This is a genomic window from Paenibacillus sp. EKM301P (genome assembly GCF_011800295.1).
Classification (GTDB): Bacteria; Bacillota; Bacilli; order Paenibacillales; family Paenibacillaceae; genus Paenibacillus; species Paenibacillus polymyxa.
On sequence record NZ_JAALFM010000011.1, the window covers coordinates 57,672 to 115,342 of the forward strand.

Genomic DNA, 57,671 nt, shown 5'->3' on the forward strand with positions numbered 1-57,671 from the left:
CAGAAAACCGTACTCGTTTTGCCAGATTAGTCATTGATGAAATTCGTTCAGTGGTGGGTCCATTCTTCCCCATTTGCTTACGTTTTAGTGCGGAGGAGTTTACAGAAGGTGGGAATACCTTGGAAGATACACTGGAGTTACTGGAGTATCTCAATGATGAGGTAGATATTTTGAACGTTTCTGCAGCTCTAAATGATTCCATTCAGTACCAGATAGACGGGATGAACCTGCCAGATGGTTGGCGCTCTTATATGGCTAAAGCAGTAAAAGATAAATTCGGAAAGGTCACGATGACCTCAGGTAATATACGGAGCCCACAGGCTGCGCAGGACATATTGGAAAGAGGTGACGCTGATCTTCTGGCAATGGGCAGAGGCTTGATCGCAGAACCGAACTGGGTACTCAAAGTGCAAAACGGCTACGAGCATTTGCTTAGAAAATGCATCTCCTGCAACATTGGTTGTGCCGATCACCGTATCTCCAAAAGTAAACCAATTTGCTGTACGGTAAATCCAGATTTGTTCAAGGAAGCTGAATACCGGAAACAACGAGTTAGAAACAATGTCCAAGTCGTTGTGATCGGTGGGGGTACCGCGGGAATGGAAGCGGCCTGTACAGCGGCTGAGGTAGGCTGCCAAGTAACCCTCTTTGAAGAAAAGGCAGAACTGGGTGGCCTTGCGCGTGATATTGCACGCTTACCAGACAAAACGCGCATCAATGACTTCCCAGATTATCTGATTCAGCGCACCAAGCAATTAACCAATCTGAATATTGTCACAGGCACACGAGCAGATCTGACGATGATTAGTGCTCTGAACCCTGATATTATTGTTAATGCAACGGGGGCCAAACCGCTGCTTCCACCGATTGCAGGTCTGCACGATCAACTAGGAAAACCGGGTACAAAAGTATTTTCTATCTTTGATCTGTTGAACAAAGTGGAGAACTTTCAAGAGTTTGAAGGCAAACGTATTGCTGTAGTGGGTGGCGGAGCCGTGGGACTGGATGTTGTAGAATATTATGCAGAGCGCGGGGCTAAAGAAGTTTCTATCATTGAAATGATGCCTATATTGGGTAAGGACCTGGATATGATTACCCGCATTTCAATGATGAAAATGGTGGAGGAACGAGAAGTGAACGTCCATACAGAGACAGCTTTGACGGAAGTGTGCAGCGACCGTTTCAAAGTAAAGCGTGGAGAACAGGTGTTTGAGATTCCTTTTGATCTCGGATTCGTATGTTTGGGTATGCGTTCATACACTCCGCTGATGGATAGCTTGCTTCAATATGGAAAAGAGCATCAAGTGGAAGTTGTAAACATCGGAGACAGCAAACAAGCGCGTCGTATTATTGATGGTACCCGTGAAGGTCGGAATATTCTGAAAACCATTCAACGAGTAGACGAATTTAAAAATGAGTTTTCCTATGCTTACTAAATTGAGGGTATATGTGATAGGTAATTATGATGGGTATTTATGTAACAACTCATTTTATAATCCGGTTGAAGAGACAATTTGTCTTTTCAGCCTTTTTATTTGGGTTTATGCTGGCAAGAAGATTGATTCCTTCCTCATTTTGAAGGTAAACTATGGAAGGCATAGCAAGCAAGGCTATTATTAGCGTGGAGGGATGCGAGCGTGAGTCAACTCTTGAGGGAAATACCAGGTGCCAGTGCATGGAGCAACGTGCAAGAAATACATAAGGGCTGGTCCAGTGACAACAAGTATCATATTCAAACCGCTGACGGTAGGGAGTTACTATTGAGAATTTCGGATATCGCCCAATATGACAAGAAACAGCGAGAATTTGAATCCGTAAAAAAGCTGCATCATATAGATAATATTCTAATGTCCCGTCCGCTTGATTTTGGGATATGCAACAACGGACAGTCGGTATACTCTTTATTTACCTGGGTCAACGGGGAAGATGCTGAAGGTGTTATCCCATCCTTAAACGCCGAACAGCAGTATCAACTCGGGTTTCAGGCGGGAGAGGTATTGGCTAAATTGCATGAGATTCATGCAGAGCAGGACCTGGTCCCATGGGCTGAACATTATAATGCCAAAATCAATAGATATATTAGAAACTTTGAGTCATGCGGTATTGCTTTAAAGGGAGCAGACCAAACGATAAGCTTTATTGAGCAAAACCGTCATCTATTAGAAAATCGCCCCCAGACATTTCAGCACGGGGATTATCACGTCGGAAATATGGTGGTTACCCCATCTGGTGAACTGGGGATCATTGATTTTAATAGGCTGGATTATGGTGATCCCTGGGAAGAATTCAACCGTATTACCTGGTGTGCAGGATTAAGCCCATTATTTGCTTCAGGTCGTATTCACGGTTATTTCCATAATGATGTACCGGATTTATTTTTTAGATTAATGGCACTGTATATTGCAAGCAATCAGCTTTCATCGATTCCCTGGGCCATTCCATTTGGCAAAGAAGAGGTAGACGATATGGTACAACGAGCTGAAGAGGTTTTGGAGGCATATGATTGCTTTCAAATCTATATCCCGAAATGGTATCTACCTAGTTGTCCTGACTTGTAAAATATGAAGACCGCCGCTCCTGAGAGTGACGGTCTATTTATAGTGCTTTATGATTGTTTCTTAATCTTATAGGTGAATTCCCAAACGGCTTGATGACCTGAGTATCGTCCACGATTTTCAGTAACAGTGACTCTTAACTTAACGGTAGAACCTTTGGAAGAAACCGAAGAGACCTTTACATTTTTCGTGATTTCGCCTACATCAGGAATTTTGTCTTGTTCCTCAGCGTACGCATACAGCTTAATGCTGCTACCCGACTTGGCTTTTACTTTTACGCTGTTACCTTCACTAATGGACTGACCAGCCACCTGGGCAGCGATGGCCCAATCGTTGCCTACATGGTCATTCGAGACCAGGGTTGCTTGCTGAAACGTAAAGATATACGTGGATGTTGCTGAAGCTGCGAGTGCGTACGTTCCATTGAAGATTAGGGATACCACTACCAATAAAATAGCCGATGCTTTCGCCCATACTTTATTCATTTGCCTGTCCCCTTCAATTAAAATATCGAGGAAAATCCCTCTATTCTAATTATCGTTTGCAGTAAAAAGAATTGTTAATGGTTGGTAAAAAAATAGTTTAGTATTTTATTGCATTACTTATAACCTAATATGATGATGACTTAAATTTTAGTATAGAAAAGGAAGATGAAATAGGATGAGAAAAATATACAATGAACAAGAAATCATAGAAATGACCGTTAAGCTGCTCGAACAAACTTCGATGTACGAAGAACAGTATGAGCAATATGTAAGCCGACCTTTCCGTACAGGTTTTTATGATGATCTGAGTCCGCATGTGAAAGTTGGCAAACAGGGATACACGCTCCAAATGTATGAAAGAGGCGTACAGATGCTAAATAAGCTTACGAAAGATGTAGAGGATGTGATGTATTGGATCATCGAAGATACGATTCATATCATTGCTCACCTAAATCTGCTTCGTAAATATAAAGTAGATAACCGAAATACTCATCTAAAATATACCAAGGAGATCATGAAGGAGCTGACAACTGCAATAAATAAAGCATTTTATGAAATTGGAGGAATCTATCAGGAATGGCATGAAGCGAATAGAAGGGCAACGTTGGAAAATCCATTAAAGTAACTAAAACTTAAAGAAACAGTTGACAATCTTGGAGGAGAAATTTACAATTTTATATTAGTGATAATGATTATCAATATCACTATCACTAATTTTAAGTATGCTCTGCTATTACTATATTTCAAAGGAGAATTTACAACATGTATTATATGAAGAACAAGAAATTTCACATGATTTTATGTGCACTATTCGTAATGATCTTCGTTATTTCAGGATGTGGCAATGCTGGCAGTTCCTCAGATTCATCTGCTCAACCTGCATCTTCGGCGAAGGAAGAGGCAAGCAGTGAGTCTGGTACACGTACAGTCTCTACGATAAAAGGAGATGTAAAGGTGCCCGCTAACCCCCAACGGGTAGTGGTGAACTGGTATATTGGCGATGTATTCACGTTGGGAATCAAGCCAGCTGCGGTATTTGGTTGGAAACAAGAAACCATGCCTTATTACGATAAGTTTAACGGGATTCCTGTTATTGAAAAATGGGAGACCGAGGAAATTATGAAGTACGATCCTGATCTCATCATTACATATGATACAAAAGATTATGATAAGCTGTCCAAAATTGCACCTGTTCTTGTAATACCTGAGGGTAAGATGACGTCTGTGGAACGGATGAAATTCCTTGGTCAGGCCACAGGACATGAAGCAGAAGCGGATAAAGTGATTTCACAGTTTGAAAGCAAGTTGAGTGAGGCCAAAGAAAAACTAAATTCCGACATATTCAAGGACAAAACGTTTAGCATTTTTGAGGACTGGGGCAGTGGCTCCTACGGAATATATTATGAAACAGGCTCACGTGGAGGAACGTTAATTTACGATTATCTAGGACTTCACAAACCGGAAAAGCTCAACACATTGGTTAAAAATTCTGGAGAGGGGAGAGGTTCTTTATCCTATGAGGTAGCTGCTGAATACTTTGGCGATTATGTCCTGTGGTTTAAGCAGGAAGGCAAAGAATCCGAATATGCGAAAACCAAAATCTGGAGCAGTATTCCAGCCGTCAAAAATGGGCACATCATCGAAATTCCAGCGAAATATGCAGGACTGTTCTACTATTCGGACGTTGCTAGTATGACAGGACAGCTAGATTATATTATTGGCAAATTACTGGAACAAACGAAGTAATGATGCATAATTGACCAACTAAGGGTGTAATCAATGTCTACTCACAAAGAACGAAATAAAAAAGGAATATTTCATTTTGTAAGCTACATGATTGTGGGCGTGTTTCTGCTCATGATAGTTTCCGCAGCATCCATCACCTTTGGTGCTTCGGAAATGAGCTTGAAGCTGGCATGGGGGGCTGTATTTCAATTTGATCCCAATATTACGGAACACCAAATTATTCATACATTGCGTTTTCCACGCACTGTGGCGGACATCATAGTTGGGTGTAGCCTAGCTGTGTGCGGGGCGATCATGCAGGGAACGACTCGCAATCCATTGGCCGACTCGGGACTCATTGGTATAAGCTCAGGCTCGACATTTGCTATTGCGCTATGTATGGCCTTTTTGCCAGGGCGCACCTATGGTGAAACCATGCTGTATTCTTGCTTGGGCGCAGCAACCACCACAGGAATTACGTACTACATCGCGTCTATAGGCAAACGGGGGATGACGCCTCAGCGCTTAGTGCTAGCAGGAATGTCCATCTCTATGCTCTTTGGTGCGTTCAGCACTTTTCTCGCAATTAAGTATGAGATTGGTCAAGCACTTGATTATTGGTCTGCTGGTGGTACAGCCAGTGCCAAGTGGAGTGAACTGGCTTTCATTTCACCACTATTTGTAGTGGGCTTGGTCTGTGCTATCGCCCTGTCTCCCTCCATTACGATCTTGAGCTTTGGAGAGGAGGTGGCATCAGGCCTAGGAATTCGAGCGAATAGAATCAAGCTATTTTCAACCTTAATCGTATTAATTTTAACGGGGTTATCGGTTATTGTAGTCGGTCCTGTTGGGTTTGTAGGTTTGATCGTGCCACATATTATACGCTATCTGGTCGGTACAGATTATCGATATATTATTCCCGCCTCAGCGTTGTATGGAGCAGTGTTTCTACTGGCAGCAGATTTGCTGGGTCGAATGATTAATCGCCCTCATGAAACGCCGCTAGGCATTATTTTTGCTTTGGTCGGCGTACCCTATTTTCTCTACCTTGTGCGCAAGCAAAGGAGGGAGTTTAGTTGAATCTGTCCCGCAATAGCAGGGGTATAAGCATTATTTTACTGTTAACCGTGTTGACACTGCTGGTTGCTGTACTCAGCATGAATGTCGGGAAAATGAATCTGTCCCCACTCGAAGTTTTCAAGGTCATCATCGGCGAAGGAACGAGCAAGCAGAATCTGATCGTATTTGAATTTCGACTGCCACGTATTGTGCTTTCCGTATTAGTGGGTATTGGCATGGGGATATCGGGTTGTATTATGCAAAGCTTGCTCAAAAACGACATGGCCAGTCCAGGGACACTAGGCATCAGCTCGGGCTCGGGGTTATTCGTGCTTTTATATATTACGCTGTTCGCTAGTGAGGGATTACTATCGCCTATTATTCTTCCAGGGCTGGCTTTTGCAGGCGGGCTCACAGCAGCATTTTTGATTTTTATGTTTGCTTTTAGGCGGGGAAGAGACATTTCACCTACAGGCCTAATTTTAACGGGTGTTGCTATGGGGAGTGGCTACAGCGCATTGTCGCTGCTACTGACGCTCCGATTAGACAAGCAACAGTATGATTTTGCTCTGCGTTGGCAGGCTGGAGATCTTTGGGGGGATGACTGGAGCTATATTATGGTGCTGCTCCCCTGGGTGCTGATCATCAGCCTTTACGTTTTTTACAGGTCTAACACACTCAATACGCTGAATTTGGGCAATCAGACAGCATCGGGGCTCGGCGTAGCCATTAAAAGGGAATTTATCGGCTTGACGATCGCAGCAGTGGCTCTGGCTTCTGGTAGCGTGGCACTTGGTGGGAATTTCTTTTTTGTGGGCATGGTTAGTCCCCATCTGGCTCGCAGGTTGGTAGGACCCAATCATAAGCTGCTGTTACCTACTACTGCATTGGTTGGCTCGCTCGTTATATTGATTGCTGATACCCTTACACGCACGATCAGTTTTGGTGCTGATATTCCAACCGGAATCATAATCACTATCTTGGTTACCCCTTATTTTCTCTATTTGTTGTCGAAGGCCAGTTAAAGTTTAATAAACGAAAAAAACGCTAACCCACTTCCATGGAAAATATGGATGGGTTAGCGGCTTGTAAATAAAGCCTAATCCTTGGCATAATTCAGACCCAAGCGATAAGCTTGGTCCAGCAATATTTCATAATGAGCAGAATTTGAACCCAGAGTCTCATCTAAGAATTCAACCTTGGAGTTGGAAACACCGCAATAATCTGCAATACCCACATTCAGCAAATGAGTAATCATTTCATCATATCTACGCTTTTTCAGCTGTTCTTTCGAAACGCCGGACAAGCCAATCCACAAGATATGCTGATGATGAAGGTGATTCGAACCGTACGCAAACCCATTGTTCCATACACGGTCAATATAACCCTTCAGCATAGCTGGCAAATGCCACCACCAAAGTGGAAAAATAAATGCCAACGCATCATGCTCCTTCAACCGCCTTATTTCCATTTCTACTTCAGGGGAAAAAGACTGCTCCGCAACGGACCAATCCGGTTCATCTACTCCTTTTAAAACAGGATCAAAACCGATCCCATGCAAATCCAATATCTCATAATCGTGGCCCGCATCGACAAGACCTTGTACGAAACGACCGGCAACCTTAAAGGTCAGGGAATCTTTTCTTGGGTGTGAAACAACGACTAGTACTTTCATGTTTTCACTACCTTTCTCAATAGGCTAACTTCTAGGCATGCTCCATGCTTGCTGCTATTATAAACATTAGGAAAATAATCTGGAAGTACGCACTTTTACGTTCTATAGGATAATACAGGTGCCATAGGAACATGGAAGTGCCCTAGGTAGATTACCTAAATTGACCTGAGTCACGAATTGAAGTGATGGGTTGTTTTTAGCAAACGTAGCCTTCTAAAGGAGGATAAAGGAATGAATGAACCGACCAAAAATAGGGTTCAAAAGAAGTATCAAGTTGGAGTGGAAGCAGCTTTAGAGGTAATGGGAGGAAAATGGAAGCCTTTAATTATCTACCATCTGATGACAGGACGGAAACGATCGTCTGAGTTTCGTCGGTTAATGCCTGGCATTACTCAAAAAATGCTGACCACTCAGCTCAGAAGCCTGGAAAAGGATGAGATTGTTACACGAGAGGTTTATAATGAAATCCCACCTAAAGTGGAGTATGAGTTAACGCAGTACGGCTGGGGATTAAAACCCGCACTAGACCATTTATGCTATTGGGGAGAGAATCACCTGGATAAGATCCATGGAGACAAATCCAAGGTTTTGGAAGAATTTCAAGGCTGCGATTGATATGAAGCCCTCACAAAGCATTCAATCAGAATAGCTTGCGAAGGCTCCACTGTCGCATGACAATATAAAAGGCCTAACTGTCGGTCATTTCGTTATCATAGCTTAATTGCCATTCAATTCCAAACTTATCTTTAAGGCTACCGTAGCATTTGCTCCAGAATGTTTCTTGAAGCTCCATGTTTATACTTCCGCCTTCTTTTAACTTATGAAAGTACGAACGAATTCTCTCCTCGTCCTTATTGACGATGGCGAGGCTGATGTTGTTTCCCGCAACAAAAGGCATACCAGGAAAAACGTCTGAAAACATCACATTACTTCCATCAATTTGAAGCCGCGTATGCATGACCAGATTTTTGGCTTCTTCTGGTAGAGGATAATCGGGGTTGGGCGGTGCTTCCCCGAACGTCATGATCTTTGGTTTCTCAGTCCCAAATGCATGTGCGTAAAATTCTGCTGCCTCGCGACAGTTTCCATTAAAGTTAAGATAAACATCAACTGACATCTGCGTCATTCCCTTTTGGCTGATTTTTTACAGGCTAATTTCTTATTTTCATTATTAACCTGTGCACAAGCAAAAATACACTCTTGCTGACATGCTAACACGTAGCCGTTAAGGGGGGAGCGTCTTTTAAAGGAAAGTAACCCGCAAAAAGGATGTTTGCCCTTAAACAAACTTTTTGCGGGTTATGATTATGGATGGGCTAGATGGAAATCAAGTTTGGAGAGGCTGGATGATAGAGCAGATGACGTGAAATGTCGCCGGGATGCTGTACGAAAAGTGGTCCCCAAGCAGGATTGGTGTCGTGCATCAGCTTTAACAGCGATATCATCCGATTAAATATAACTTGCAGATCCGCTTCGCGAGAAAGACCCTCGGTGATAGCAGCAGCTACCACATGCGCAGCGTAGAAGCCGGAACGGTGCTCGTCAGTAAGCGAACCTGTAGTTTGCAGCAAGGTTCGTAAATGTGCGGCGACGCTCTCATCCTCGTTTCTCCAGTTCTGGATTTCATCCAGACTGTGGTTTTCGAGGCTTATAAGTTTAGTCTTCATTATGGATTCTGCCACAATACGTGCAGAACGTTTTGCTGTGTTAGCGTCGATAGCTCTGCCGTTAAGTTTAATATTGGACAAATCCTTGTCGGTTTCCGATTCAATGATTTCCGCCCATGCTCCAGCTTGGTCAAATTCCAACAGTGCAGTGGCGTAGGCACCCAAGTATCCCCGTAAAATATCTGCGGCGTGTGGATCACGGGCAGGTCCCTCATTTCGAAGTTGAGCTCTGCCGGAAAACGCGGCATTCATACCCCGAAAATAACCAACCAAACCAATGGCAGCTGCTGGTCCCAAATTTAGGACACCCAATACATCAGACGCGGTTTCATCAATGCGAGAAGCCCAGTAGTCCGGTAGCCCTTGTCCAATATTTTCGCTGTTTAATCTGTTTCTGACGACATTGGCCAACTCTTGAAGTAGACCCAGATCAGCATGCAAAATATCATGACCACATACTTCATGCGGGATACTGGACCAAGCCATTAGACCGTTTGTCGCATGTGCAGGAGGAAGGCTAACTATAGCTGCTTGCACTTTAAATGCGGCTGTGGCGTCAGCGGGCCATGTGTATGGGCCATTTTCCGGCGCTCCCCATTTTACAAGAGCTGGAATGATACTGAGATCTGGCTCTTTTATTCCTTGGCGATCTTCTGCGCTAAGAAAACCGTCATACAGGTCGCTCACAATTTCCTGAAAAGCATCGGTCGCGAGGACATTGTACCCTTCTCCATTTTGCAAAATGCTCTGAGCAATATCCAGCATGAGTCCGGCAGCTCTAGTTCTGCTTGGGTCCTGAATTAAAATTTCAGTGAAGCCTTGTTGCCCGAGCTCGTCCAGTTCTTTAATAAACGGACTTGCAACCGTTTCTTGATATATTTTAGGCAGCTTGGCTTTGGCCGCGTGGAGTCTTCCCATCAGTTGATGATAGTCTGTAGGATCTGACGGTCCCTGAAGATTGGAGAGCACAGCCTTCTTCACATTTTCGATACAAAGAGACATGTTGGATACATCCGGTTTGGTAACAGTAGTGATGCGATTTCTTTCCAGCATTCCTTGCATAATTAGTTTACCTCCCAGTTTTTTTGAATTAAACTACAACAGGCTGCATCGTATTCCACAAACGCTTTACCTGGCACTTTCCATCACGAAACGTTAAAAGATAGAGATCCGGATTTGTTATCTCCTCCAGAACAAAATCTGGAGCATAGTGATGCAACAGAAGTGTTAGGATCAAGCGATGGGTGACTAACAGAAAGGTGTGTTGATCGCTTTTCAGCAATTCTTCCGTTAGGGAAGTGACCCGGGCGATAACCATTTCATCCGATTCCTCTTCGGTAACACCTCTTACTCCTTGCTCTCTAAGGCGGTTTCCAGGTGGACCAAGTTTGATTTTTAATCTTTCTTCGATGATTTCCGCAGTCTGCCAGGCTCGCGTATATGGACTGGAAATCAAGCGGTCTACATGTAAATCTTCCATTTGGGACAGAAAACCAGCTAACTGTTCCGCCTGATTAAAGCCATCTGAACTGAGTGGAGCATCTGGCTCGTTACCAGTTCCAATACCGTGGCGAGCCACATATAGCTTTACATCAGTACTCATTTAACACCCCTCTTTCTTCGGATAAAATTATCCTTTAAAGGAATTTAAGTAAACATTTTTTTCGCCCAGAGACTAACATGTGTGAGCTTTCACATGATTATGCTGTCCTTTTTTTGACACCTAATTTTTGCGAAGTTAAAATCTAAAAATCAAAAAAAATATAACTATAACAAACGATTAAAAGCTACTTATCCAGTTTTATAGTAGATCAGGACTGATATACATAAATATTTTCAATTCATTGCTTCTGTTTTCAAAACAAATGGGCATTATGTTCAAAGTAATGGTATGATAGCTTAGTTAAATCTGAACGACTAGTCATGGAGTGATTATAATATGGGTGGAAAAAGTAAGGGTGGCGGAACCGGCAGAGGTACGGGAAGTAAAGGCTGGACACGCTGGAACAAAACAGCGAAGCCAGTAAGGAGAAAAAGTGCTGCTACCGGTGCACCTGGAAATACAGCGACCGGAGCTGCAAAAGGCGCTGCTGCCAAGCCAAATGGGAATCGAGGCGGCAGAAGTAAGTAAGCCGAGCATGTATAGGGTTGTTTTCAAAGTCGAACATCTGATTATGCATATGTAATCAGATGTTTTTTTAATAAAACAATACAGATTTACTCTCTATAGTTATCTATAAATCTGATGCTACGATGTAAAGGAAGTGAATCATGCGAATTAACAAGTACATTAGTGAGACAGGATTCTGCTCACGTCGGGAAACGAACAGGCTGATTGCAGCAGGGCGGATTACAATTAATGGTAGAGTATGTGAAGCGGGTGCGGAAGTAGAGCCACAGGACATCGTGTTAATTGATGGGGAAACTATCCCAGTTAACCGTAGTAAACCCGTATATTTGGCATTAAATAAGCCTATCGGCATTGTATGTACGGCAGCGGAGCAAGTGGAGGGCAATATTATTCGTTATATCAATTATCCTTCACGTATTTTTGCCATTGGCAGACTGGATAAGGCGTCAGAGGGACTCATTTTATTAACCAACGATGGAAGCATTGTCAACCAAATGATGCGTTCCGAGCATGGCCATGAGAAGGAATACGTGGTGAGGGTAGACAAGCCTGTTACAGATGAATTTACACAGACCATGTCTCGCGGCGTTGAAATATTGAACGTCATTACCAAACCGTGTAAGGTTGAACATATAAGCGAATACGAGTTTCGTATTATTTTGACACAGGGATTGAATCTGCAAATTCGTAGAATGTGCAAGGCTTTGGGCTACAGGGTGCTAAAGCTGGAACGTGTTCGAATTATGAATATTACCTTGGATCATCTGGAACGTGGGCAATGGAGACATCTTGAGAAGGAGGAACTGGAGCTACTTCTTGCTAAATTGCAATAATGAGTACAACAAAAGTTTATTTGAGGACCGTATGTTCATACAGCCAACGCAACTTTAGTGATACTTTTTACGTAATTTCAACGAGCCGCCTACCTTGCCCATCAGCCATAACACAATAGGAAACACAATACCGAAAATCATGGCGTAAAAAGGCCATACTGAAAAAAACATGGTTATAAACTGCATGTTTGGCCAGATAGAATGAACCATTGCCATTGCAATTAGGATCAGAGGAATTAAGAGAGAGTTAGCGCTCCGCAGGCGAAAAGCATCTGCAAGCCCTTGCGCTGACACATATAAAAGCAGTGCGAGTCGGAAAAAAATGGTGACAAACCAAAACACGGCAACAAAAATTTCAAACCGTTGAAGAAACTCTCCGCTACTGATTGTTCGGTTAATAAAAAAAGTAGGAAACGTCAAATTAGATACAACACCTTCACTCATCACGGCGATTATTTGTAGAACCATGAAAAAATACATGCCGCCGCTAATCAAAGCACATGTTATCACTGTCTTTCTCCACTTTTTTGGATCAGGGATGTACTGTGCGAAAAAAAGATACAGAAATGCCTCAAGATAGGGAAAGGCAAACAAATTGAACGAAGCGAGAACGATAGGGTTTAAACCATACTCAAAAATAGGGAGCACATTATCTATGTTGCTCTCAGGAAGAAGGGTAATCCTGACCAAAAGATACAGAACAAGAAGGAAAAAAAACAGGATTTCCGCACAACGGCCAATTACAGCAGGGCCTGATCGAACGGCGAAATAAATGACTATTAGCATGATGAAATATATCGCGTCGGGGGGAGTTTCAGGCATAATAGCTATCGTGATAAAGTCGCCCAGATTTCGAAGCGTCATAATGAACACAAGAAAGGGAAAGAAAAAAATGAAAACGATGCTGATCGTCCCGCCCAAAACGGGACCGAAGAGGCAACGGAGATGCTCTACGAAAGATTTTCCCTGTATTTGCCTAGCGATGGAGGCATATAAAGGTATCAATAACAGATGAAACCCTAAGGAGACTGGGATGGAGAGCCAGGCATCTTGTTTAGCGGTAGCGGTAATTGCCGCTGGGAGTACCAGATATGCGCTTCCTATTTGATATAATGCAAACCACATAATAGCTTGTCGAACGGTCAAGTTGGAATTCACCCCAATACCTCCTTAAGATAACATTTCTGTAAGTAACCGGCTTATCGGTTGAAATAGGATTTGAATGCCCGTCAGTGGAGTCGGCAGTTTAATGCTGACGATCCGTAGGATAATCAATATGACGCCTATAATCAACAATATTGAGCTGAATACAATTTCACGTACATATTGTTTCTCTTTAAATTTTTTAAACTCATACAACGATGCTAAAATGGAAGTTACGAGAATAACATAAAGCATATGTACTCACTCCTGATTGTGTATTCCCATATCAATTGGACTGGTAATGTCTCCGAACCGAACTAAACGATAATTGAGCTGAATATCCACTTTAAGAGTTTGGAATTTTTGTGGCCAATCCTCTTTCCATCTATGCCATTCATGCGGGAACTTGCGGTGAAAAGCTTCTCCAAATCCGAATATATCGGAACCCATTTGTTGTGCGTTTCGAATGCCTCCCTTCAAAGACTGTTCCAGATGCTCTTTAGCTGATTTTTGAAAATCTCTAAATGTCTCTTCATTCTTAAGGTCGGCCTTGCACGAGACCGTTCCGATATTGGATTCTGTATCCACAATCAGAGTAATGTGCGGCTCATGATCTATTATTTGTGGGCGCATCTTTGTTTTGGAACGGATTACTTCAACAACAAATTTACCTTTGGAATTCGGACAATCGATGGAAGCTACGGTACTGGAAACACGGTTTGATATATAGGTAAAGGCTTTACTTTGCGAATCATTCATCCAATCGATAAGTCGATCGCCCTTGAAAACACCAATTCCAGTGAAAAAATATTTAACATGTTGGGGCGATTTTGTCACATTATCAATAGTTAGACCTTTTTCTAGGTTTGTCAGTCGAATACCGGTGAGAACCGGTTCAATGCCATCCTCCGTAAATTTCTGCAATAGATCTTTTACATTGACTGCAGAAGTTGGAGCCCATGCTTTTTCAGAGTTCTTTAATGCCTTATACATATCCATTGCAGGCAAGATCTCGGTTGGAGCTACAAATGTAACGGCCTCTTTTGCCGAATTTTCTCTGACAACGGCCAAAAAGAAATCAGGCCGAACTTCATGGTCACGGAATAGAAAGTCCAACGGCTCCTTGATTCCTTTTTTTGCCGTTTTTTCATCGAAAATGACAAACTTTAAGTGAGACATATACATTTTCCGAGACGATTCTGTTGTTAATTTTCGAATAGCTTCAAATATGGTATCGGCGCGTTTGGAAAAAACGATCGTTGGCGTCCGTTCCATAGGGGAATTCTGAGACATTTTCGATGGGTCAACCACTTGTAAACTGACTTCATATTGGTCATCAACTGCATCAATGCCCAGAGCCATCACGACGGAAATTGCGCTCAATTCCTTACTGTTCCAGCAACCCGTAAGAAACACCATTAGCCAGATGCACATAAACGTTAATAAAATGGTGGATCGGTACGAGTTCATGATGGTCTACTCCTTTAGTTTTTGCGTTGTTTTTTAGTTTTATATGGAAAACGCAATATGGCGTCCCTCTGCTCCGACGATTTGTAATTGGCAAAGGGACTCAAATACGGTACACCGAATGAATGGAGCCCATTTAGATGTACAAAGAGCATGAGAATACCGACAGTCAATCCGTACACACCAAACATAGCGGCTATGCCTATGAAAGCGAAACGTAATATCCGAATTGGAATAGCAAAGGTGTACGAGGGAATGACAAAACTCGAAATGGCAGTTATTGCAACAACAATGACCATAACAGCCGAAACGATGTTTGCTTCTACAGCTGCCTGGCCAATCACGATGGACCCGACAATAGAAACGGCTTGACCGACCGTCCGTGGCATACGGAGACCTGCCTCCCTCAGAATTTCAAAAACCACTTCCATGATCATCGCCTCAATAAATGCTGGGAATGGAACTCCTTCACGTTGCGCAGATAAGCTTAATAATAAAACTGTTGGAATCATATCCTGATGGAATGTCGTTAATGCGACATAAATGGCCGGAGCCAACATACAGATTGTTAGGCAGATGTACCTTAATATTCGAATGATACTACCGTAAACATAGGACTGATAATAATCTTCTGCGGATTGGAGGAAATCTGCAAACACCGCAGGTGCAAGGATGACGAAGGGAGATCCATCCACAAATATTGCAATTTTCCCCTCCATGATTCCTGCTGCAATGGAGTCTGGGCGATCAGAATTATAAAAGAGTGGAAATATCGTGAATTGCTTATCTTCATGGAGACATTCTTCCAAATATTCGCTTTCAAGCACACCTTCTACTTGCATGTTCTTTAACTTGGATATCATGTCCTGCACCTTTTTTGGGTCAGCGACTCCATGTAAATACATGACAGATATATCGGTCTTAGTTTTTTCGCCAACTTTTACTGAAGTAAGACGTACTCTTGTATCCTTCACCCTTCGACGAACCATAGTCGTATTCGTACGCAAAGTTTCTGTAAACGCTTCTTGCGGACCTCTGACCACTGGCTGTGTCTTCGAGTCCGAAATGCTGCGTTCTTCCCATCCAGGCAATGAAATGACCAATCCTTCATCCATATCATCCAGCAGTAGGAGAAGACCACCGGAGAGGATCTGTTCCAAAGCATCTTCAAAATTTTGAGTGAAGCTTGCTTCACCAATGTCCAAAATTGCGTTTTTTAATAACGGTAAAGTAATCTCATCAGAGGAGACACGATCATGCAACGGGCGGATCACGTTGTCCTGTACCTTTTGCATGTCAGTCATGCCGTCCAAATAAAAAAGAGCGGCGTGTGAATGACCAGCTGTGATCTCACGAACAACAAAATCCGAACTATTACCCATGAAGTCACAAATGAGCTCGATATTCCGGCATAATTGTCTTGAAAATTTGGTATGTAACTTCATTGTCCCCCTCCTCAGATACGTAGTATTAACAATAATCCGAAATAATACCACAATAATCCATGATTTATTCATTTCGTTAAGATTAATAACATCTTTAACGGTGGAGGATACAATACCTGCAATAATACTATGTAAAGAGCTTAATTTATCCAAATTTCAATTCATCCAATTATTCAAACAGGCTACAGATGACTATCTTTTTTGGAATAGTTTGCTTGTGTAGTATAATATTTTTGACGGATATTCTTTACTGTCAATTCATTTAAACATCCAGATAGAGAGGGATTTGATCATGCTATTCATTACAAAAAAATTGATCGACAAGCTAGCAGAACCTTATAGAGAATCTGACATGCTCATCTGCTATTCAACTCCACAGAGCTTTTCGGCTTATACAAGTCGAGCCATATTACTCTTAAATAATGATAGGATTATTATTCTTTTCCTCAATCTATTTTCCACAAAAGTAGTACAAAAAGTTGAATATGAAATAGCTGATTTACAGGAACAAAAATATCATTCTGGACACCTGTCTTCTGCAATATGGTCATTTAAAATCAAAGGCCAGCACAGTAGGTTCAGGATAATCAAAAAAATTCTTACGCTTGGCTCTATGCAAAGAGATTTTCTAAATTTCTTGCAACAAAATATCTTAAACTAGCGACCGAGTAGATCGGTAATTCCTGTCTGTCTAAGGCAGAGGCACTGGAAGTACTTAATAAGGATAAGTGATGAAGGTAATATTCGGTGTTTTTTTGTTATATATCATTGAAGGGAGGAATTCTACATGAATGAACTACTTATAAAAAGCGATGGAATAGAAATCTGTAGTGAGAGTTTCGGCGAGCGAGTTCACCCAGCAATATTACTGATTATGGGCGCTCAATCCTCACTGATCTGGTGGGAGGAAGAATTCTGCCAGCGTTTAGCTGATACAGGTCGTTTTGTCGTTCGTTACGATAACCGAGATGTCGGACGTTCTACAACTTATGAACCGGGTCAACCAGACTATACTTTTGAAGACATGGCAGATGATGCGATTCGAGTTTTGGATGCTTATAAGATTGAACAAGCGCATATCGTAGGGATGTCTATGGGCGGAATGCTGACTCAGATGATAGCTCTACGACATCCAGACAGAGTATTAACGGTGACTCTTTTAGCCACGTCCAATTTTGCTCCCGATCTTCCACCGATGGAGGAAAAGGTTATGGACTATTTCTCGAATATGGAAGCAATAGATTGGACGAACGAACAATCGGTGGTTGATTTTGTGGTGGGTAGATCAAGAATTCTAGTAGGTTCAAAGCATTCCTTCGATGAGAATAAGGTTTATCAATTGGCAAAAGAAGAATGGAAAAGAAGCAATAATATGGCTAGTATGAATAATCACGCAATGCTGTCAGGTGGAGAATCCTATTTGGCTAGGACAGGGGAAATAAACGTTCCTACACTGGTTATACACGGTACTGAAGATCCGATTATCCCTTATGAACACGGAATACATCTTGCTAACGAAATTCCGGGTGCGTTTTTACTGGCATTGGAAGGTGCCGGACATGAGATTCACTATGACGACTGGGATTTAATTATCGATCCAATTTCAAAACACACTTCGATGCCAAATTAGTTTAATCACCCGAACAATTAGATCAGATAAATTAGAGTAGAAAATGCAACTTTGTCAAAGTTGTCATTAGAAAAGTAGAGCTCTATCCTACGGGGTAGGGCTTTTTAATGGTTTCTAGTGATATATTCGCTAAATCATCATTATTGACATTACAATGGGATATTCTATTTTCAGGGAACAAAATGCATCTACGATTCTGGAATTTACACAAAATCTTATTAAAAGGGAGAAGAAGATGAATATATGAGTATCTTGGAGGATTTATACTATGGAAAAGGTACCCAAGCGAACGAACCAAACCTAAAAACCCTGAGCTTGAGCTAGTCCATCAGAAAATATCCGCTTCTATGAAAGCATTAAAAGCAAAATTGTCGGAACAAGATTACGAATTAATCGAAGAACTATCCGATTTAAATGATGTACTGATTTCTATATTATCTGCCTCAGATTATATTTCAGGGTACAAAGCAGGGGCTTTGACGATAATTGAAATAATTGATGGGATAAACTACCGAAACTAAGAGATCGAGCTTTCAATGTATCGGCTTATTTTTATAAGGTGAATCATATAACTTAAGTAAGATGTATTTTAGGAATGGACAGCAAAAGAGAAGTATTTGAATAAATATAAGTCAGAGGTCATAGGGAATAAGTCTTCTGATTCTTATAACAATTAGGAATGAAGCAGGTTTTCCATAAATTAGAATAATGGTATTATGTCCTAACGAACTCAAAATGAGGTACATTATGACAACCATTAAAGTGACACCCGAACAACTTATAGCTGTCTCTAAGAAGTTTGAGCTTGCGCTGCAAACGGTGATGCAGATGAATAGTAAGTTATCGCAGCATATCTCGTTTATGGAACGATTCTGGGAGGGCATAACGAAGGAGCAATTCTATTACAGATTTCAAACATCCCAGAAGAATATGAATGAATTTGTTACCCTTACAGATTCTATTGCAAAAGAATTGCGCCATCATGCAGATAAGTTTAGATTAACTGATTTATTGGAAACGGGTAATATTGACGCCAGTTGTTTACCACCTCCACCTAATTCATGTTCTGTTCCTGCTCCAGATACTCGAAATGCTTTCCAAAAATCGGCGGATAGCTTAGCAGAGCTTGGTCAGGATTTTGTAGTAGCTAATTCAGAACGATATGAGAAAAAATTTGATTCATTCTGGAGCTTCATGGATTATATGACGTACGGTATTCCAAAAGGAATGTATCAAGGGTACATGGAACGAGCAGCCAAACAAAACGATTCATGGAATGACATGCTCAATTTCGGTACATTTGGAGTAACAGGCATGATTCAGGGTGCATTCAATCCTACCAATGCGTGGTCAAAGGAACACTGGGCTAATATGATTGGTACAGCAGGATTGATGATAGGTTCTACGTCGACCAAAGCACTGATTAAGCCCAAAAATCTTTTGGAGGGATCCGTTAAGTATGAAGGCGCTAAAAGTACGAGCAATATCTTAAAAGATAGTGAACAGCGCTCTTCTATTATAAAATCAAACGATTTTAATTATGCTGAAACTGGTGCTCGTAATATTTCTCCAGACCAATTTTTTAGAGAAGAAGCTATTGCAGAAGAGTTGTATGAAAAATTTAGGAATTTAGGAAATCAAGACGTAGAAGCTATTTCTAAAAATACCGGTTTTTCACAAAATAGAATTCAAAGAATTAAAGACCATGTTTTTAACGATATCCACATTAAAGATCATGGAATCGGGAGATTTGACCCAGACTTTGAGCTATCACAAGCGTGGGAGAGATTAATCGATGGGAAGTATGTGGATTCTGATGTACAATTACTACATCATGAGCTTTTTGAATCGAGATTTGAAGGCATATTTCATACGAATTACAGAACAGCGCATGATAAAACTGTAGAATCTGGAAGACCATGGAATTGGGAGAAGATTTACGAGGAGTGAGAATAATGGCCGTATATATAATCATGTTAAAAGATTACGAAGACGAGGAAAGAGTCGTATATAGTTATGGACCGAGCGAGGATGTAATGGGGAAAATAGAATATGACAAAAAGAATGAGGTCATAAATCAAATTTCAGCGATAGTTTCAGAGAATTATACTGACGAATTTTTCTTTAAGAGAGCGGGACGAAGGTTGGCAAGGATGATTATTAAAGAGAATGGAAACTTCGTAGAAAAAACGACTATTGAATCGTAAGTGAATTATATAAACTATCTTTACAAAAATCGTAGAAACAAATGGCAATGCCATTTAAGCATTTTTAAGTAGCTCTCACATTAGGAGTTACTTTTTTTATTACATAGGTGCAGTATAAGGCTTGGGAAATACGTGTAGACAGATGGCTTTCTTTATAGATGAGAAAGTTTGTTTACACATTCTGTAATCCAACTTTCGAGGGATAAACTTTTATTTGATAAAGATTGGTGGGTGTAATAGTAATATTTAGCTATGAAACTAATCAAAGTAGATGTTTAGTATGCCAATAACAACTCAAATCATTTGAGTAACTAGCCGAAATACGTCTCTCATCACTATTACTATAAAGTTCTTTTTAAATACATATTGCTAGGAGGATCGGTTAATGTGAGAGATGAATTCTGCAAAAATACAAAAAATACATTATCTAAAAGAGTAGGTGGTTGTTGTTCTAATCCAAATTGTAAAGGGTGGACTATATATTGAAAAACGATAAGGGCAACGTCTAAAATGGAAAAAATAATGAATGTTAGTTTGGCTTTTGAGTCAATAGATGAAGGAACAATCATAGTAGGAACAAACAAAGAATTGGATCATTTAACCTACCCAGAAATAAAAAAATCATAGGAGATAAAATTCTTATTAAAAATGCAGATCAAGTTGAGACAGTGTTAAGCGTTAGCTCGGTTCAAATTTCAACTTCAATAGCTGAGAAGAAAAATATTGGCATATGCATTGGAAATTCAGTATCTTCCGATCTCGTTAAAGTGGGGTCTTGTATTTACAGTTTCGAGGGTTAATCAATTTGTTGTATTATGAAAGATCTAGAAAGAATTAAACCATATAAATTTTCTTAATAGTATTGTTCACCGCCAACGGAAGCAGCAATCATTAATTCTTATTGAATTTTTGCGCTAGTCGCTACATGGAGGCATCTCACATAACTGAAAAAACCGGACCCTTTCGATCTACAAGGGAATCCAGTTTTGATATCGTAACTAAGAGTAAATTTTATAATCCTTTGCTAAGTCCTAATATCTGGTCATTAACTGCTACATTACTTAATCCCCCGTGATAACAAACCACCGATGCAATGTCGAGATCCAAGTACTTTTTCAATGAGAGACGAGCTTCACTTATATTAGGTGTAGTCGGAGCATGAATTCCTCTGAGAATCCCGTTTTCGCTGTACATCGAATCACCAGCAATGAGAATCTTACTTTGCTTCAAATAAAGGCTGATATGACCAGGGGTATGCCCAGGCGTATGGATGACTCGAATTGTTCCGCAAAACGGCAGTTCCTGACCATCTATTAAGGTATTGTCCACTCTGCCCTTCGGGGGATTCTCAAGGTGACCATCTTTTAAAAGAGGGAGTTCCCCTTGAATATACGGCTTATCCAGCTCATGCGCATATACTGTAATATTGTTGCCACACTCCTGCAAAATCTCAGGAAGACAACCTATATGATCCACATCCTGATGTGTCAAAATCACAGCTTTTAGTTTGCCAAACGACACGCCTACCTTTTCCATAGCCATGCGTAAATCTTCGATTTGTCCTGGAAATCCTGTATCTACTAACACTGCCATTTCTCGATCCCACAACAGAATGGGATGAATCCTGTTCCCATGAAAATCTAGTTGAAGCATTTCCACTCCCTTTGAGATTTCCATAATACCATGCCTCCGTAAAATGAAATTTTCACCCATGCGGGTTGCCGATTCCACAAATCATGGAAGGATGGCTTAAACTTGTGGGATCGGCGATTACCTGTGATACTATGGTAGATTTATGGGGCGAATCCAACTCTGTAAGGTTGTCTTTCTTTAATATCAATGGTTACGGTGCGAATGGACGTAATAGGAATAACAAGCGTCTGATATTGCGCAAGGTATTTAACGTACTTGTCGTCAATCTGGTCCAATACCCCGTCGCTTGCACATGTTCCGTCAATGAAATGAATAGTTGCTTCCTTGCCTTGCAAACTTGCTAACATGATATCACCTCGTGTTTTTTTGTAGTTTCTTGGCCGGAGCAGGGAAAGCATAAAGTCGTTGTGCATACTCTACAAAGAAGTTATCACTTGATCGATAATGCCATATTCCAGTGCTTCCTGAGCAGACATGAAAAAATCCCGGTCCATATCTTTTTCGACTTTTTCCAAAGGTTGCCCAGTCCGTTCAGCTGTGATATGGGTTGCCTTTTCACGAGTTAATAAAATTCTTTTGGCGCTGATCGCAATATCGCTGGCCTGCCCTTGTGCGCCGCCGTGCGGCTGATGGATCATAATTTCACTATTCGGTAGTGCCGAACGTTTCCCTTTGGTGCCAGCCAGCAAGAGGATCGCGCCAAACGAAGCAGCAAATCCAGTACATATCGTATGCACCTCAGGTTTGATGTACTGCATCGTATCATAAATGGCAAATCCTGCGGAAGTAGAGCCACCCGGGCTGTTGATGTACATGTAGATTTCTTTTTCCGGATCTTCTGCCGCTAGAAACAATAATTGAGCAATAATGCTGTTGGCTAATTGATCGTCGATGGCTGCTCCTACAAACACAATGCGATCCTTTAACAGTCTGGAATAGATATCGTATGATCGTTCACCTTGAGCGGTTTGCTCAACAACATAAGGAACATAAACACTCATTTTGTATACCCCCATTTTCTTGGTTCAATTGATTTCTTCTTGTAAACGAACCCAGACTGTAAAAAGATACGGAGTTTTTATTAGAAAAACGATTTGCGTATATGGTGTAACTTCTACAACCCCTAATTCGTTTACAATGAAGGTAGCAAATGGTTTTGCTTTAGCAGAGGGCAGAATATGACTGTGGAGGAGAAGGCCTATGAACATAGATGATTCTATACAGATGACAGACAATTCAGTGAACATCCACAACTTTGACGAATTACAGGCGGTCCTGAAGCGTTACTGTCTGTCGCTTACGAAATCAAATTGGGATGCGGAAGAATTGGCTCAGAATACTTGGGTAAAAGCATTAGGAAAGTTAAACAATTTCGAACATACCAATCCCAAAGCGCTTCTGCTGCGGATTGCTAAAAACACCTGGATTGATGAGATACGGAGAAAAGCAGTCTTCACTCGGATATTGAATAGGGAACAAGCAAAAGTGACTGAAGCGGATCATGGAACTTTTGAAATTGAGATAGCGTTGCAGTCCTTAATGAATCATCTATCACCGCTTCAGAGAACTGTCTTCCTGCTGCGAGATGTGTTCGCATTTTCGATTAGTGAAACATCCGACATACTGGGCACAACAGAGGGAGCGGTAAAAGTTGCACTTCATCGGGCACGAAAATCGTTAGGAGCAGTTCAGGAGGAACTCTTAAAAGGCGAATTATCATTACCAGAAAGTGGAAAATCGAAAACTTTTCTAAGGGCATTAACGGCTGCATATCAGATGGGAGATATTGCGACTTTGGTTATGCTTTCCTACCAGGATGTAATAGAACCAGAAGTTATGATCAGTATCGTCAATAATAAGTTGCTCTGGAGTCACATCTCAGCAAAACAAGCGAATTTCGATACCATAAGTATGATGGCGGCGTAGTTTTCTTATCATCGTAGTATCATAGGATAGAATCACAAAGAATATTTTGATAAGGAAGACAACAACAGGCTGTATTAAGCGAGGATAAAGTAATGATGAAGCAAAAATTGAAAATCGAGGGCATCCCGGCAATTTTGTGGGGTGGTGAATCAGATAAGATACTTATAGCTATCCACGGTAATATGTCAAACAAGGCAGATGATGTGATCGTTATATTTGCAGAAGAAGCAACGGCACAAGGGTATCAAGTCATTAGTTTTGATTTGCCTGAACATGGTGACCGCAAAGAAGAAACCTACGTCTGTAAAGTTCAAAATTGTGTTCATGATCTTGACATCATCATGCGTTACACACAAAAGCAATGGCATGAAATTAGTATTTTCGCTTGTAGCATGGGTGCGTATTTTAGTTTGCTTGCTTATCATCATCTCCCACTAAAACAATGTCTGTTTCTTTCTCCAGTGCTAGATATGGAGAGAATAATCAAAAATATGATGACATGGTTCAGTGTAAGTGAGGATAGATTAAAAGTTGAAAAAGAAATATCTACACCCATTGGGCGAACACTTTATTGGGATTATTACTGCTATGTTAAATCGCATCCAATTGATACATGGAATAAGCCAACTGCCATACTTTATGGCTCTGAAGATGACTTGTGTGAATATGACGTCATATCTACGTTTGCAAGCCGATTTCATTGCCAGCTAAAAGTGATGGAACGTGGAAAGCATTATTTTCACACCAAAGAGCAACTACAGTTTTATAGACAGTGGTTGAAAGAACATTTAACCGCAAAATAAGCATATGGGAAGCAAGGAGTTTATCTCGCTGCTTCCCATTTAACGTACCTTCCAGCGCCGTATTTATCTTCAAAAGGTTACAAATAAGTAGCTGGTAAGTGAGTGTTTGAGATTGGAAAAAAGTTAAACCATGTGAAAGAGAATGATTTAGTATTGTTGATAACGATGCAAGAAGCCATCAACTAATTTGGCATTTGTCATCTGAATTACAGACTGATCTTCCAGTTCCTCGGCCATATCATCATCTGTCATGGACACGAAAAAAATAATATCTTCTTTGGATTGGCCGAATTGAGTAAAAAGTACATCGTCGGTTTCTTTAACTACCTTGGCCATAATTTTTATCATTTCATCTTTATAGTCCAACACATTGTCGGTTGCATACAGAAATTTGCTAATATGATTGAGGTGTGTTGTATCGCCATATTGATATTCGCTTAATCCCCATCTGTAATAAATTTCATCTTCCTTGCTGTTGCACAGGTCTTGGGCTTTCATGTTTGTGATATGTCTAACAAGTGATTCCTCCGTATTAACAGCTAGAAATAAGGTGACAAAATCGCTGTCTGTGCCAAACGCGCAAGCGTAAACTTTTTCATCCTTCACTTCTTCCAGTATGCTTTTGAGATCTTCCAAAAATCCTGCTCTAAATCTTTCCTCAAATTCACTCAGAAAATTGCTCAACTGTTCATATACTCCTTTATGAGTTTTATGCTTGATTATACTTTACTATTATTAGCACGACTCGTGTAGCCTACCACAATTATAGGAACTTGGTTGGTACGAAACAAATAAGCCTAGAACCTTTCCAGAACTTCTTTCATAGTTGGTTTAGAAATTTTGGTGTAGCATTTTGGATTGAGCTATTGATTGCTCAGCCCATAGCAAGATGTGCAATTAAAAAAATACACGCAAGACAGGCTAACCAAGAGAGAGTCTAAATCTGTAACAACTAGTAGATTGATTAAAAATAATGTAATTAAAAAAACGCATAACAATGTGGTTTTTCGTCAATCGGTAAAGATACAAACCATGTAAAAAGGCGCTGGTTCCAGCCTGGGACCAGCGCTTTTTCACGTTTCGGATTACGAACTTTCGCCGGACCAAGCAGGCCGGGTTGGCGACTTATTTCCTAAAATGACGCATTCCCGACTGTTTATCTTTATTCTTACTGGGCCGTTAAAATCAGTGGGCCGTCCTGTGTAACTGCGATCGTATGCTCATATTGTGCCGACAACTTGCCGTCGGCTGTTCTCGCCGTCCATTGATCGTCGTCGATCGTAATACGAAACGTACCTTCGTTGATCATCGGTTCAATGGTAAACACCATGCCTTCCTTTAACCGAATGCCTTTACCAGCTATGCCGATATGCTCGTAGCTCGGCTCCTCGTGCAGGCTCCGTCCGATCCCGTGCGCGAGCAGATCGCGTACGACCGAAAACCCGTTTGCTTCCGCATGCTGTTGAATCGCCGACGTTATGTCGCCGAGCCGGCCCCCGGGGAGTGCACGGGCAATCCCTAAATCCAAGCATTCCTTTGTCACCTTCATTAATTTTTGCGCCTCCGGCCGGATATTGCCCACCGCATAGCACCAGCACGAATCGCCGAACCATCCGCCGTATTCCACGACGATGTCGAGCTTCAGCAAGTCGCCGTCCATAAGCACCTGATTCGAAGGAATGCCGTGGGCGACCACATCGTTGACCGAAATGCAGGTTTCGGCAGGGAAACCGTTGTACCCTTTCGTAAACTGCTTGCCGCCCAGCTTAGTGATGTGTCTGGCAACAAAGTCATTGATTTCCCGGGTGGTGATCCCAGGCTCGATCAGTTTGACCACCTCGCGGTAGCAGTCCGCAACGATCTGGCTCGCCGGTCTCATTTCTTCGATTTCTCTTGGTGATTTTAAAATGATCATCTTTGATGATTCGCTCCTTATCCATTCTATAATTTTAAAAACCGGGCGATATCCCTGGCCTCCTCGTGCAGCTTTCCGCGACGAAGCGAAAGCGAGGCGCAGCCGACCAAGGCGGCCAGCAGCATTTCCGCACGGTGTAGCCGATATGGCGACTCTGCCGTATTTTCGCCGGAAGCGGCAACCTCGTCCACCGCACGCCCAGTCTCCAGCAAAGCGGCAAGCGGCGCGAGCACCTCCCGGCGAAAAGCGGCCGAGAGTGGGGCCGAGCGCGCTTCAGGCAGCGAGGCAAAGCCCTCACCGGCCAGCTTATGCAGCAGGTACAGGGCGTGGTCCTCCGCCCAAAGCTGCAGTAGCCGGACGCCAGCGGCGGCGACGGGGCCAAGCTCTGCGGTAGCGGCCGTTTCGCGGCTTTTGCTTTGGGAATCCGCGGCAGACGTGTTCCCGATATCTGCCGCCACAGCCAAGCCGAAATGCCCGCGCGCCGGCGCCTGCCCCGAAGCCGAAGCACGCGGGGCCTCCAACCATCCCCCGGACCGCTCCAACGCGTCCCATAGCAGATCGTGGAGCAGATCACCCTTATTGCCGTAATAATGGTATACCGTGCCATAGCCGAGTCCCGCCTGCACGGCCACATCACGGATTTCCAGTAAAGGCCCTTTATTCAAAAACACATCGGCAGCGGCTTTCCGGATTTGTGCCAGTCGCCGCAGCCGGATCTCTTCGTTTTGTTCCTTCGTTCGTGGAGACATCTCGTCCGTTCACCTCTTTTGTTTTTGACCTACTCTTATGTCAATATAAAACATCGGCTTACGAATAACAAGAGTCGAGCAAAAAAAGCGTCCCGACAGCACCTCGTAAATGGATGAAGATCAGGTGAGCAGAGTTATGCTATACTTGCGAAGTAAAAGGGGGTGCCTACTGATGGAGAATCTATTGGGATTGTCTGTGACTTCTTACACTCATGCAAAGCCAATTATTGAGAAAGCGTTACTTTGTATGGGGCGAAACAATTTTTTAACGCTGAACAAGCTTTTTTAATATTTTTGGCTTTGCACCTTATTTTAAAAAATCAAAATAAGGAGCGAGCAAAATTGAGATATACGAATGCTACAAAAGTTTTACCTCAAAAACTAATTATGGAAATTCAAAAATATGTTCAAGGAGAGACTCTGTATATTCCTAAGCCAAAAACGGAATATATGGATTGGGGCAGTTTGAGTGGCGGGAGAAGGTTGCTTGAACAGCGAAATGCCGCGATCAGAAATGCTTTTCAAAATCGTAGCAGTATTGAGCAATTAGCTAAGGAGTTTTTTCTCTCTACCGAAACCATTAAAAAAATTGTGTATTCACATAAAAAGTAGGGGGATACGCCAGCGAATATCGATCGATACCCCATGAAGTGGACATAAAACACCTATTTGCAAAGTGGCGTGGTGCTATACTCGCGTCAATAAATTTAGTTTTGGCTCATAAAATGGTGAGCTTAGGGCGTGACTGGATGATCGCGGTGAAAAACCAATCCGGTCACGTTTTTTTGTTTGGCAAAAGATTGGATTGCACCTCATTTTTTCATTATTGTTTTTATGTCAAAAATGATTCTAACTCGTTGTTTTCATTTATAAAGCTTATTTTAATCTTTAAAATATGAATATAAACGACAGCAACAACGGATTTGGAACGGTTCCGATTCTGAATAAATGAAGGGAAACATGTGTTGATTCATTGTCATTGAAAAAAGAAAGTGGGGAAACGACTACCATGGGGGAGCAAAAAAGTAGAAGTAGACATCTGATTGATCCAGAAATTATCAGTGCAGTTGATTTAATACCAACAACCGATCTTACCAAATCTACACTAATGGAATCACGTAAAAACCAATCTCAAATGATGCAACCATTAGATGTAACGCAGATGTTCCCTGTTACATTGGAAAAAAAGGTTGTGCCAAGTTATTTTAGTGGTCCAGATATTCAAATAGAAATCATTAAGCCCAAACAATCAAAGCATAATAAGTTGCCTCTATATTATTCTATACACGGAGGCGGAATGGTCTTAGGAAGTCCAGTCGTGGATCGTCCTGCTAATGCAGCTCTTGCTGCAGAACATGGTTTCTGTTGTGTATCTGTGTACTATCGCCTAGCGCCAGAGCATGTACAGCCAAGTCAGTTACAGGATTGTTATTCGGGCCTAAAATGGTGTATTGAACATGCGGAAGAGTTAGAGATAGATACTCAGAAAGTTGCCGTCGGGGGCAGTAGCGCTGGTGGTGGTTTGGCGGCTGGCTTAGCTTTGTACATTCGCGATCAGAAGGAATTCGAAATCCATCATCTAAGATTAATGAGGCCAATGCTAGATGACCGCACAAGTATCGCACCGGAGCATCCATACGCAGGAGAGTTTATTTGGACAAAACAAAGTAATTATTTTGGCTGGAAATCTGTATTGGGGATTGAACCGGGTTCTGAGGAGGTAAGTGAGTATTATGTGCCAGCCCGTGCAAAGTCATTGGCCGGGTTACCACCGACTTATATAAATATAGGTACCGTTGATTTATTTATTGATGAAGCCTTATCTTTTGCTAAACAACTGGTCTTTGATGGTGTCTTAGTGGAATTACATGTTTATCCCGGATACCATCATATGTCTCCCGCTTTTCCAGATGCGCATTTTTCAAAAGAAGGGACCAGAACAAGTGAACACGCCTTACTGAAAGCTCTGAACATATTTGATATAAACGCTAATGAGTATAATGCTAAAGGCTAATAAGGTACGATTGCAGTAAACAAAGCACTGTTGGAGAATATCCGACGGTGCTTTTTCATACCTACTTATGATCTGAATAAATAATTTATTGATAGATTCGGTTGAGAGTCATTATCTTTTTTCTGTTCTTCCGACTTTTACCACCCATTTAGGGTAAAATAATACCAAGCATAAAATCCAACTACGGAAGTGGTGATGCCCCATGTCAACGAGCAGCAAACCGAATAGATTAGCCAAAGAAAATTCACCGTACCTATTACAACATGCTTACAATCCGGTAAACTGGTTCCCTTGGTCAGATGAAGCTTTTGAAATTGCTAAGCGTGATAACAAGCCTATTTTCTTGTCGATTGGCTATTCAACTTGTCATTGGTGCCATGTAATGGAGAGAGAATCTTTCGAGGATGAAGAGGTAGCTGAGGTATTAAACCGGGATTACGTATCCATTAAAGTGGATCGAGAGGAACGTCCGGATGTGGATCATATCTATATGTCTATCTGTGAGACGATGACGGGGCATGGGGGCTGGCCGCTGACGATTTTGATGACGCCGGATCAGAAGCCTTTTTTTGCGGGTACGTATTTGCCCAAGGAGCAGAAGTTTGGGCGTGTCGGACTTTTGGAGTTGCTGGGTAAGGTGGGAATCCGCTGGAAAGAACAGCCGGATGAGCTGATGGAGCTGAGTGAGCAGGTACTTACCGAGCATGAACGACAGGACTTGCTTGCAGGTTATCGCGGTGAACTGGATGAGCAGTGCTTGAATAAAGCTTTCCATGAATACAGCCACACCTTCGATCATGAATATGGTGGCTTCGGAGAAGCGCCGAAGTTTCCCTCTCCACATAACTTGTCTTTTCTGCTGCGATATGCACAACATACGGGGAATCAACAGGCATTGGAAATGGTAGAGAAGACGCTGGATGCGATGTCACGGGGCGGAATCTACGACCATGTAGGCATGGGATTCTCAAGGTACTCAGTGGACGAGAAATGGTTGGTGCCGCATTTTGAAAAAATGCTGTATGACAATGCTTTGTTGGCCATCACGTATACAGAGGCTTGGCAGGTGACAGGCAAGAGACTGTATCGACAAATCACTGAACAAATTTTTACATATATCGCAAGAGACATGACGGATGTAGGTGGTGCCTTTTATTCGGCAGAGGACGCGGATTCTGAAGGAGAAGAGGGTAGATTTTACGTCTGGAGCGACTCCGAGATAAAGTCTGTACTGGGCGATGAGGATGCCGCTTTTTTCAACGATTTGTACGGAATCACACCTTACGGTAATTTTGAAGGCCACAATATTCCAAACCTGATTGATATCAATCTGGAAGCCTATGCGAACAAGCATGACTTGACCGAGCCAGAGCTGGAGCAGCGGGTCAGTGAGCTACGGGCCAAGCTGTTTACTGCTAGGGAGCAGCGGGTTCATCCTCAAAAGGATGACAAGATTTTGACCTCGTGGAACGGGTTGATGATTGCTGCTTTGGCCAAGGCGGGGCAAGCTTTTGGAGATACCAGATATACTGAGCAAGCTCGAAAGGCAGAGACGTTCTTGTGGAACCATTTGAGACGGGGGGATGGACGCCTATTGGCACGGTATCGGGACGGTCAGGCAGCTTACCCCGGCTATGTAGATGATTATGCTTTTTATGTGTGGGGCTTGATCGAGTTGTACCAGACGACCTTTGATGTGCAATATCTACGGCGGGCACTGACGCTTAATCAGAATATGATTGATCTGTTTTGGGATGAAGAACGGGACGGATTATTCTTTACCGGATCAGATAGCGAACAATTGATATCCAGACCCAAAGAAATTTATGATGGTGCGATTCCGTCGGGTAACAGCATTGCGGCCCATAATTTTGTGCGGCTTGCGCGGCTAACGGGGGAAACTCGATTGGAAGACTATGCAGCCAAGCAGTTTAAGGCTTTTGGCGGGATGGTTGCTCATTACCCCTCAGGCTACTCAGCGCTGCTCAGCGCGTTGTTGTATGCGACGGGAAAGACGAGAGAGATTGTCATTGTGGGTCAAAGGGATGATCCGCAGACTGCCCAGTTCGTTCAGGTGGTTCAAGCTGGTTTTAGGCCGGATATGGTTGTTATTTTTAAGGATAAAGGACAGCCGGAGATTGCAGAATTAGCTCCTTATATCCATGATTACGATCTTGTGAATGGCAAACCAGCCGTATATGTGTGTGAGCATTTTGCTTGTCAGGCACCGGTCACCCATATCGACGATTTTAAGGCTTTGCTGGATAGAATGGAATAAAGCGTATTTAATCCCCTTGCGGGTGTAGCATATGGTGATTTCGATAAATGACCTTATGTGTGCCACCTTCAAGGGGATTATTTTATGTAAAGAGGTAGGTATAGTGTGGGGAAACTAACATTTTCTTAACATCTACATTGCATTTTTTTTAATAATTTTTAGGTATATTATATCAAAGAACCGGTTCCGTTCAGCCTTGTGGAGCTCAAAAATAAGTACATATACCTATTCAACTAGCGTGTTTATATCTTTTTATATCGAAGCATTTCAGCAAGAGATGTGAAAAAACGTGAAAAAGAATCTGTCAGGTGACCTGTCATCATCAACAAGATTTAAGCAGTTCACCATAGGTTACAAAATTCTGGCGATGAAATGGAGATGCTTAGTAATGAAGAAGTTTTCAGAAAAAAAACGGAAGGTGTCGAGGATGCTCAGTAAAAATTTCAAAACAAAGCTAATGGTGGCCTTTATTGCATTTTTGATCATACCATCCATGATCGTGGGTGCTCTGTCGTTTGTGAGCGCTAGTCAGCAGATTCGAAACCAGATTGAAGAGAGCGCCGAGCAGGCTATAATTCGTACAAATTTTATCATTGATAGTGCCATTGAGCCCAAGATACATGATGCAGAATATTTTGCAGAAAGACTAAAAGGCAATCGGATCGAGACGGAGGAACAAGCAGCTAAACTGGAAGAGTTGTTTAAGCAATATGCTGCACTTCACCCAGAAGCAGAATCTATCTATTATGGTACGAAAGACGCTAAAATTACAACCTATCCACAAAAGCAATTACCCGATAATTATGATCCACGTATCAGACCTTGGTATGATGAAGCGATAAAGGGACCAACAAAGACAGCGATTAGTTCACCTTATCTTTCGGCAGATTCAAAGCAGATGACGGTTACGGTGTCGAGAGCAACGACAGATGGATCGGGTGTTATTGGCATTGATCTGAAAATTAGTGGTATTAAAGATACATTGAACAATATTAAAGTAGGCCATGAGGGTTATGCCATATTGCTGGATAGCAACCATACTTACATTGTTCATCCAACGAAGACAGCAGGCACCAAAATTACAGATATTGAATCACGCATGTTTCAAAGCGATACTGGTGAATACGAATATGAATATGAAGGTCAGCTCAAATATATGAACTATGCGACCAATAAGCTGACAGGCTGGAAGATAGGCGGAACGCTTTATTTATCTGAAGTCGATGAAGCAGCTCAGCCGATTTTGATCAGCACTTTGCTTACCATTGTTGGTTGTCTTGTGATTGGTGCTATCATTGTTTATTTCCTGATCCGTTCCATCATTAAACCGATTTTAAAACTTAAAGAACAGGCGGAAAATGTGAGTGCCGGGGATCTGACACAGGACATTCAAGTCATGAGCAAAGACGAAATTGGACAATTAGGAGTAGCTTTTCAGAATATGCAGAACAACTTGCGATCTGTTATTCAGAATGTAGGAAACAGTGCAGATCACGTCGCTCTTTCCTCGAATGAGCTGACGATAAGCGCGGAACAAACCAGCGCTGCAAGTGAGCAGGTATCCCAAGCCGTGCAAGAAATTGCTAGCGGTGCGGAGAAGCAGACTATGGGGCTGGAAAATAACTCGGTGGCACTGGATGAAATAGCACATGGAATCACTCGAATCGCTGAACGCTCGACTTCAGTAGCGGATCTGGCCAGACAATCTGCCTTGCAAGCTGAGGAAGGACGAAAATCTGTAGAGCAGACAGGCGAGCAGATGAATTCCATTCACGAGTCAGTAGAGCGTTCCAACCGGATGATTCAAACCTTGCAAGCCCGCTCTCATGAAATTGGAGAAATTACGAAGGTCATTGGCGATATCTCCAATCAGACGAACCTGTTGGCGTTGAATGCAGCTATTGAGGCAGCTAGAGCAGGTGATCATGGTAAAGGCTTTGCCATCGTCGCGGATGAGGTGCGTAAGCTGGCAGAACAGTCTCAGAGTTCTGCCACCCAGATTGCCAACTTGATTGGCGAAATTCAACATGAAACCGAAACTACGGTGGAGACGATGGATAGGGTTACGACTGAGGTGAAGGATGGGCTACAGATTTCCAAAGCGACCATTGTGAAGCTGAATCATGCGATGGAAGGCATTCGAGAGACCACGCCTCAGGTAGAGGAGGTTGCTTCGATAGCCCAGCAAATCTCAGCCAGTGTACAAGAGATTGCAGCGACAGCCAATGAGCTGGCGACGATTGCAACCGGTAATGCCGCTACATCTGAAGAAGTGGCCGCCTCCTCAGAAGAGCAATTGGCTTCCATGGAGGAAATTTCAGCCTCTGCTCAATTGCTTTCCAATATGGCTGCTGATTTGAAGGTGATGATCAGTCGTTTCAAATATTAAAACGAGCTTGAACCTTATGGAATCTATAGTACAATGAATGCTCGGGACAGTTCTTTAAGCCTAATGGCATAAGGAATCTGTCCTGAGTTTTTTTATATTTCCGATACAGCTTCTCGCAACGTATGGGAGATTACAAGGAGGACGAACACTTGGTTCGAGATTTGTTGCTATATACGATCGTGATATTATTATTAGTTTTGATTTTTCAGCGTCAGCTCATTCGTCAGGCGTTCACGGGCGTCTTATACGGGCTGGCAGGAGTTCTGTTCTTATATTTTGGCATAAGTGATGGAACACTGCTGACCTGCGGGTTGGAAATAGGGATTGGTCTATTGTTCATAACTCTGTTTGGGCAGGCTCTAATCCCCACCAGGTATACAAATGGACAGCGTTCGATTGACAAAAATCATGATCTGCTAACTTTACTTCGAGTTCAACCTGGCTTTACCTTCAGGCTGGAAAAAAGGGGGGATGAATTTTATTATATGCTGCTTGATGGTGAATTGCTGGAGCGCATGGGTCTGAATCTGCAAGTCAATTTCAATAAATGGGAGCATGTGAAGCGTATCGGGGATATTTTGGAGCTTTCCTTTGAAACACTGGAGCAGCTTACCGAATACTACAAACAGGCTTGGTTCGGTGATCGGACCGTATTTGAATTGGAGTTTTGGGAATATTCAGCTTTAATTACCTTGCATCCTGTCAGGGACGAGGGGCTCACCAGATATGTCATCGGTCATGTATTGGATATTACGGAGTATAAAGCTTCCGAGCAGAAAAGAAAGGAGATGAGTGAATCTAACCATGCGAAAAGTATTTTTCTAGCTCATATGAGCCACGAAATTCGAACGCCGCTGAATGGCATCATTGGCCTCTCAAAGCTGTTGAGTAAGACTCAACTGACTGACGTTCAGAATGATTACCTCCATAAGCTGCTCGCCTCCTCGCGTACTCTTTTGTCCATGCTCAATAATGTCTTGGATTTTTCTAAATTGGAGGCCCGTAGGGTAGAACTGGAAAAGGCGGAATTTGAGCTGGAAAACATGCTTCGGCATCTCGCAGATACCGTTGGGATTTTGCTGGAACATAAAAAAGTAGAGATCGTTTTCATAGTGGACCCGAAATTACCTAAAAGGTTCAAGGGAGATCCGCTTCGAATGGAACAGGTACTTTTAAATCTTCTGACCAACGCCATTAAGTTCACGGACCAGGGACATGTATTGTTACAGGTAAAAATGGTAGGCCAGCAGGACGGACGAGTGAGTGTCTCTTTTATGGTAGAAGATACGGGCATAGGCATTTCTAAGACGGGAATGGACAAGCTATTCGTCCCTTTTATGCAAGTGAGTACATCTACCCACAGATATGGGGGTTCCGGGCTGGGTTTGGCTATTAGCAAGCAATTGGCTGAAGCAATGGGCGGTAGCGTAGAAGTGAAAAGCCGTTTAGGAGAGTATAGTCAATTTTACTTTAATGTGGAGCTTGAAATAGGGGATTTTAATGTGAGAAGCACACAGCTGGAAAAACCAGTCAACGGCAAAGCCTTAATCATTGCACAGCATGAACTGGTGAGCCACAGCCTGAGCGAACTACTGCAAGATTTGGGGCTACAAATACTCACCGTTTCATCCTTACAGGAATATTCAGACGCTTTTCAAAAGGGTGAACATTTTGATTTGGTTATGATTGATATGGGGATGGAAGACTTTAGAGAGCTTGAATCACGCAGGCATTGGCTTCATATACTGGATAAGCAAATGACTCAGGTCATTGGGCTTACAACCGTGTTCCAGTTGGAAGAAGTAGCTGCTAAAGCTACAGAGCAGGGGGTAGATGCCTTTTTGTCTAAGCCAGTAACCCGGAGCGCTCTTCTGGAGGTGCTCCGCTTGAGACCTGAGCAGGAAAAGCCAGTGTCTGTAGATAATCATAGTCTGGAAGCTGTTGCAACAATGGACCTCCAATATGAAGTTGGGGTCTCAACACAAAAATATCAAATCCTCATAGCAGAGGATAACGAGATTAGCCAAGTAGTGATCACTGAGTTTTTGGCAGAGCGTGGTTTTGAGGTAACGATAGTCACAAATGGAAGAGAAGTTATAGAATTACTGGAGCGGTGCCCATGGGATATGGTGCTGCTTGATCTGCATATGCCGGAAATGGATGGTTTTGAGACGGCCAGACATATTCGAAGAAACAGAGCTTTTAACAGACTCCCCATTATCGCTTTTACCGCGGATGCTGTGCAGCCTGAGCAGGAGGTTTGTCTACGTGCAGGCATTAATGATGTGCTGCTCAAGCCTGTACATGAATTAACCGCAACAAGAATGTTAAATAGCTGGATTCATTTAGCTTGGCTGCAAGAATTACATGGTATTCACGCGGAGAAAGCGATAGCCGGTATGGATGGCAAGGTGTATATTTTTCAATTTGCCCTACATAAATGGATACAGGAATACCAGTATCTTGATAGAAGAGTTGTGAGAAAAATGGACAATGGTCAGTTATCTTCTGCTCTTCGATTAATTCACTCGCTGAAGGGAGGAACGGGGAATCTGTGCGCGACTGAGCTGCTGGCAAAGGTGATAAAGCTGGAGAAAGCATTGAAGCGCAGCAATGAAACCTCAGGGGGAGAGCTGTATCCAGACTGGAGAGAGCAACTGAGTAGGGTTCAAAAGGAGATTAATCAAATTAAATCATCCATTCCCTGGATCTAGCTGCGTTATTGCATAAATTTGTAACCGATTCCCCAAATGGTCTTAATCAATTGCGGTTTCTTGGGGTCTTTTTCGATCTTTCTACGTAAATGGTTAATATGTACGTCCACTGCCCTCTCATTAATAAAGGAGTCTGTGCCACGGAGAGCCTGAATCAAGGCATATCTACTAAATACAATTCCTCGGTTCGTATAAAAGAGCTTCATTAGCTCAAATTCCGAATAGGTCATCTCTACCATCTGACCATTAACGGTAACCATTCTTCTCGCCAGATCCAAAGTAATGCCTGTTTCAGGTTCAGCTACAGGTGAAATGCCTCTTCCTTGCAAGCGTGTGATTTTGATCCGACGGAAAAGAGCTTCGATCCGTGCTTTGAGCTCTTGCATACTAAAAGGCTTGCAAATATAATCATCTGCTCCCAACGTAAGTGTACGAATGCGCTCTGAAATGTCGTTTTCTGTAGAAATCACGATGATTGGTACGTCCGTATGCTTGCGTATCAGTGGGCAGGGATTCACGCCATCCAAATCTGGAAGCAACAGATCTAGTAAAATAATATCGGGCTGTACCCTATCGAGTCGGGCAATACCCTCAGTCGCTTGTTCCACTCGTGTAACGTGGTAGCCTTCCCCTGTTAAATATAAGGAGAGAGTGTCACCCAGCATATTATCATCTTCAATAATCAAAACATTAGACATGATGTGTTTCCTTATCTATTTTTAAATTTAGCAAGTTCTTTTGATAGAGTAAACTCCTTTGGTCAGTCTGTCAAAAGCTCAGCTTTATTATGGAAATCCAGTCTCCGGACGATCTAGATATATATCTATTTGATATGAAAATGTACTATTTTTGAGATTTATTACTATATTACGTCATATTTCATATTTATTTAACAATATACTGCAAGGAAATGTCCTAAAATTACAATAAATTAACAAAAGATCTCAGAAACATGCATTGACTTTAATGAAAATTATGGTATTTTATTACATAGGAGTTGACATCCTCTGACAGACCTCTTAGAAAACCCCACTATTTAATCTTCTATTCATCTTACTCTCAATGTGCATCTCTGTTGTATTCTTTTGTACTCTATATGTTCTTGTGATCGTACTCAAGATTTTATGGTGTGGATATCCCATTGTGAATTCAGACTGTCTACTCATTTTAGATTACATATTTACACTTTTTTTGCTTTCCATGCTTGTATTTTTCAAAAATCAGGTCAGCGGGAGGACGAATATTTATGAACACATTCGAAACACTGGAGTCCAATGTAAGGTCTTATTGCAGGAGTTTTCCAGTTGTTTTCAACAAAGCGAAAAACGATGTTTTGTACACGGAGGCAGGAGAGGGATATATTGACTTTTTCGCCGGTGCAGGGGCTCTAAATTATGGGCACAATAATGACTTTATGAAAAACCGGTTACTAGATTATTTAACCTCCGATCGGATCATGCATGGTCTGGATATGTACACCACGGCCAAGCAAGAGTTTATAGAGTCTTTTTCCGAGCGTATTCTCCGGCCTAAGGGCTTGAATTATAAGCTTCAATTTTGCGGACCGACGGGAACCAATGCAGTGGAAGCAGCACTGAAACTTGCGCGTAAGGTAAAAAAAAGAAATGGTGTTTTTGCTTTTATGGGCGCGTTCCACGGTATGTCGCTCGGTAGTTTATCGATTACCAGCAATAACTCCATGCGAGAGAGCGCAGGAGTCCCACTGAATAATGTTACCTTTATACCTTATAACAGCACATTTAACGGAATGGATACCATTTTGTACATGGAACAGCTTTTAACAGACACTCATTCCGGTGTGGAGAAGCCTGCTGCGATTATTTTGGAAACGATACAGGCTGAAGGCGGTATTAATATTGCAGATAACGAATGGCTGCGTGATTTGCGACAGCTTTGCGATGATCATGATATCTTGCTCATTGCTGACGATATTCAGGTCGGTTGCGGCCGAGTTGGTTCGTTCTTCTCGTTTGAGCGAGCAGGCATTGTGCCTGATATGGTTGTCTTGTCCAAGTCGATCAGTGGATACGGTCTGCCAATGTCCTTGTTGCTGCTTAAGCCAGAACTGGATATTTGGAGTCCTGGTGAACATAACGGCACCTTCCGTGGAAATCAGCTAGCGTTTGTCGGAGCAAAGGCGGCGCTGGAGTTCAGAGACACGGTTGGGTTGGAAACCCAAGTGAAGGAAAAAGAAGCTTTTGTTCAGCAGTTCTTGCGTGAACATATCCAAACAATGGATCCACTTATTGAAATCCGCGGCTTGGGACTGATCTGGGGAATTGATGTGACCCATCTGGGAGAAGCTTTCGCCAAGGAGGTTGCAACTCTCTGCTTTAGTAAGGGGCTTATTATTGAGCGAGCTGGGCGTAACGATACGGTACTTAAAATTATGCCAGCGTTAACGATAAGTATGGAGAACTTGAGCAAGGGCTGCAATATTATTAAAGAAAGCATGGCTCAGGTAACCAGCAACTTGGTTACGCTGTAAATGTAATTCTATCAGCAAAGCCCCTTGGTTGGAGCCAACGTCTGCTGTAGGGCAAGCAGGTGTGGGCACCTTCCAAGGGGTATTTTGTGTAAATTAAGAAATAACCGCCTGCACGTATTTTTGTGCAGATTGCTCCAACTGCTCATCTGTCAAAACTCCGGCACCATACTGCACGAAATAAGGGAGCAATTTGACACCAATCAGAAGGCCTGTAGCTTCAAAAGGTCTCAACAGCTCTTCGATCGTATATCTGTTTCGTCCGTCATGTTGATAGTTTTCCTCCACGCTAGCAGCAGACAAGGCGATCAACAACTCTTTGCCCTGTAGCTTGTCACCTTCGCTTCCATAAGCCCAGCCGTAGGTTAAAACCTTATCCAGCCATTTTTTCAGCAGGGGAGGACTGCTATACCAGTAAAAAGGGAATTGCAGAACGATACGATCATGCTGCTCTAGCAGTTTTTGCTCATGGGCAACGTTGATTTGCTCATCCGGATATACTTCATACAGGTTGTGAACGGTCACACTGGATTGCTTCTTGAGTTCTTGCATCCATCTTTTGTTAACGCGAGACTCTGCAAGATCAGGGTGAACAACAATAACGAGTGTTGACATGTAAAACCATCTCCTTAAAGCTTATTTTTCGTAAGTAAATAACCATTCCGCGTGTAACCATTTTAGTTTGCAATCCATAAAATTGTCAACTCTTCTCAATTTTAAGTTTCTACATACAAAAAAACTCCGACAACTATATGCCGGAGTTGCATTAAATGCATTTTTACATTAAGCGATATGGTTAAGAGCAACAATTTTATTTTTACCGGAGCGCTTGGCTTGATACAAATAGTCGTCTGTCTCCTGGAAAAATACATCTTTGTCTTTGTTCATATCCTCGGTATAGCTTTTTAATCCAATGCTTACGGTTACAGAAACGATTTGCATTTTCTCCTGAAAGGTCATTTTCTCCACTTCACGCCGAATGTTCTCTACAATCTGATAAGCTTCCTCAAAAGTATGCTCGAACATCAAAATAGCAAACTCCTCACCGCCATAGCGGGCCGGAATGTCATTTGCTGTAATCTGCTCTGTAATAATTTGCGAGATGCCTTCCAAAATTTTATCTCCAAACTGATGCCCGTAAGTGTCATTGATCTTCTTGAAATTATCAATATCCACTAACGCCAGATGGATGATCGCGCCTTGTTCGGCATATTCCAGTGCTTTTTCATAAAAGTTTTGGAAAGACAAATGATTGTATAGCTTCGTTAAACCATCAGTCATGGACATTTTACTAATAATCGCGTTACTGATCATTAATTCCTGCTGAGCACGCTTTGTTTTGTATAAATCCACTAACAAATCGCGGCCGCTGGCCTGAATAATGAGGGCAATAAAGGTGGACATAATCAAAAATGTCGGAATCGCCACGATATCAAAGTCTGACAAATAGCTGCGGAATGATCCATCTATTGCTAGCAATAGAAAGAAGACGATCACTTGCAATACAAAAGAAAGCCATATTAAGCGACGATTGAAGAACAAGATTGAAGAGAAAATAGGCAACAAGCACAACGCTGGAATAATCCGGATGTCATAGTTAAGGCGAATAATCATCCAACAAATAACGGTGCTTGCCATAAACAGAATTGCAAAAGAATACCTGTTAAATTTAAAATGTGCCAGTTCTGCAAGTAAGTTGGATCCACTCATGATTAGTGTGGGAACAATAAGGACCCCAACGTAAAATTCATAAGGCGAAGCGGAATAATCAAGGAATAAGTAGCTGCCCAACTGGACGATAAAATGTACGGTTATAATCATCCAGTAAAGTAATAACATTTTGCGCACCCAGCGGGCTTGCTTTGTTCTGTAATCCATGGTTTGAGTAAGCCGTTTTGTCTTGTTCATGATGTCACCACACTTAATGTATCTATAGCCATTCTCGTATTATAAGATACTATGTGGTGAAGTTGAAGCTAATTTTTTTGAAGGACATGAACTCGTTAGCCCAGCAACACTTTTACCTGATGAATAGTTCCATCTCCTGCAACTGGCAGAATATTATTCGTTAGAATAGTGCCATCTACGGTAACTGTAGCTACACCTTTGGAGACGTGCTGTGGATTCGTGATATGAATCACATAGGTGTCGCCTCGGAAGACACGGGTGACTGTGAATTCTCCCCAGGATTTGGGGATGCACGGATCAATACGCAGACCGTCCCATTCCGGCTGAATACCGAGGATGGATTGAGTAATAGCTATAAAATTCCAAGCCGCAGTACCTGTTAGCCAGGAATTTTTGGCTTCACCTTCACGAACCGCATCCTTGCCCGCAATCATTTGAGCATACACATACGGCTCGGTACGATGAATGTCGCTGATGTCCTCTAGAAAAGCGGGAGCAATTTTGCTATACAGCTCAAAAGCGCGATCACCGCGTCCTATGACAGCTTCTGCCATCATAATCCAGGGGTTATTGTGACAGAAAATACCTGCATTTTCCTTATACCCAGGAGGGTAGGAAGAGATTTCACCCAGATTAATATAGTAGCGGGAATAAGGCGGATGTTGTAGTACAATGCCGTAGGGAGTTTCCAGCCGATCACGTGTAGAGTCGAGAGCTTTATGAGCCAAGCCTTCTTCAACGCCAATTCCTGCCATTACACAGAAGCCTTGAGGCTCTATGAAAATTTGCCCTTCCTCACAATCCTTGCTCCCTATTTTGTTACCATAATGGTCGTACGCCCGCAAGAACCATTCCCCGTCAAACCCATGCTCCAATGTGGCTGTTCGCATACAATCCACATGTGCTTGAGCGGTGACTGCTTCTTCATTCAAACCTCTGCGCTTGCAAAGCTCAATAAAATCCGGTCCAGTATACACGAATAGTCCGGCGATAAACACAGATTCGGCTATGCGGCCCTCCAAATTCTGTGTCGTCTGATAGGACTCATCTGGTGTAGCAGAAAAACAGTTGAGATTCAGACAGTCGTTCCAGTCAGCCCGACCAATGAGCGGAAGACCATGCGGACCGAGATTGTCTACAACATGATAAAAAGAACGCTTCAAATGTTCAAACAGCGAAGCGGCACGATCTATATTCCCGTCAAAGGGAACTTGTTCATCCAGTATGCCAAAGTCTCCGGTTTCTTTGATATATGCTGAGGTACCGACAATAAGCCACAGCGGATCGTCGTTAAAGCCACCGCCAAGCTCGTGATTTCCTTTTTTGGTTAACGGTTGGTACTGATGATATGCCCCGCCATTTTCAAATTGAGTAGAAGCGATGTCGATAATCCGTTCCCTTGCCCGCTCCGGTATTTGGTGGACGAAGCCGAGCAAGTCTTGATTTGAATCCCGAAAACCCATACCACGTCCAATACCGGATTCAAAATACGAAGCCGAACGTGACATATTGAATGTAACCATACATTGATACGGGTTCCATATGTTCACCATTCGGTTCAGCTTGTCATCGTGACTTTGAAGGGTGTACTTAGACAGCAGATTGTTCCAATAACTTCGCAGCTCACTTAACGCACGGTCCACATCGGTTTCATCCGCAAATTGCGCGATCATAGCATGAGCCTGTTTTTTGTTAATAATACCGGGGGACTCCCATTTTTCTTCCTCTGGGTTTTCCACATATCCGAGTACAAAGTTACAGCTTGTTTCTTCGCCCGGCTCCAGTGTAATCTCAATGCAATGCGATCCAATAGGGGACCAGCCGCTGGCTATCGAGTTAGACGCTTGCCCTGCGGTGATGGTGTGGGGCTGATCCAGTCCGTTGTAGAGACCCAAAAAAGCTTCACGGTCTGTGTCATAGCCCGCCAGCGGACGATTCGCAGAGAAAAAAGCATAATGATTGCGGCGCTCACGGTATTCTGTCTTGTGATAAATGACAGAGTCCTGTATTTCAACTTCGCCTGTGTTCAAGTTACGCTGAAAATTGGTCATATCGTCATAGGCGTTCCACAGGCAGAATTCGACGAATGAAAAGAGTTTGATCTTTTTAGTTTGTAACGATGTGTTCTGAAGCTTGACCTGGTGGACCTCGCCGTCAAAAGATAGGGGCACAAAAGCTAGTTGCGTAGCCCGAATCCCTCTGCGTTCCCCCATAATTGAGGTATATCCAAGTCCATGACGGCATTCATACTGCTCCAGGTCCCTTTTAACCGGCATCCAGCCCGGAGTCCAATAATCTCCATCAGCATAAATATAAAAATAGCGACCACCGTTATCGACAGGAATATTGTTGTACCGGTAACGTGTTAAGCGACGTAAGCGAGCATCTCGATAAAATGCATAGCCGCCGCCTGTATTGGAGATGAGTCCAAAAAATCGTTCATTACCTAAATAATTAATCCAGGGATACGGAGTTTGAGGGGTGGTGATGACATATTCTTGGTTGGCATCATCAAAGAAACCATACTTCATGGCGCAGGACTCCTCTCAAATTGGAAAAATAAAAGACCCAACACATGATTATATTCAAACATACAGCAGTTCTTCCTTAAGAAATACATTTCCTGCTTTATGCAAAATGTGCTTGAATTCGTCAACCCTCTTTTTCGAATTTGCAAAATATTTGAAATGGGTAAATATACCTTTTTGTGCTAAAATAAAAAAGTTAGAATTCCGCAACACAGGAGGTTGCAAGAATGGCACCTATCACATTATTTTTCATCCCATATGCAGGCGGATCGGCATCAGTCAGCTTCAAATGGAAAAAGCTGCTGCTTCCACAGATTAAACTTGTCCCTTTGGAATTGGCGGGCAGAGGTATTCGTTCGGGGGAACCGCTTAAGGATAGTATTGAGGAGATGAGCGAGGATCTGCTGCATCAAATCAGCCATGAGTTAGCCCCTGGTGATCCTTATGCCATATACGGTCACAGCATGGGTACGATGATTGCATTCGAGCTGTATTATAAGCTGGTGGCTGGAGGATATGGCCAGCCGGCTCATCTATTTGTTTCGGGTGGACGGGCGCCGCATATCCCAAGAAATCTCCCGTGGTTACATGATCTGCCTGCAGATCAATTCAGAACGCATTTGCAGAGGTATGGTCAACTTTCGGAAGCCATTTTTGACAATCAGGAATTGTATGACTATTTTATGCCAGTATTAAGAGCAGATTTCAAAGCAGTCGAGATGTATAAGTATATGAGCAAAGCCACGCCTTTACATTGCCCTATCACCGCCTTGACAGGACTGACTGATAACACGGTGGCCCTACAAGATGCAGAGGCGTGGGCACAGCATACGGATCAGCAATTTCGTGTGTTTACCTTTGAGGGAGGACACTTCTTTATTCATGATGAAGTAGAACGAATTACAGAAATCATCAATGAGTCCTTGGAGCTGAGTACGGCGATTAGTAGAATACAAAAATAAAAAGAGGTGATTTTTAGTGACAGTAGGTGTATTGGCACATTTGTTTGGCAAGTTGCCTTATCGCGAGTTGGCTGCAAAGGTAGGTGAAGCGGGCTTTACTCATGTTCAGCTCGCTCCGTGGAGAGCGATCAGTGATGTCGATTTTAATAAACCTGGCAAGTTCAATCCGGGATTAGCATTGTCTATCGCTGAGGAATTTCGTAAGTACGGAGTATCCATATCAGTGCTCGGGTGCTATTTGCATTTTTTTGTACAGGATGAGGAATTGTTACGTGAAAATGTAGAGCGTTTCAAAGAGCTGATCCGATACGCAAGTCTGTTAGGAGCACCAATGGTTGCAGCTGAAGTCGGACGCAATGAGGATGGGACCCCTTATTCGGAGCGAGATTGGAGAGTTGTAAAAGAAGTTGTGCGAGAATTAGCAGATGAGGCGGAGAAATGGGGGGTATTCGTAGGATTGGAGGCTGCTAACGATCATTTGGTCGGAACAGCAGCAGAACTGGCTACCTTTCTGGAGGAAGTACCGTCTTCACACATAGGCGTTGTGATTGATCCAGGTAATTTGCTAAAAACGGAAAACCTAGAGCGACAGGATGAGATCATCCGCGAAGCTTTTCAGCTGCTGGGACCTCGGATTATCGCAGCGCATGCCAAAGACCGACGTTTGTCATCATCAGGTGAGATCGAGACCGTACCGCCGGGTTTTGGTGACATGAACTATGGTCTATATATGGAACTGCTGGAGCAGTACAAGCCAGGGGTCCATATTATTATGGAAGCTGCTCAGGAGCATGAAATGGCTCAATCCAAACGCTATATCGAAGGTCATCGGATCGCGGCTCAGAAAGCACAGCAAGTGCAAATGAAATCATAGACGCGTTCATATTCATCAATAATTCGACCATGATTCAGGAGACTTGGAAGCGCCTACTTTTCCAAGTCTCTGTTTATTTGTTTAGCCTTGTATTACCGCCACAATCACAATGACCCAGCTTGCCAAAAAAGCCAGCCCGCCAATCGGGGTGACGGCTCCAAGCTTTTTCACACCAGACACACTAAGAACATACAGACTGCCGGAAAACAGAAGAATGCCCACCAGCATAACCCAACCTGCGGTTACAATAAGAGAAGAATGGGCAATGTTGCCTGCAAGAACTCCCAGCAGCAACAAACCCAAACCGTGAGCAATTTGATATTGAATTCCTGTCTGGAATATGCTCATCATGTCTGCGGAAAGTCTTTTTTTCAACGCATGCGCCCCGAATGCTCCCAGAGCTACAGCTAAAAACATCACAATACAGCCAAGCAACAGCAACACTTTCATGTTTTAACGCCTCCTTGTGAAATAGTACCGATTCCTATCGATTTCGTCAATTTTCCTTGTGCAACTCTAAACATATAGAATTTTTCGACTCTCATTTGGCGACTAGTGTGGTATATTCTTGCCAGGGCCAATGTGAAGCATTTGGAGCTATGGACAGCGTGTCCTCCACCTTTATAACGGGAAAGTGAGGTGATGGCGCTGTCTTTTTGTGCTGTCGTTTTTTGGAACCAAATTTTGAGTAAAGCCAATATTGATAATGGAGAGGATGAATGCAAAAGTGATCAGTAGAAAATCTGTGTTCAGAAAATCTGTCTCTATGGTCATGTCAGCCATTTTGGTACTTCCGTTAAGCTTGGGTTTATTTCAGGCCGAACCCGACCGTGCATCAGCCGCAACCCCTGAATCAACACGCTTTTTGCAAATGTATAAACAACTGAAGGACCCAGCTAGCGGTTACTTTTCTAAAGAAGGTATCCCTTATCATTCCGTTGAAACACTTATGAGTGAGGCGCCTGACTATGGACACTTAACGACCTCGGAAGCATACAGCTATTGGATGTGGCTAGAAGTTCTCTATGGTCATTATACCGGGGATTGGGGTCATTTGGAATCGGCATGGGACAACATGGAGAAATATATCATTCCTGTTAATGAGGGTGACGGTAAGGAAGAGCAGCCTACAATGAGTAACTATAATCCGAACAGCCCTGCCACTTATGCTGCAGAATATCCACAGCCGGATCAGTACCCAAGCCGTCTGAGTGGTCAGTATGGTGCTGGCAAGGACCCGCTGAACTCTGAGCTGAAGGCAACCTATGGCAACAATCAGACCTACCTGATGCATTGGCTGCTGGATGTAGACAATTGGTACGGTTTTGGCAATCTGCTGAATCCGTCACATACGGCGACCTATGTGAACACCTTCCAGCGCGGGGAACAGGAATCGGTCTGGGAGGCTGTACCGCATCCATCGCAGGATAATCACAAGTTTGGCAAGCCTAATGAAGGCTTCATGAGCCTGTTCACCAAGGAAAATAATGCTCCTGCACAGCAATGGCGCTACACGAATGCCACGGATGCGGACGCACGGGCGGTTCAAGCCATGTACTGGGCAAAAGAACTCGGTTATGACAACCAGGTATATTTGGACAAAGCGAAAAAGATGGGAGACTTCTTGCGTTACGGCATGTACGATAAATACTTCCAGAAAGTAGGGAGCGCTTCCAATGGAAGTCCGATTGCTGGCACGGGCAAGGATGCCAGTCTTTATCTAATGGCATGGTATACGGCTTGGGGCGGCGGACTGGGCCAAAGCGGCAACTGGGCTTGGCGGATTGGTGCCAGCCATGCGCATCAGGGCTACCAGAATGTCGTTGCTGCATATGCATTATCGGATAAGGATAGCGGATTGATCCCAAATTCACCTACGGCAGGACAGGATTGGGCGACCTCGCTCAAGCGCCAATTGGAATTTTACACTTGGCTGCAATCTGATGAGGGGGCCATTGCAGGTGGAGCAACGAATAGCTGGGATGGTGCCTACAAGGCGTATCCATCTGGTACGAGCACTTTTTATGGCATGGCTTATACAGGGGCTCCTGTATATCAAGATCCACCGTCCAACAACTGGTTTGGCATGCAGGCTTGGCCTGTCGAGCGGATAGCGGAGCTGTACTATATTTTGGCCAAGAAAGGTGACACTTCGTCGGAGCAGTTTAAAATGGCTAAACAAGTGACGGAAAACTGGATCGCTTGGTCCAAGAGTTATGTATTTGCCAACGAACGGCCTGTAACTGATGCGCAGGGTTACTATTTGGATGCACAAGGCAAGCGTATTCTGGGTGGCAAAAATCCGAAGGTAGCCACTACAGCGGCTAAAGGTGAGTTCTGGCTGCCGAGCAATCTGGAATGGAGTGGAAAGCCTGAAACCTGGAGCGGATTTGCCAATCATAAAGGAAATGCCAATCTTCATGTCGTAACCAAAAGTCCAGGACAGGATGCAGGAGTGCTGGGCAGTTATGTGAAAGCGCTAACCTTCTTCGCTGCCGGAACAAAAGCTGAAAAAGGAGACTACACCGAGTTAGGCAAGGAAGCCAAAGATCTGTCCAAAGCCTTGCTTGATGCAGCATGGGGCTATAACGACGGCATAGGAATTACAACGAAGGAAGCGCGTGAGGATTATTATCGTTATTTTACTAAAGAAGTATATATCCCGAGCGGATGGAGTGGTAAGACTGGGCAAGGCAACACGATCCCAGGCACAGACGCTACACCGTCTGATCCGTCCAAGGGCGGGAATGGTACGTATTCCAGCTATAGCGACATCCGCCCTAATATCACTAAAGATCCGCAATGGTCCTATCTTAAAGACAAATACACGACTTCATGGAACAAACAGACCAAAAAATGGGATAAAGGTGCGCCAGAATTTACGTATCACCGTTTCTGGTCCCAAGTAGATATGGCAACTGCTTATGCAGAGTATGACCGTCTGATTAATGGTAGTGGACCAGCCGAACCTACAGCTCCCAAAGCTCCGGCAAATGTAAAGGCGAGTGCAGGAGATGCACAAGTTACACTAACCTGGAGCAAAGCGACAGGTGCTGATAGCTACACGGTTAAGCGCTCCACAACCAGTGGTGGCCCGTATACCACGGTAGCAACGGTAACTGACGCCACTTACAAGGATACAGGGGTGGTGAATGAAACCACTTATTATTATGTAACAAGTGCAACAAATTCCTTAGGAACCAGCCCGGATTCTGCTGAGGTCAGCGCCAAGCCAACAGCAGCCCCGATTCCGGCGAAGGGAGATGTAATTGCCCAATACCGTGTGGGCGACACCAACCCGGGAGATAACCAGATTCGACCACTCTTCCGTGTCGTAAACAAGGGTAAAGAGGCTCTTGATCTGAAAAACGTCAAGCTGAGATACTACTATACTGTAGATGGCGATAAGGGGCAGGAGTTTCACTGTGATTATGCACAATTGGGCAGCGGCAATGTTCAGGGACGGTTTGTGAAACTGGATAAGGCCGTAACTGGGGCAGATTATTATTTGGAGATCTCCTTTGGAGCCGGTGCGGGAAGTCTGGCAGCAGGGGAAAACACGGGGGATATTCAGATTCGCATGAACAAGACGGATTGGAGCAACTATAACGAAAGTGACGATTTTTCCTATGATGCAACCAAGACCTCTTATACAGATTGGGACAAAACACCTTTGTATATAAACGACAAACGTGTCTGGGGTCTGGAGCCTTGATTGTGAACTAAATGTTGAGCAAGGCGGGCGGAACGTGAGTGTGTCTGAATTCACTTCCGTCCGTTTTTTTGTGATCAAATTCATGGTACACTAAGAACGTTACATCATTACATATCTGACCGAGGTGACCTAAGACATGAATGACAATTTGGCACAGGCTCTGAATGAGCAAATGAACTTTGAATTTTACTCCGCTCACGTATATCTCGCGATGGCTGCATATTGCTCTAGTGAAAGTCTGGATGGGTTTGCAAACTTCTTCCTGGTACAAGCAGAGGAGGAACGGTTTCATGCCATGAAACTGTATAGATACATTAACGACCGTCGAGGACGCGCTACATTGGCAGCATTACCGGAGCCCAAAAATAGCTACGATTCCATGCTGGACGTATTTGAGCATGGCTACAAGCATGAGCAGCAAAACACACAAAAATTTTATCATTTGGCTGACTTGGCCCTCGATGCACGAGAGCATGCAACGATCCATTTCTTGAAATGGTTTATTGATGAGCAAGTCGAAGAGGAAGCTCTGTTCGATAGTGTTATCCAGAAGCTTAAGCGCATTGAAAGAGACAGCAATGCCTTTTATATGCTGGACAGCGAGTTTGCCAAACGCAGCTTTGTTGCCCCTGCGGAATAACACAGCGTACAGGTTGGTTTGAATGCCCCAGAGTCAGGGACAGCATTCTATTGGTCTAGAAAGTAAAGGAGCCCGGCTTTCGGGCTTTTTTGCTTTTATTTGAATTGCGGACTTTCCAACCCTCAAGGGATATTGTTATTTTAAATGAAGGTATAGAAAAAATTAATTTGTCGCTGAATGGTGAGCATGCTACAGTTATGTTAACTTTCATTTCTGATTAAAAATATAGGATTAGTTGAAAAAAATTATGCACATTATTACAATACTATAGGGAGGCGGGGAACTATGAGCGAGATCTATCGTCTGGCACGTCAAGAGGATGCAGAAAGATTGCAGTATATAACGTATGAGGCGTATGAAACAATTCGGCAGTTGGAGCTTAAATGGCCTGCCGCTCAGGCAGACGTCGCTCTCATTCAAGAAAACATTAAAAATAATGATTGCTATGTGCTGGAAGTCGATGGTGTCATCCAGGCTACCGTTAGTCATTTAAAAAATAGAGCCCTTAATTTTATAACCGATCTTCCGTTTGTGATGTGGTTTGCCGTAGATCCGGCTGCTCAGGGCAAAGGATATGGAAAAAAACTGCTGAACTGGGTAGAACAAACGATTATTCGTGATCAGGTTGGAGCTCCTGCAGTGACATTAGCCACTGCGGAAAAACATCCCTATTTATTATCCATGTACGAGCGTTGGGGATATGAACGTATCCATGCTTTTGACCATGGAACAGGGGACGGGACGATGCATTTACTGCGTAAAGTAGTGAATCCTGAATTATTCTCCACCTACATCCATGAAAAGAATGAAGCCGAGACTGCTAACCGAAATTAGACACGATCACTGGAGAAGCCTGAGTTCACAGTAGAAATTCCAAAATATCGTCAGGCAGGCTGTGCTTGCAGAGGAACTTGGCTTTAATGCCTACGGTACAGAAGAACGATAACAGATATGACCTTCTCTCAAGAAAGCAACCGAAGCGCGGTGTTTTCGAGTCATTATGACTGAGAGAGGGTTCTTTGAGTTTTGGACAAATTGACAGAGATACATAAAAAGGAGTAACGTAATTGTATATTTAAATTCATATAAAATTAATCGGATTAATTGAATGTGAAGTTGTACAAATCTGACAATATTAAGGAGGGATTTATTTGAGCAACTCGCAATCTGGCACAACCAAACGCCGTATAACAGCTGACGATTTATATCGATTTCACTGGGTTAGCGATCCAGCTGTTCATCCCACGAGTGGCGAAATTGCTTACGTAGAGCAGTATATTAATAAAGAACGGACAGACTACAACTCGGCTATTTGGCTGTTGCCGTTCGAAGGTAAAGCTCCAATACCCTTTACATATGGACCGAAAGATGAAACACCTGTCTGGTCACCGGACGGATCACAACTTGCTTTTCTCCGTTCGGCAGACGGCAAGCGCCAGGTATGGATTATTCCAGCACGCGGGGGAGAAGCCCGACAACTTACGCACGTAGGGAACAATGTTCGTTCATTAGCCTGGTCGCCGGATGGAGCCTACATATCGTTTGTAGCTAAAACTGCTGAGAACCAGTCAAGTCCTACATGCGACGCAGGAAAGCAGGAGACACAGCTTGAGGGACGAGTGGTTAATCGAACAAAAGCTAAATTCGACGGCTATGGGCTGTGGGATGATACTCGTGATCACTTGTATGTAACTGATGTGACTTCAGGGCACACGGTTCAACTGACATCCGGCGCTTATGATGTGGCGGAGCCTGTCTGGTCACCGAATGGCCAACAGATTTTATTTGTGGCTAGAATAGCGGAGCATTCCAAAGAGGATACGGATTTACGCAAGCAAAATGATTTGTTTACGGTAGCTCCTGCGACTTCTAATAGCAATGCGGCAGTACCGTTTAAGCTGACTCATTCCGAGCTTCAAATCGAGAGCGCTGCATTCTCTCCCGATGGTACATTGATTGCCTTTTACGGTCATGATCGTCATGCCAAAGGCGCTACTCAGACTCGACTGTATACGGTTCCCTCCAGTGGCGGGACGGCAGTATGCGTTAGTGAGACACTTGATGCTCACCTCGGTAATGCGGGTATGAGCGACATGCGTTCACATCTTCATGTAGGACCACCACGCTTCAGTGCGGACAGTCAATCCCTGTATACGCTGGTAACCATTGAAGGAAATGTGCACGTATATCAGTTTGCGCTTGATGGAACTTTTAAAATTTTAACCCAAGGAGAACAGGAAATTTACCAATTCGAGCTTACTTCGGATGAGCAGCATATCATTGCTGCTTCCACCAATGTCGCTTTACCAGGCGATTTGTTTCGGATTGCGATCCATTCAGGGACCGAGGAACGGCTAACACGAGTGAATGATGCTCTGCTTGATGAGATTGAGATCAGTGCGCCTGAGAGCTTCTGGACGGAGGTCGAGGATGGTCGACGCGTGCAGGGATGGGTGATGAAGCCTGCTGGTTTTAAGGAGGGGGAGGCTTATCCTGCCATTTTGGAAATTCACGGAGGTCCCCATGCCATGTATTCCAATTCCTTTTTTCATGAGTTTCAGTTGCTGGCGGCTCAGGGGTATGCAGTCATCTATACGAACCCGGGAGGAAGTAGAGGGTATGGACAGTCTTTTACCAATGTTGTCCTTGGAGATTACGGCGGACGTGATTACACCGATCTACTGAGCGCCGTGGACGAGGCTATACGCCAATTCCCATTCATCGATCCAGAAAGACTGGGTGTCACGGGAGGCAGCTATGGTGGCTTTATGACAAACTGGATTGTCGGGCATACGGATCGTTTCCGCGCAGCTGTGACCCAGCGTTCCATATCTAACTGGCTGTCAATGTATGGGGTGAGTGACATAGGGTACTCGTTTACGGAAGATGAAGTTGGCGGGAATCCATGGGATGATTTCGAGCTTTTGTGGAGGCAGTCCCCGTTGGCTTATGTACAGCAAATCAATACACCGCTGCTCATATTACATGGAGAGCAGGATCTACGTTGCCCTATTGAGCAGGGAGAGCAGCTGTTTACAGCATTGCGTCGTTTGGGAAAGCCCACCCAATTTGTCCGTTTCCCAGCTTCGAGTCACGAGCTTTCACGTAAAGGGCACCCACAGCTTCGCGTGGAACGACTGCAACGTATTACCGACTGGTTTGTCCAACACAAAATATAAGTCTCATTCGATTTGTAGTGATTATGGAAAAATGTCAGGTCCTAATCTTAGGACTTGGCATTTTTTAATGTGTCTTATATCCATTCTCTTAACCCCATTTAGTGCTGGTGCTGGGTCACGATTTATGGTTATCATATACGAAGATATTGTTCGTTCATCGCTTCTTGCTTACATTCATATTTAAAAGGAGATATACAATGGCTGAACCCTTAAAAAATATGTACACGGAGGAATTCCTTCGTCTATTCGGTGAAAGAGTACAGGCTGCATACAGTCCGTTCGACATTGACGGATTTATCCATCAAGTTATGGATAAAAAATGGGGAGAACTGGAGCTAAAAGAACGAATACGGCGTATTTCGTTAACATTAGGGGCGTTTTTGCCCAGTAGTTATGAAGAAGCTCTTTCTATATTATTTGCCATTGATGAGTACTGTAGCGGATTTCCGTACTTGTTTTTCCCTGATTTCGTAGAGGTATATGGGCAGGGAGAAGAGCATTGGGACCTGTCCATGAATGCACTGGAGCGATTTACATCAAAATCCTCTGCGGAGTTCGCTGTGAGACCCTTCCTCCTGCGTGAACCAGAACGGATGATGCGGCAGATGATGACCTGGGCGGGACACCCCAGTGAACACGTCCGCCGTCTTGCCAGCGAAGGTTGTCGTCCACGGCTGCCTTGGGGACAGGCGCTGCCTGTCTTCAAACGTGATCCTGCTCCGGTATTGGCTGTATTAGAACTGCTGAAGGCCGATCCATCATTGTATGTACGTAAAAGTGTAGCCAACAACCTGAACGATATTGCCAAGGATCATCCCGATATTGTCATCGCAACGGCTCAACGGTGGAAGGGCGCACATCCTGATACCGACTGGATTGTGCGTCATGGCTGTCGATCCCTGATTCGCAAATCCATCCCTGAAGTGATGGCCATGTTCGGCTATGCGGATGATACGGATGGGGTGCCGCTGGTCACAGCAGCCTCTTTCACCACAGACCCTGCCGTATTAAAGATCGGGGATCACAGTGAACTGAGCTATGTGCTTCAGCTTCGAGAAGGTGAACCTGTACGAGTTCGCATCGAATATGGCATCGACTTTGTAAAGGCGAGAGGACAAGTTTCACGCAAACTGTTTTTGCTTTCTGACAAAACGGTTCCTGGAGGAACCCGTCTAACGGGTACACGAACACACCGGTTCGCAGACCTGACAACTCGTCGTCATTATGCGGGAGCGCACCGAATTGTGCTGCTCGTAAACGGGCAGGAAGCGGCTTCTACAGTGGTAGACATTGAGTTGTAGATTACAATAATAGTAAAGAAAAGAGTCTGTATTCAGGCTCTTTCTTTTTGTCGTTTGTTTTACAAATTTTATTTTTTTCCAAATAAATTAATTCTGGTATTAGAACCTGGTACTAAGACGTGTTATACTACATAAAGGAAGTTGCTCTTATCTTATGTATAAAGGGGAAGGTATAACTTGACTGATCAGCAACAATGGCTTGCGCCTGAATATTACAATATGACTTCGGAAATGGAACACCATGAGGCTGGTAAGACCGCACTCAAGTGGTTAAGTGAGACAGGGGAATACGAAGAAATCACCTACGGAGAGCTGTTGAAAAAGGCAAATCGGCTGGCTGGTGGACTTGCAAGTCTGGGATTTAACAAAGGAGATAGAGTTCTGGTCGTAGTACCACGGCGTATTATTGCATATGTCATTTATCTGGCATGCTTGAAGCTGGGGCTTGCTGTCATCCCATCTTCAGAAATGCTGCGGGCCAAGGATATTGCATATCGCCTTCGCCATTCGGAAGCGCGTGCAGTCATTGCCTGGACCGGAGTAACAGGTGAAGTAGATAAAATAAGTGATGATTTGCCTGCTTTGGCTCACCGCATTGTAGTCCCCGGGGACCACACAGCAAATGCACCTGGTTGGCTTGTGCTGGATGAGCTGATGGAAGGACAAGAAGATATTTTTGAAGCTGTGAAGACACACCGTGACGACATGGCCATTCTGGCCTATACTTCGGGTACCACAGGAAATCCTAAAGCTGTTGTACATAGCCATGGCTGGGGATATGCCCATCTGCGGATAACATCACCATGGTTGGACATTCAAGCTTCAGACATAGTATGGGCCACAGCCGCACCTGGCTGGCAAAAATGGATTTGGAGTCCGTTTTTATCGGTACTGGGAAATGGGGCGACTGGATTCGTATATAATGGTTCGTTCCGTCCGGGTCGTTATTTGCAGTTGCTGCAGCAATACGGAGTCCAAGTGTTATGTTGTACGCCAACTGAATATCGAATTATGGCAAAAATGGATGGTTTGGATCAATACGATCTATCCCTATTGCGCAGCGCAGTTTCTGCGGGGGAGCCGCTCAATCAGGAGGTTATCAACAAGTTTCAGAAGCAGTTCAACATTACGATTCGTGATGGCTACGGCCAAACCGAGAGTACGCTAATTATTGGAAATCTAAGAGACACACCTCTGCGCACAGGCTCGATGGGCAAATCCATTGCACCGGGACTTGTTGAGGTCGTAGACGAGGATGGTATTCCGCTGGCTCCAGGGCAAGTGGGCGATATTGCAGTGCGTGCTGATCTGCCGGCATTGTTTCATACGTATTATCATGATCCAGAACGCAAATTAGCTAGTGTGCATGGAGATTATTTTGTTACAGGAGACCGGGCTCGAAAGGACGAGGATGGATATTTTTGGTTTGAAGGACGCGGTGATGATATCATTATCAGTTCTGGCTATACCATTGGTCCTTTTGAAGTAGAAGAAGCGCTGATGAAGCATGATTCTGTGCAGGAATGTGCAGCGGTAGCCAGTCCGGATGAAATCCGTGGACATGTTGTAAAAGCCTTCATCGTGCTCAAAGCCGGAGTAGAAGGATCACCGGAGTTAGTGAAGGAACTGCAACATCATGTGAAAACATGGACGGCACCTTACAAATATCCACGAAAAATAGAGTTTATCCAGGAACTCCCTAAAACCAGCTCAGGCAAAATACGGAGAGTAGAGCTGCGTGATTTGGAGAAGCAATCCGTACTATAGTGATGAAATCATTTAGTGTAATCAAAACGGAATAGGAGCGTGGAAAAATGAGTACATTTGAATCATTGTTGGAGCAATACGCAGAACTGGTCGTAAGAGTAGGGGTCAACATTCAGCCAGGACAGGCGTTGTTGGTAACTGCACCACTGGAAACTGTTGAGTTTACACGCCTGATTGTCAGCAAAGCCTATGAAGCAGGCGCTAAATATGTACAGGTAGAGTTTGAGGACGATTCCATTACACGCAGTCGTTTTGAACATGGTGACGAAGCCAGCTTTGATTACTATCCTGCTTGGAAAGCAGACATGATGGAGAAATTCGCCGAAGAGGGTGGAGCTACGCTAACGATTAAAGTGCCGAACCCGGATTTATATCAAGGTATTGACCCGGAACACGTTTCACGCGCAACAAAGGCGGCGGCTACGGCGAGAGAAGGCTATGCTCACTATACGCGGAATGCTAAGATTAGCTGGTGCCTGATTAAAGCGCCGACGAAGGCTTGGGCAGATAAAGTATTTGCCGATATAGCAGAAGAGGACCGAATTCGTGTCATGTGGGATACGATTTTCCAAATGAATCGTGTAGACGGCTCCGATCCAATTCAAAATTGGCAGGGGCATTTAAACAATCTCGAACAGCTACAAAACAAGCTGAATCATAAAAACTATAAAAGCCTCCATTATCGTGCACCAGGAACAGATTTGAAAATTGAATTGGCCGAAAGACATATTTGGCGTGGTGGCGGCGGTGAAAACGCCCAAGGAATTTATACCGTGGCAAATATGCCGACAGAAGAAGTGTTCACAATGCCTAAGCGTACAGGTGTCAATGGCCACATCACAAGTACCATGCCACTTAATTTAAATGGGCAACTGGTAGATCGCATTACGTTTACCTTTAAGGACGGTAAGGTCACCGAATATACAGCAGAATCCGGCGAGCAGCATCTCACTCATTTGCTCGCTACAGATGAAGGGGCCTGCTATCTGGGAGAAGTTGCCCTGGTGCCGCACGATTCACCGATTTCCAATCTCAATCGCATCTTTTATAATACAGGTATCGACGAAAATGCCTCCTGTCACTTGGCCCTAGGCAGTGCGTATCCATTTAATATCGAAAATGGGACACAAATGAACCGGGAGGAGTTACTCCAGAACGGTGCCAATGTCAGCCTGACTCATGTTGACTTTATGATCGGCTCAGCCGAGCTGGATATTGATGGTGAACTGCAAGGCGGAAGCACAGAGGCTGTGTTCCGCAAAGGAAATTGGGCAATTTAGTTTAGTCTTTTCTTAATCTCACTTCACTCAACCCGCAAACGATCTGATTCGTTTTGCGGGTTTTTTCATAGCCTAATTCTCATATCTTTACTTGTTTTGTGAAATGTAAAGTGCTAAGCTAAGTTCAAACAATAATTTAAACAGTGTTTTAAATATCGTTTTAATTTTTGCTTAAATTGTTGTTTTGCTTAAAGTAGTCCGTTTCATTTGTCCTTAGGATTAAACTAAACAGGAGGAGGAAAAAGATGAGTCACCCAGACAAAAAACAACAGACCAAAGAAAAAATTCTACAGTCTACGCTGGAGTTTATCCAAAAGAAAGGTTTCGAGGCGGTTACAATCCGAAAAATTGCTGACCTGTCTGGTACTAATATTTCTCTAGTTAATTATTATTTTGGCTCCAAAGAAAATTTGCTCAGCGAAGCTATCGAAGTGATCCTAAACAGCTTTCAGCACACATTTTCTGTTTTGGACAATACAGCGATGCCCCCGCAAGATAGACTGAAACAATTTTTACTTAACTATTTACAGGTCATTCGCCAATATCCA

General features: G+C 43.4%; 51 protein-coding genes (2 of these 51 cut by a window edge). 31 read left to right on the forward strand and 20 right to left on the reverse strand.

Annotated elements, in window-relative coordinates; all coding sequences use genetic code 11:
* Positions 1–1,436 carry the 3' portion of an oxidoreductase gene (locus HFD99_RS20630; RefSeq protein WP_123797176.1) on the forward strand. Its footprint begins 586 nt before the window's first position, so the window shows 1,436 of its 2,022 coding nt (coding positions 587–2,022); the start codon falls outside the window, past its left edge; it ends in the stop codon at positions 1,434–1,436.
* A 201-nt stretch (positions 1,437–1,637) separates the two neighbouring features.
* Complete coding sequence (locus HFD99_RS20635; RefSeq protein ID WP_016818986.1) at positions 1,638–2,558, forward strand: aminoglycoside phosphotransferase family protein; 921 nt, start codon at positions 1,638–1,640, stop codon at positions 2,556–2,558.
* Between the two features lie 47 nt (positions 2,559–2,605).
* Here the strand turns inward: HFD99_RS20635 and HFD99_RS20640 are convergent, their stop codons facing one another.
* A complete protein-coding gene (locus HFD99_RS20640; RefSeq protein WP_016818989.1) occupies positions 2,606–3,040 on the reverse strand; it encodes a hypothetical protein in 435 nt (144 codons plus the stop codon).
* A gap of 175 nt (positions 3,041–3,215) precedes the next feature.
* Between HFD99_RS20640 and HFD99_RS20645 the strand changes: the two genes are divergently transcribed.
* The 4 genes from HFD99_RS20645 (at position 3,216) to HFD99_RS20660 (ending at position 6,849) form a co-directional block, all read left to right on the forward strand.
* A complete protein-coding gene (locus HFD99_RS20645; protein ID WP_016818990.1) occupies positions 3,216–3,665 on the forward strand; it encodes an immunity 63 family protein in 450 nt (149 codons plus the stop codon).
* A 137-nt stretch (positions 3,666–3,802) separates the two neighbouring features.
* The gene (locus HFD99_RS20650; RefSeq protein WP_016818991.1) at positions 3,803–4,786 is read left to right on the forward strand and encodes an ABC transporter substrate-binding protein; all 984 of its coding nucleotides are present in this window, start codon (positions 3,803–3,805) and stop codon (positions 4,784–4,786) included.
* 33 nt (positions 4,787–4,819) lie between these two features.
* Complete coding sequence (locus tag HFD99_RS20655; RefSeq protein WP_016818992.1) at positions 4,820–5,845, forward strand: FecCD family ABC transporter permease; 1,026 nt, start codon at positions 4,820–4,822, stop codon at positions 5,843–5,845.
* The gene (locus HFD99_RS20660; RefSeq protein WP_016818993.1) at positions 5,842–6,849 is read left to right on the forward strand and encodes a FecCD family ABC transporter permease; all 1,008 of its coding nucleotides are present in this window, start codon (positions 5,842–5,844) and stop codon (positions 6,847–6,849) included. Before HFD99_RS20655 ends, HFD99_RS20660 begins: the two co-directional genes overlap by 4 nt.
* 74 nt (positions 6,850–6,923) lie before the next feature.
* On the opposite strand, the gene HFD99_RS20665 is transcribed toward HFD99_RS20660, so the two are convergent.
* Positions 6,924–7,499, reverse strand: a complete 576-nt coding sequence (locus tag HFD99_RS20665) for an NAD(P)H oxidoreductase (RefSeq protein WP_016818994.1) — start codon at positions 7,497–7,499, stop codon at positions 6,924–6,926.
* Between the two features lie 231 nt (positions 7,500–7,730).
* Here HFD99_RS20665 and HFD99_RS20670 point away from each other — a divergent pair, with 231 nt between their 5' ends.
* On the forward strand, positions 7,731–8,114 hold the full coding sequence (locus HFD99_RS20670; RefSeq protein WP_016818995.1) for a winged helix-turn-helix transcriptional regulator: 384 nt from the start codon (positions 7,731–7,733) through the stop codon (positions 8,112–8,114).
* A gap of 73 nt (positions 8,115–8,187) precedes the next feature.
* On the opposite strand, the gene HFD99_RS20675 is transcribed toward HFD99_RS20670, so the two are convergent.
* The 3 genes from HFD99_RS20675 to HFD99_RS20685 all read right to left on the reverse strand — a co-directional run bounded on the left by HFD99_RS20675 (position 8,188) and on the right by HFD99_RS20685 (position 10,769).
* Positions 8,188–8,616, reverse strand: a complete 429-nt coding sequence (locus tag HFD99_RS20675) for a VOC family protein (protein WP_016818996.1) — start codon at positions 8,614–8,616, stop codon at positions 8,188–8,190.
* A gap of 199 nt (positions 8,617–8,815) precedes the next feature.
* Positions 8,816–10,228 (reverse strand): hypothetical protein, encoded by a 1,413-nt coding sequence (locus tag HFD99_RS20680; RefSeq protein ID WP_016818997.1) that lies wholly within the window; start codon positions 10,226–10,228, stop codon positions 8,816–8,818.
* 28 nt (positions 10,229–10,256) lie between these two features.
* Entirely contained in the window at positions 10,257–10,769 is a 513-nt protein-coding gene (locus HFD99_RS20685; RefSeq protein ID WP_016818998.1) for a histidine phosphatase family protein, read from the reverse strand.
* A 336-nt stretch (positions 10,770–11,105) separates the two neighbouring features.
* Between HFD99_RS20685 and HFD99_RS20690 the strand changes: the two genes are divergently transcribed.
* Positions 11,106–11,297 carry a DUF3934 family protein gene (locus tag HFD99_RS20690; RefSeq protein ID WP_016818999.1) on the forward strand — a complete coding sequence of 64 codons (192 nt, stop codon included), beginning with the start codon at positions 11,106–11,108 and terminating at the stop codon, positions 11,295–11,297.
* Between the two features lie 140 nt (positions 11,298–11,437).
* Positions 11,438–12,130: a pseudouridine synthase gene (locus tag HFD99_RS20695; protein ID WP_016819000.1), complete on the forward strand. Its 693-nt coding sequence runs from the start codon at positions 11,438–11,440 to the stop codon at positions 12,128–12,130.
* A gap of 54 nt (positions 12,131–12,184) precedes the next feature.
* Here HFD99_RS20695 and HFD99_RS20700 read toward each other — a convergent pair whose 3' ends face one another.
* The 4 genes from HFD99_RS20700 to HFD99_RS20715 are packed head-to-tail and all read right to left on the reverse strand — an operon-like array spanning position 12,185 to position 16,185.
* Positions 12,185–13,288 carry a GerAB/ArcD/ProY family transporter gene (locus HFD99_RS20700; RefSeq protein WP_123797177.1) on the reverse strand — a complete coding sequence of 368 codons (1,104 nt, stop codon included), beginning with the start codon at positions 13,286–13,288 and terminating at the stop codon, positions 12,185–12,187.
* A gap of 12 nt (positions 13,289–13,300) precedes the next feature.
* Positions 13,301–13,528, reverse strand: coding sequence for a hypothetical protein (locus HFD99_RS20705; protein WP_016819002.1), 228 nt, complete (start codon positions 13,526–13,528; stop codon positions 13,301–13,303).
* 6 nt (positions 13,529–13,534) lie between these two features.
* Positions 13,535–14,743 (reverse strand): Ger(x)C family spore germination protein, encoded by a 1,209-nt coding sequence (locus HFD99_RS20710; protein ID WP_016819003.1) that lies wholly within the window; start codon positions 14,741–14,743, stop codon positions 13,535–13,537.
* Between the two features lie 14 nt (positions 14,744–14,757).
* On the reverse strand, positions 14,758–16,185 hold the full coding sequence (locus HFD99_RS20715) for a spore germination protein (protein WP_016819004.1): 1,428 nt from the start codon (positions 16,183–16,185) through the stop codon (positions 14,758–14,760).
* A 787-nt stretch (positions 16,186–16,972) separates the two neighbouring features.
* On the opposite strand from HFD99_RS20715, the gene HFD99_RS20725 reads away from it, so the two are divergent.
* From HFD99_RS20725 to HFD99_RS20740, 4 genes are all read left to right on the forward strand, one after another.
* Entirely contained in the window at positions 16,973–17,815 is an 843-nt protein-coding gene (locus tag HFD99_RS20725) for an alpha/beta fold hydrolase (RefSeq protein WP_016819006.1), read from the forward strand.
* A 335-nt stretch (positions 17,816–18,150) separates the two neighbouring features.
* Positions 18,151–18,336 (forward strand): DUF6809 family protein, encoded by a 186-nt coding sequence (locus HFD99_RS26010; RefSeq protein WP_375761841.1) that lies wholly within the window; start codon positions 18,151–18,153, stop codon positions 18,334–18,336.
* A 226-nt stretch (positions 18,337–18,562) separates the two neighbouring features.
* Entirely contained in the window at positions 18,563–19,765 is a 1,203-nt protein-coding gene (locus HFD99_RS20735) for a WXG100 family type VII secretion target (protein WP_123797178.1), read from the forward strand.
* A gap of 5 nt (positions 19,766–19,770) precedes the next feature.
* On the forward strand, positions 19,771–20,022 hold the full coding sequence (locus HFD99_RS20740; RefSeq protein ID WP_016819008.1) for a hypothetical protein: 252 nt from the start codon (positions 19,771–19,773) through the stop codon (positions 20,020–20,022).
* Between the two features lie 1,011 nt (positions 20,023–21,033).
* Here the strand turns inward: HFD99_RS20740 and HFD99_RS20745 are convergent.
* The 3 genes from HFD99_RS20745 to clpP form a co-directional block, all read right to left on the reverse strand.
* Positions 21,034–21,699 carry an MBL fold metallo-hydrolase gene (locus tag HFD99_RS20745; RefSeq protein WP_025364816.1) on the reverse strand — a complete coding sequence of 222 codons (666 nt, stop codon included), beginning with the start codon at positions 21,697–21,699 and terminating at the stop codon, positions 21,034–21,036.
* Between the two features lie 116 nt (positions 21,700–21,815).
* Positions 21,816–22,022 carry a hypothetical protein gene (locus HFD99_RS20750; protein WP_025364817.1) on the reverse strand — a complete coding sequence of 69 codons (207 nt, stop codon included), beginning with the start codon at positions 22,020–22,022 and terminating at the stop codon, positions 21,816–21,818.
* Between the two features lie 69 nt (positions 22,023–22,091).
* Positions 22,092–22,676, reverse strand: coding sequence for an ATP-dependent Clp endopeptidase proteolytic subunit ClpP (gene clpP, locus HFD99_RS20755; RefSeq protein WP_016819011.1), 585 nt, complete (start codon positions 22,674–22,676; stop codon positions 22,092–22,094).
* Positions 22,677–22,875: 199 nt separating this feature from the next.
* Between clpP and HFD99_RS20760 the strand changes: the two genes are divergently transcribed.
* Complete coding sequence (locus HFD99_RS20760; RefSeq protein ID WP_025364818.1) at positions 22,876–23,601, forward strand: RNA polymerase sigma factor; 726 nt, start codon at positions 22,876–22,878, stop codon at positions 23,599–23,601.
* 92 nt (positions 23,602–23,693) lie between these two features.
* Complete coding sequence (locus HFD99_RS20765; protein WP_123797179.1) at positions 23,694–24,404, forward strand: alpha/beta hydrolase; 711 nt, start codon at positions 23,694–23,696, stop codon at positions 24,402–24,404.
* A 147-nt stretch (positions 24,405–24,551) separates the two neighbouring features.
* Here the strand turns inward: HFD99_RS20765 and HFD99_RS20770 are convergent, their stop codons facing one another.
* The 3 genes from HFD99_RS20770 to HFD99_RS20780 all read right to left on the reverse strand — a co-directional run bounded on the left by HFD99_RS20770 (position 24,552) and on the right by HFD99_RS20780 (position 27,068).
* Positions 24,552–25,088, reverse strand: a complete 537-nt coding sequence (locus HFD99_RS20770) for a DUF4303 domain-containing protein (protein WP_123797180.1) — start codon at positions 25,086–25,088, stop codon at positions 24,552–24,554.
* Between the two features lie 484 nt (positions 25,089–25,572).
* Positions 25,573–26,319: a type I methionyl aminopeptidase gene (gene map / locus HFD99_RS20775; RefSeq protein WP_025364819.1), complete on the reverse strand. Its 747-nt coding sequence runs from the start codon at positions 26,317–26,319 to the stop codon at positions 25,573–25,575.
* Between the two features lie 26 nt (positions 26,320–26,345).
* Positions 26,346–27,068, reverse strand: coding sequence for a TetR/AcrR family transcriptional regulator (locus tag HFD99_RS20780; RefSeq protein ID WP_025364820.1), 723 nt, complete (start codon positions 27,066–27,068; stop codon positions 26,346–26,348).
* A gap of 342 nt (positions 27,069–27,410) precedes the next feature.
* On the opposite strand from HFD99_RS20780, the gene HFD99_RS20785 reads away from it, so the two are divergent.
* From HFD99_RS20785 to HFD99_RS20805, 5 genes are all read left to right on the forward strand, one after another.
* A complete protein-coding gene (locus HFD99_RS20785; RefSeq protein ID WP_025364821.1) occupies positions 27,411–27,680 on the forward strand; it encodes a CD3324 family protein in 270 nt (89 codons plus the stop codon).
* Positions 27,681–28,077: 397 nt separating this feature from the next.
* Positions 28,078–29,082: an alpha/beta hydrolase gene (locus HFD99_RS20790; protein ID WP_117289874.1), complete on the forward strand. Its 1,005-nt coding sequence runs from the start codon at positions 28,078–28,080 to the stop codon at positions 29,080–29,082.
* Between the two features lie 202 nt (positions 29,083–29,284).
* A complete protein-coding gene (locus tag HFD99_RS20795) occupies positions 29,285–31,360 on the forward strand; it encodes a thioredoxin domain-containing protein (protein WP_045245182.1) in 2,076 nt (691 codons plus the stop codon).
* Between the two features lie 388 nt (positions 31,361–31,748).
* Positions 31,749–33,749, forward strand: a complete 2,001-nt coding sequence (locus HFD99_RS20800; protein ID WP_123797181.1) for a methyl-accepting chemotaxis protein — start codon at positions 31,749–31,751, stop codon at positions 33,747–33,749.
* A 149-nt stretch (positions 33,750–33,898) separates the two neighbouring features.
* Positions 33,899–36,463 carry a hybrid sensor histidine kinase/response regulator gene (locus tag HFD99_RS20805; RefSeq protein ID WP_123797182.1) on the forward strand — a complete coding sequence of 855 codons (2,565 nt, stop codon included), beginning with the start codon at positions 33,899–33,901 and terminating at the stop codon, positions 36,461–36,463.
* A gap of 5 nt (positions 36,464–36,468) precedes the next feature.
* Here the strand turns inward: HFD99_RS20805 and HFD99_RS20810 are convergent, their stop codons facing one another.
* Positions 36,469–37,161 carry a response regulator transcription factor gene (locus HFD99_RS20810; protein WP_016819022.1) on the reverse strand — a complete coding sequence of 231 codons (693 nt, stop codon included), beginning with the start codon at positions 37,159–37,161 and terminating at the stop codon, positions 36,469–36,471.
* A gap of 548 nt (positions 37,162–37,709) precedes the next feature.
* Between HFD99_RS20810 and ectB the strand changes: the two genes are divergently transcribed.
* Entirely contained in the window at positions 37,710–38,972 is a 1,263-nt protein-coding gene (ectB, locus tag HFD99_RS20815; RefSeq protein ID WP_016819023.1) for a diaminobutyrate--2-oxoglutarate transaminase, read from the forward strand.
* A gap of 93 nt (positions 38,973–39,065) precedes the next feature.
* On the opposite strand, the gene HFD99_RS20820 is transcribed toward ectB, so the two are convergent.
* From HFD99_RS20820 to HFD99_RS20830, 3 genes are all read right to left on the reverse strand, one after another.
* Entirely contained in the window at positions 39,066–39,584 is a 519-nt protein-coding gene (locus tag HFD99_RS20820) for an NAD(P)H-dependent oxidoreductase (RefSeq protein WP_017428554.1), read from the reverse strand.
* 168 nt (positions 39,585–39,752) lie between these two features.
* The gene (locus HFD99_RS20825) at positions 39,753–40,877 is read right to left on the reverse strand and encodes a GGDEF domain-containing protein (RefSeq protein WP_090891154.1); all 1,125 of its coding nucleotides are present in this window, start codon (positions 40,875–40,877) and stop codon (positions 39,753–39,755) included.
* A gap of 95 nt (positions 40,878–40,972) precedes the next feature.
* Positions 40,973–43,408 (reverse strand): GH36-type glycosyl hydrolase domain-containing protein, encoded by a 2,436-nt coding sequence (locus HFD99_RS20830; RefSeq protein ID WP_123797183.1) that lies wholly within the window; start codon positions 43,406–43,408, stop codon positions 40,973–40,975.
* Between the two features lie 224 nt (positions 43,409–43,632).
* Between HFD99_RS20830 and HFD99_RS20835 the strand changes: the two genes are divergently transcribed.
* Positions 43,633–44,367: a thioesterase II family protein gene (locus HFD99_RS20835; RefSeq protein ID WP_123797184.1), complete on the forward strand. Its 735-nt coding sequence runs from the start codon at positions 43,633–43,635 to the stop codon at positions 44,365–44,367.
* Positions 44,368–44,383: 16 nt separating this feature from the next.
* A complete protein-coding gene (locus HFD99_RS20840) occupies positions 44,384–45,241 on the forward strand; it encodes a sugar phosphate isomerase/epimerase family protein (protein ID WP_123797185.1) in 858 nt (285 codons plus the stop codon).
* Between the two features lie 81 nt (positions 45,242–45,322).
* Here HFD99_RS20840 and HFD99_RS20845 read toward each other — a convergent pair whose 3' ends face one another.
* Entirely contained in the window at positions 45,323–45,691 is a 369-nt protein-coding gene (locus HFD99_RS20845; RefSeq protein WP_045245174.1) for a DUF423 domain-containing protein, read from the reverse strand.
* A 277-nt stretch (positions 45,692–45,968) separates the two neighbouring features.
* On the opposite strand from HFD99_RS20845, the gene HFD99_RS20850 reads away from it, so the two are divergent.
* From HFD99_RS20850 to HFD99_RS20885, 8 genes are all read left to right on the forward strand, one after another.
* A complete protein-coding gene (locus HFD99_RS20850) occupies positions 45,969–48,956 on the forward strand; it encodes a glycoside hydrolase family 48 protein (protein ID WP_123797186.1) in 2,988 nt (995 codons plus the stop codon).
* A gap of 136 nt (positions 48,957–49,092) precedes the next feature.
* Positions 49,093–49,596, forward strand: coding sequence for a ferritin (locus HFD99_RS20855; protein WP_013371107.1), 504 nt, complete (start codon positions 49,093–49,095; stop codon positions 49,594–49,596).
* A 285-nt stretch (positions 49,597–49,881) separates the two neighbouring features.
* Positions 49,882–50,430: a GNAT family N-acetyltransferase gene (locus tag HFD99_RS20860; protein WP_031463500.1), complete on the forward strand. Its 549-nt coding sequence runs from the start codon at positions 49,882–49,884 to the stop codon at positions 50,428–50,430.
* A 317-nt stretch (positions 50,431–50,747) separates the two neighbouring features.
* On the forward strand, positions 50,748–52,775 hold the full coding sequence (locus HFD99_RS20865; RefSeq protein ID WP_123797187.1) for a S9 family peptidase: 2,028 nt from the start codon (positions 50,748–50,750) through the stop codon (positions 52,773–52,775).
* A gap of 197 nt (positions 52,776–52,972) precedes the next feature.
* On the forward strand, positions 52,973–54,076 hold the full coding sequence (locus HFD99_RS20870) for a hypothetical protein (protein ID WP_019687211.1): 1,104 nt from the start codon (positions 52,973–52,975) through the stop codon (positions 54,074–54,076).
* 177 nt (positions 54,077–54,253) lie between these two features.
* The gene (locus tag HFD99_RS20875; protein WP_123797188.1) at positions 54,254–55,843 is read left to right on the forward strand and encodes an acyl-CoA synthetase; all 1,590 of its coding nucleotides are present in this window, start codon (positions 54,254–54,256) and stop codon (positions 55,841–55,843) included.
* 47 nt (positions 55,844–55,890) lie between these two features.
* The gene (locus HFD99_RS20880) at positions 55,891–57,123 is read left to right on the forward strand and encodes an aminopeptidase (protein ID WP_123797189.1); all 1,233 of its coding nucleotides are present in this window, start codon (positions 55,891–55,893) and stop codon (positions 57,121–57,123) included.
* Positions 57,124–57,368: 245 nt separating this feature from the next.
* Positions 57,369–57,671, forward strand: the 5' portion of a protein-coding gene (locus HFD99_RS20885) for a TetR/AcrR family transcriptional regulator (RefSeq protein WP_016819037.1). Its footprint extends 288 nt past the window's final position; the window shows 303 of its 591 coding nt (coding positions 1–303); it begins with the start codon at positions 57,369–57,371; its stop codon lies beyond the right edge, outside the window.

Excerpts from the sequence above, each read along its gene's own strand:
- HFD99_RS20650 (WP_016818991.1), top strand. The coding sequence starts at position 3,803 with ATGTATTATATGAAGAACAAGAAATTTCACATGATTTTATGTGCACTA.
- HFD99_RS20715 (WP_016819004.1), bottom strand. The coding sequence starts at position 16,185 with ATGAAGTTACATACCAAATTTTCAAGACAATTATGCCGGAATATCGAG.
- HFD99_RS20750 (WP_025364817.1), bottom strand. The coding sequence starts at position 22,022 with ATGTTAGCAAGTTTGCAAGGCAAGGAAGCAACTATTCATTTCATTGAC.
- HFD99_RS20855 (WP_013371107.1), top strand. The coding sequence starts at position 49,093 with ATGAATGACAATTTGGCACAGGCTCTGAATGAGCAAATGAACTTTGAA.
- HFD99_RS20800 (WP_123797181.1), top strand. The coding sequence starts at position 31,749 with ATGAAGAAGTTTTCAGAAAAAAAACGGAAGGTGTCGAGGATGCTCAGT.
- HFD99_RS20685 (WP_016818998.1), bottom strand. The coding sequence starts at position 10,769 with ATGAGTACTGATGTAAAGCTATATGTGGCTCGCCACGGTATTGGAACT.
- HFD99_RS20735 (WP_123797178.1), top strand. The coding sequence starts at position 18,563 with ATGACAACCATTAAAGTGACACCCGAACAACTTATAGCTGTCTCTAAG.
- map (WP_025364819.1), bottom strand. The coding sequence starts at position 26,319 with ATGATCATTTTAAAATCACCAAGAGAAATCGAAGAAATGAGACCGGCG.
- HFD99_RS20740 (WP_016819008.1), top strand. The coding sequence starts at position 19,771 with ATGGCCGTATATATAATCATGTTAAAAGATTACGAAGACGAGGAAAGA.
- HFD99_RS20765 (WP_123797179.1), top strand. The coding sequence starts at position 23,694 with ATGATGAAGCAAAAATTGAAAATCGAGGGCATCCCGGCAATTTTGTGG.
- HFD99_RS20880 (WP_123797189.1), top strand. The coding sequence starts at position 55,891 with ATGAGTACATTTGAATCATTGTTGGAGCAATACGCAGAACTGGTCGTA.
- HFD99_RS20665 (WP_016818994.1), bottom strand. The coding sequence starts at position 7,499 with ATGAAAGTACTAGTCGTTGTTTCACACCCAAGAAAAGATTCCCTGACC.
- HFD99_RS20830 (WP_123797183.1), bottom strand. The coding sequence starts at position 43,408 with ATGAAGTATGGTTTCTTTGATGATGCCAACCAAGAATATGTCATCACC.
- HFD99_RS20825 (WP_090891154.1), bottom strand. The coding sequence starts at position 40,877 with ATGAACAAGACAAAACGGCTTACTCAAACCATGGATTACAGAACAAAG.
- HFD99_RS20780 (WP_025364820.1), bottom strand. The coding sequence starts at position 27,068 with ATGTCTCCACGAACGAAGGAACAAAACGAAGAGATCCGGCTGCGGCGA.
- HFD99_RS20870 (WP_019687211.1), top strand. The coding sequence starts at position 52,973 with ATGGCTGAACCCTTAAAAAATATGTACACGGAGGAATTCCTTCGTCTA.
- HFD99_RS20760 (WP_025364818.1), top strand. The coding sequence starts at position 22,876 with ATGAACATAGATGATTCTATACAGATGACAGACAATTCAGTGAACATC.
- HFD99_RS20640 (WP_016818989.1), bottom strand. The coding sequence starts at position 3,040 with ATGAATAAAGTATGGGCGAAAGCATCGGCTATTTTATTGGTAGTGGTA.
- HFD99_RS20655 (WP_016818992.1), top strand. The coding sequence starts at position 4,820 with ATGTCTACTCACAAAGAACGAAATAAAAAAGGAATATTTCATTTTGTA.
- HFD99_RS20690 (WP_016818999.1), top strand. The coding sequence starts at position 11,106 with ATGGGTGGAAAAAGTAAGGGTGGCGGAACCGGCAGAGGTACGGGAAGT.
- HFD99_RS20725 (WP_016819006.1), top strand. The coding sequence starts at position 16,973 with ATGAATGAACTACTTATAAAAAGCGATGGAATAGAAATCTGTAGTGAG.
- HFD99_RS20675 (WP_016818996.1), bottom strand. The coding sequence starts at position 8,616 with ATGTCAGTTGATGTTTATCTTAACTTTAATGGAAACTGTCGCGAGGCA.
- HFD99_RS20795 (WP_045245182.1), top strand. The coding sequence starts at position 29,285 with ATGTCAACGAGCAGCAAACCGAATAGATTAGCCAAAGAAAATTCACCG.
- HFD99_RS20705 (WP_016819002.1), bottom strand. The coding sequence starts at position 13,528 with ATGCTTTATGTTATTCTCGTAACTTCCATTTTAGCATCGTTGTATGAG.
- HFD99_RS20835 (WP_123797184.1), top strand. The coding sequence starts at position 43,633 with ATGGCACCTATCACATTATTTTTCATCCCATATGCAGGCGGATCGGCA.
- HFD99_RS20680 (WP_016818997.1), bottom strand. The coding sequence starts at position 10,228 with ATGCAAGGAATGCTGGAAAGAAATCGCATCACTACTGTTACCAAACCG.
- HFD99_RS20695 (WP_016819000.1), top strand. The coding sequence starts at position 11,438 with ATGCGAATTAACAAGTACATTAGTGAGACAGGATTCTGCTCACGTCGG.
- clpP (WP_016819011.1), bottom strand. The coding sequence starts at position 22,676 with ATGAGTGTTTATGTTCCTTATGTTGTTGAGCAAACCGCTCAAGGTGAA.
- HFD99_RS20745 (WP_025364816.1), bottom strand. The coding sequence starts at position 21,699 with ATGGAAATCTCAAAGGGAGTGGAAATGCTTCAACTAGATTTTCATGGG.
- HFD99_RS20860 (WP_031463500.1), top strand. The coding sequence starts at position 49,882 with ATGAGCGAGATCTATCGTCTGGCACGTCAAGAGGATGCAGAAAGATTG.
- HFD99_RS20645 (WP_016818990.1), top strand. The coding sequence starts at position 3,216 with ATGAGAAAAATATACAATGAACAAGAAATCATAGAAATGACCGTTAAG.
- HFD99_RS20845 (WP_045245174.1), bottom strand. The coding sequence starts at position 45,691 with ATGAAAGTGTTGCTGTTGCTTGGCTGTATTGTGATGTTTTTAGCTGTA.
- ectB (WP_016819023.1), top strand. The coding sequence starts at position 37,710 with ATGAACACATTCGAAACACTGGAGTCCAATGTAAGGTCTTATTGCAGG.
- HFD99_RS20820 (WP_017428554.1), bottom strand. The coding sequence starts at position 39,584 with ATGTCAACACTCGTTATTGTTGTTCACCCTGATCTTGCAGAGTCTCGC.
- HFD99_RS20710 (WP_016819003.1), bottom strand. The coding sequence starts at position 14,743 with ATGAACTCGTACCGATCCACCATTTTATTAACGTTTATGTGCATCTGG.
- HFD99_RS20790 (WP_117289874.1), top strand. The coding sequence starts at position 28,078 with ATGGGGGAGCAAAAAAGTAGAAGTAGACATCTGATTGATCCAGAAATT.
- HFD99_RS20670 (WP_016818995.1), top strand. The coding sequence starts at position 7,731 with ATGAATGAACCGACCAAAAATAGGGTTCAAAAGAAGTATCAAGTTGGA.
- HFD99_RS20810 (WP_016819022.1), bottom strand. The coding sequence starts at position 37,161 with ATGTCTAATGTTTTGATTATTGAAGATGATAATATGCTGGGTGACACT.